Consider the following 56,863-nt stretch of genomic DNA (forward strand, 5'->3'; position numbering starts at 1 on the left):
GGAGTCCCTTTGGGGAGAAAAGGGGGGGGGGGGGGGGGTTTGTTGGGGGGGGGTGGTGGGGGGGGGTTTTTGGGTTCCCACCCAAAACCCCCCCCCACGACCACCCCGGCCGACCTCATAAAGTGCGACGCATGAAGACCGAGGTAGTCGGCTACGGCGGGACCCGCATCGGTTTGTGGGTCGAGGGCGCCGAGAACACCCGTCCGATCGTGTTCGTGCACGGCTGGGCCCAGTCCGCCAAGGCCTGGGCGCCGCAGCTGGCGGATCCCACGCTCAGCGAGCGGTTTCGCCTGGTCGCGATGGATCTGCGCGGGCACGGCGATTCCGAGGTGCCCTCCGCCGGCTACGACGATCCGCGGGTCTGGGCCGAAGATCTCGCCTCGGTCCTCGACTTCGCCGGTGAAGACGCGATCGTCGTCGGCTGGTCCTACGGCGGGCTCGTGATCACCGACTACCTCCGCGTGCACGGCTCGTCGAGGCTCGGCGGCGTCGTCTTTGTGGGCGCCATCACAGAAATCGGCAAGAACCGGCCCGGCGGCAAGGTCGGGCCCGCCATGCGCGAGGCCATCCCGGCGGTGCTGGCGGACGATCCGGCGGTCGCGATTCCCGCGTTGGTGCAGTTCAGCGAGCGGATGACCGCCGCCCCGGTGTCCGGCACGCTCACCCAGTCCTTGCTCGGCGCGTGCCTTTCCACTCCGCCCGCGGTGCGTTCCGCGCTGTTCCGGCGCGACATCGGGAGCGAGGACGTCCTTCGCGATCTGGACAAACCGGCACTTATCGTCCATGGTCTCGCGGACGCTGTGATCGATCCGACGTCGGCGGAATACGCGGCGGGGAAGATTCAGGGGGCTGTCGTGCGTTGGCTACCTGAGGTGGGGCATCTGCCGTTCGCCGAAGCGGCGGACGAGTTCGGTGATCTACTGCGCCGGTTCGCCGATCAGTAGGACTTCGGGAGTGTTGACCAGGTGACGATCCCTCTGCACGGGTTCGACGCCGCGCCCAGGCGCGTCGCGGTGCTGTCGTTGCACACCTCTCCGCTGGAGCAGCCGGGTACCGGCGACGCCGGCGGCATGAACGTCTACGTGAGCCAGACGGCCACCGAGATGGCCCGCCGCGGCGTCGAGGTCGAGGTGTTCACGCGGGCGACGTCCTCGGATCAGCCCCCGATCGCCGAGCTGGCGCCCGGCGTGGTGGTCCGGCACATCCCGGCCGGGCCGTTCGAGCCGCTGGGACGCGACGAGCTGCCCGCGCAGCTGTGCGCGTTCACCGCCGGGGTGCTGCGGGCCGAGGCGTTCCACGAGCCGGGCTACTACGACCTCATCCATTCGCACTACTGGCTTTCCGGTCAGGCGGGCTGGCTCGCCCGCGACCGCTGGGGCGTGCCGCTGGTGCACACCGCGCACACCCTGGCCAAGGTCAAGAACGCCGCGCTCGCCGAGGGCGACACCCCGGAGCCGCGCACCCGCGTGATCGGCGAGGAGCAGGTCGTCGAGGAGGCGGACTGCCTGGTCGCGAACACCCGCGTCGAGGCCCGCGAGCTGATCGAGCTGTACGACGCCGACCCGCACGCCGTGCACGCCATCCCGCCGGGCGTCGACCTCGACCGATTCACCCCCGGTTCCCGGCCCGCCGCGCGCAGGGCCCTGGGCCTGCCGGAGGACGCGATCGTGCTGGCCTTCGCCGGCCGCATCCAGCCGTTGAAGGCGCCGGACGTCCTCCTGCTCGCCGCGGCCGAAATGCTGCGCGAGCGGCCGGAGCTGGCGTCGCGGCTGGTGGTGCTGATCGTCGGTGGGCCGTCCGGGACCGGGCTGGAGCAGCCGCAGGCCCTGCGCGAACTGGCCGTCTCCCTCGGGATCGAGGAGCAGACCCGGTTCATGCCGCCGCAGCCCGGCCAGTCGCTGGTCAACGTCTACCGCGCGGCCGACATCGTCGCGGTGCCGAGCTACAACGAGTCGTTCGGGCTGGTCGCACTCGAGGCGCAGGCCTGCGGGACGCCGGTGATCGCGGCCGAGGTCGGCGGGCTGCCGGTCGCGGTCCCGCACGGGGTCTCCGGGCTGCTCGTGCCTTCGCACGACGCGAAGGACTGGGCCGGTGCGCTCGCGAATGTCGCGCTGCGGCCCGGCTGGCGTGCCGAACTTTCGGCCAACGCCGTCGTCCACGCGCGGCGCTTCTCCTGGCGCCGTACGACGGACCGGCTGCTGGACACGTACGCTCAGGCGACCGGCGCGTTCCGGCGTGCCCTCGAACAGCGCGCGGAGGTGGCGGTTTGACGCTCGACGAGACCTTGCGGTCCTCTTTGGACAATGCGGGCCTGGAATACGAAAGGCGTGGCGAGGGAAAGTACTTCGTCACCTTGCCCGGTACCAAGAAGTTGCAGACCAACTGCTGGCTGGTCGCCGGGGACCACGCCTTCGCCGTCGAAGCCTTCGTCTGCCGCCGTCCCGATGAGTCCCATGAGGACGTTTACCGGTTTCTGTTGCGCCGCAACGCGAAGCTGTACGGCGTGCACTACACCGTGGACGCGATGGGCGACATCTACCTGGTCGGCCGGTTCGGCCTGGACACGGTCACCGAGTCCGAGTTGGACAAGATCCTCGGGCAGGTGCTGGAAGCCGCCGACGGCGATTTCAACACGTTGCTGGAACTCGGATTCGCGGAATCGATCAAACGCGAGTGGGATTGGCGCGTTTCCCGCGGCGAATCGCTGGCGAACCTGCAGGCGTTCAAACATCTCGTCGAGCCTTCGAACGGACACGAACCCGGAGCCTTGACCGACTCGTGACCCGAACGGTGCAACGGCACCGGATCCGGCTCCGTCTCTTTCCGCGACACTGGAGGGAGACGGTCTTGATGCGCAAGCGAGTGAGATGGGTCGCCGCCGCCGGCATCGTGCTGGCACTGGCGGGCTGCTCGGCGAACGATTCCGGCGGTGAATCCGCCGCGATGCCGATGTCGGCCGACACCAAGCAGGCGGCGCCGAACCAGGGGACGCCGAACAAGGAGGCCACCGACAGCAAGGCGGGTTCGGGCAAGGCCCCGGCGCCGGCGGGGCAGCCGGGGATCGCCGACCGCAAGCTGGTGCGCACGGCGAGCCTGGAGCTCACCGCGCCGAACGTCGCCGACGTGATCTCGCAGGTGCGCGTCATCACCCAGGGCGCCGCCGGCTACACGGGGCAGGAGAGCACCCAGGAGAAGCGGGCGTCGGTCAACGTCATCGTGCCGGCCGAGCGTCTCGACGGCGTGCTGGATCAGCTGGGGAAGCTCGGGAAGCAGGTCAAACGCGAGGTCACCGCGACGGACGTGACCGAGCAGATGGTCGACGTCGATTCGCGGCTGGCCACCCAGCGCGCGAGCGTCGAGCGCATCCGTGCGCTGCTCGCGAGGGCGACGTCGGTCTCGGAGATCGCGTCGGTCGAGAGTGAGCTCACCAGCCGCGAGGCCGAGCTCGAGTCGCTCCAGAAGCGGCGCGAGAGCCTGGCCGGAAGTGTCGCCATGTCGACGATCTCCCTGCAGGTGAAGGCCGAGACCGTCGCGGCGGCGGAGGAATCCCGCAGCGGGTTCCTCGGCGGGCTGGCCGACGGCTGGGACGCGTTCCTGACCTTCGGCGGCGGCCTGCTGACCGTGCTCGGCGCGATGGCGCCGTTCCTGCTGGTCTTCGGTGTCCCCGCGGCCGCGCTGGTGTGGTGGCTGCGCAAGCGGCGCCGTCCGGCGGAGCCCGCGATGGCGACCGCCTCGGATCTGCCGTCCGCGCCTCCGCTGGACTGAAGCGTGAGTTCCGGCCCCAAGCACGCGTGTTCGGTCTTCAAGCACGCGTGTGCGGGACTGGGCCCCGAAGAGAACAGGCGGGACGGCTCGAGGGAGGGGGGAGTCGCGATCTCGAGCCGCCCCGCTGAAGTTCCCGCCAAGGTGGACCCGGTGACGAGGGGGATGCCAACGGGGCCGGCGGGCGCCGCGACTCGGCAGGGGGGAGACGAGTCGCGGTCGTCACCCGCGTCGAACCGGGGAGTGCGTGGAATCCGGCCGCGCGGGACGTAGTCAACCTGTCAGATCTCCACCTGTAATCACAAGACTACCGGTTACTCCGTTCGAGTGAACTTGGAAAATGGGGATAACGGAGTGCAGTCCGATTTCCGGAGATCGGGACTTGTTGGCAACCCGTCTTCTGGACGGGTGAAGGTGTTACTCGCCGGTAACGCACTCTCCGTAGAAACAAGGCGAAGCGCGGCCCTCTGACCGGCGCTTCCGCTCGCTCTGGCAGGCTGAACCCCATGGCTGAGCTTGGGACTCTGGTGCTGCTGCGTCACGGGCAGAGCACGTGGAACGCCGAAAACCTGTTCACCGGCTGGGTGGACGTGCCGCTGTCCGAGCAGGGCGAGCAGGAGGCGCGCAAGGGCGGGCAGCTCCTCGCGGAGTCCGGTCTGCTGCCGGACGTCGTGCACACGTCGCTGATGCGCCGGGCGATCTCGACCGCCAACCTGGCGCTCGACGCCGCCGACCGGCACTGGATCCCGGTGAAACGCGACTGGCGCCTCAACGAGCGGCACTACGGCGCGCTGCAGGGCAAGAACAAGAAGCAGACCCTCGACGAGTTCGGCGAGGAGCAGTTCATGCTCTGGCGCCGCTCCTACGACACCCCGCCGCCCCCGATCGACCCGGCCGACGAGTTCAGCCAGGTGGGCGACGCGCGCTACGCCGACCTCGGTGACGCCGCCCCGCTGACCGAATGCCTCAAGGACGTCGTCGCGCGGCTGCTGCCGTACTGGGAGTCCGCGATCGTGCCGGATCTGCGCGCGGGCAAGACCGTGCTGGTCGCCGCGCACGGCAACTCGCTGCGGGCACTGGTGAAGCACCTCGACGGCATCTCCGACGACGCGATCGCCGGGCTCAACATCCCGACCGGCATCCCGCTGCGTTACGACCTCACCGAAGACCTCAAGCCGGTCACCGCCGGTGGGACCTACCTGGACCCGGAGGCCGCCAAGGAAGCCGCGGCCGCCGTGGCGAACCAGGGCCGCTAGACCCACGCATTTCGTCCTCTGAATGCGGTAGTTCGCTCTCGAACCACCGCATTCAGAGGACGAAATGCGTCAGGGGAGTGGCTGGACCGATTCGACCGCCGCGGCCTTCCACCCCTCGGGCAGCCGCTGGAGGCGCAGGACGATCGGCAGGTACCGCTTCGTCGCCTGCCCGGCCGCGTCCGTGACGTCCGTCGTCGCGAAGAGCAGCACGCTCGCCTTGTCGTCCACGACCTCCATGACCGCGGCGGCCGGGTTCGGCGACGGCGACGCCTTCGTGCCCCCGGACCGGATCTGGTTCAGCCGCGTCGCCTTGTCCTGCCGGAACTGGGTCAGCAACGGTCCGGTGGACACCGACTCGTAGCGGGCGTACGTGCCTTCGGGGTCGGCCGGGTCCACGTTCAGCAGGGCTTCCGCGGCGCGGAGGGCGCCGTCGCGGGCGGAATCCCGCACCCTCGCGAACACCCGGTCGCCGGCGCCCGGTTTCTCCGCCGCGGGCGAGGGCGCGGACGGGTTCACCTCGACCTTCCCGATCCGCCAGCGGTCGCCTTCGCGCACGGTCGCGAGCAGCACCGACGCGATGCCCTTGCTGGTGGCGCCCGCCCTGGTGCTGCTCTGGTCGAGCACCGTCAGCACCCGCGCCTTGTCCGGCGTCTCCTCGACCGCGGCCGAGACGATCACCCTCGTCACGAGTTTGATCGGTTCCGCCGACTTCCGGACCTCGGCGAACAGTTTCGCCAGCTCCTCGCGCGCGCCCGGCGTCAGGTTGCCGTCGATCGCCTTCTCGTAGGCGGGGACGGCCGTGCTGTCGTAGGAGAACACCGCCTCGGTGGCCGTCTTCACCGCCGTGAGCACAGCGGCCGTCCGCACCGGGTCGACCAGCGCGAGGTTCGAGGGCGGGGTTTCCGGCTCGGGCCGGGCGGTGCCGGAGACCGTGGTGGTGCAGCCCGCGAGCGCGAGCAGTACCGCGAGCCCCGCCCAGCGCTTCACAAGAGGCCGAGTTCCCGCGCCCGCGCGTCGACCTGGAGCCGCGACGTCACGCCGAGCGCGACCAGCAGTTCCGAGACGCGACGCTGATAGGTGCGCACACCCATGCCGAGGCTCTTCGCGGCCTTCTCGTCCTTGCAGCCGGTGGTCAGGAACTCGAGGATCTGCGGTGCCTCCATCCGGATGTCGGCGAACCGCGCGTCGAACGTCTCCAGGGTGGTGGACGCCAGCCAGGCGGTTTCGAACAGCGACAGGATGCCCTGCACCAGCTCGGGGCGCGAGATGACGCTGTACGAGCGCACCGCCTTGCCCTCGTCGCCCGCCATGATCGCGACCCGCTCGTCGAGCAGGATCGTCTCGTTGATCTCCTCGGTGCCGATCCGGATCTGCGCGCCGAGGCCGGACAGGTGATGCAGGTGCTCCGCGGTCTGCTCGTTCAGCAGGACACCGGGGCGGTACAGCTTGCGGATCCGCTTGTCGCGCACCAGCCGCTCACCCTGCCGCGTGAGCGACGGCCGGGAAAGCGCCCAGGTGTAGAGGTCGTCGGCCGCGCACGCGATGTCGGTCGCCGCGACGAACAGATGAGCCGTCCGGTCGAACAGCTCTTCTTCTCCGCGAATCAGGGAGATGTCACTGACGAGTTCCACGGCGACAGTCTTCCAACATTCCCCGGCAGCCGTGACGGGAACGTCGCTATTCGCCGGTGAGTGGGCGGAACACGGTCCGGAGAGTCACGACGAAAGTCGGAATCCGGGCAAGAGTCGTCACCGATGTCCCCGTTTCGGGTGACCCGTCTCACCCGGGAGGTCTCGGCCACGTGAACGAGGCCTGACCTGCAGGCGAACAGGGCGTCCCCAGGTGTCATAGGCATCACGAGTACGCGGCCGGGACTAGGCCAAAAGCCTACCCACGCGCTTACGATTCCCCTGTGACCACGCCTGTTGCACTCGCCATGGCCGTCGGCGGACTGATCGTCGGTGTGGTTTTCGGCTTCCTGATCGCGAGGGGTCGCACCCGCCGCGAGGAGCGGAGACCGACCGGCCCCACCGTGGCCGAACTGCTCGAACGCCTCGTGCGGTCCAGCAACAACGGCGTCGTCGTGCTCAACAAGTTCGGCGACATGGTCCTGCACAACCCGCGTGCCTACGAGCTCGGGCTGGTGAAGGTCAACCAGGCCGATCCGCGGGCCCGCAAGGCCGCCGAGCAGGTGGTCGAGACCGACGAACCGATGGAGATCGACCTCTCCCCGCTGGAGGCGAGGGGGCGTCAGCCCGAGGCCGTCCTCGGCGAGGTCCGCCCGCTCGGCGACGGGTTCACCGTGGTCGAGGCCGTCGACCACTCCGAGGCGATCCGCCTGGAAGCCGTCCGGCGGGACTTCGTCGCGAACGTCAGCCACGAGCTGAAGACGCCGGTCGGCGCGATCGCGCTGCTCACCGAGGCCGTCCTCGACGCCGCGGAAGACACCGAGGAGGTCCGCCGCTTCGGCGGCAAGATCCTCCGCGAATCGACGCGGCTCGGCCAGCTCGTCACCGAACTGATCGCGCTCTCGCGGCTCCAGGGCGCCGAGCGGCTGCCCGACCTGAACGTCGTCGAGGTCGACGCCGTCGTCCGCGAGGCGCTCGGCAGGACGACGCTTTCGGCGGAATCCGCCGAGATCACCATCACCACCGACGCGGCCAGCGGGCTCCTCATCGAGGGCGACCGGACGCTGATGGTCACCGCGCTGTCGAACCTGCTGGAGAACGCCGTCGCGTACTCGCAGCCGGGCAGCCCGGTGTCGATCAGCAGGCGGCTGGTCGACGGGAAGGTCGAGATCGCGGTGACCGACCGCGGCATCGGTATCGCGGAGGACGAGCAGCAGCGCGTCTTCGAGCGGTTCTACCGCGCGGACAAGGCCCGGTCGCGGGCGACCGGCGGCACCGGGCTGGGGCTGGCGATCGTCAAGCACGTGGCCGCCAACCACGGCGGTTCGGTCGGCCTGTGGAGCCGTCCCGGCACCGGGTCGACCTTCACGCTGCGGATCCCCGCGCACATCCCCGCCGAACCGGCCGCGCCCGCGAAACAGGCTCCGCCGGCGTCCCGGCCGGAGAAGACCCCCGAGCGGACACCCCGTCTCGTGGCAACAGGGCAAGAAAGCCCCGACCATGGAGGAAACCTGTGACGAGGGTTCTCATCGTCGAGGACGAAGAGTCGTTCGCCGACCCGCTCGCGTTCTTGCTCCGCAAAGAGGGCTTCACCGCCGCCGTCGCCGTGACGGGGCAGCAGGCACTCGAGGAGTTCGACCGCAACGGCGCCGACATCGTCCTGCTCGATCTCATGCTCCCCGGGATGAGCGGCACCGACGTCTGCAAGCAGCTCAGGCAGCGTTCCGCCGTACCGGTGATCATGGTGACCGCGCGCGACAGCGAGATCGACAAGGTCGTCGGCCTGGAACTCGGCGCCGACGACTACGTCACCAAGCCGTACTCGGCCCGTGAGCTCATCGCGCGGGTGCGAGCGGTGCTGCGCCGCGGTGGCGAGCCGGGCTCCGAAGGCGATCTGGCGCCTCTGGTGCTGGCGGCCGGGCCGGTGCGGATGGACGTCGAGCGGCACGTGGTGACCGTCGACGGCCAGGAGGTCTCCTTGCCGCTGAAGGAGTTCGACCTGCTCGAGTACCTGCTGCGCAACGTGGGCCGCGTGCTCACCCGCGGGCAGCTGATCGACCGGGTGTGGGGTGCGGACTACGTCGGCGACACCAAGACGCTCGACGTCCACGTGAAGCGCCTGCGCTCGAAGATCGAGCCGGACCCGGGATCGCCCCGGCACCTGGTCACGGTGCGTGGCCTGGGCTACAAGTTCGAGACGTGACAGGTCCGGTACCCGCCCCTGCGATACAGATCACGGTTACGGTTTCGTGACCTGATGTGGGGGCGGGTACCGTAGACGCTCGTGCGCCTAGGGGTACTCGACGTCGGTTCCAACACCGTCCACCTGCTCGTGGTCGACGCCCACCGTGGCGCCCACCCGACCCCGATGCATTCCGAAAAGGCGGTCCTCCGGCTCGCCGAGCAGATCACCCGCAACGGCGACCTGAGCCGCGCGGGCGCGGACAGCCTCGTGCGTGCGGTCGAATCGGCGAAAGCGGCCGCGGCGCGGCTCGGCTGCGAAGAGGTCATGGCGTTCGCCACCTCCGCGGTCCGCGAAGCCAAGAACGCCCCGAAGGTGCTGGCGAAGGTCCAGGAGCAGACCGGCGTCGAACTACAGGTGCTTTCCGGGATCGACGAATCCCGGCTCACCTTCCTCGCCGTCCGCCGCTGGTTCGGCTGGTCGGCGGGAAAGCTGCTGGTGCTCGACATCGGCGGCGGCTCCCTGGAGGTCGCGATGGGCCGCGACGAGGAGCCGGATCTGGCCGAATCGCTGCCGTTGGGCGCGGGCCGGACCACCCGGACGCGGTTCCAGCACGACCCGCCCACCCGGTCGGAGCTCATCGCGACTTCGGTGTGGCTGGAAGAACAACTCGCCCCGCTCGCGAAGAAGGTCGCCAAATTGGGTGAACCCGATCGGGTCGTGGCGACGTCGAAGACGTTCCGGTCGCTCGCCCGGCTGACCGGAGCGGCGCCGTCGGCCGGCGGGCCGCATGTGCGCCGTACCCTGACCGACACCGCGTTGCGCCAGCTCATCGCGTTCATCTCCCGGATGACCGCCCATGACCTGGCACAACTCGAGGGGGTCAGCGCGAGCAGGTCGCATCAGCTGGTGGCGGGCGCGCTCGTCGCACAAGCCACCATGCGGGCGCTTTCCCTGGAAGAACTGGAGATCTGTCCGTGGGCGCTGCGAGAAGGTGTCATCCTTCGACGGCTGGACCATTCGAACGGTGCGGACGAGACTGTGGGCGGCAGCGCCCGACTGGACTTAGTCGACGGAGAACGGGCACGGTGAAGTGGTGACGGAAATGCGGATGACGGTGGACAGCGCGCGCGACGCCGCCGATGCCCCGTCGCGTGCCGGTTCGCAACGGCTTGAGCGCGCATTGGACTGCACGGTATGACGGACGAGACAGAGAGCGGCCAGCCACAGAAAACCGTGGCGGAGCTGCTCGCGCAGCACGGAGCCCAGCCCGAGGGCGGGCGCCGCAGGCGACGCCGCGCGGCCGACGACGACGAGGCTCCCGAGCCCACTCGCGGGCGGCGCGCGCCGTCCCCGAGCGATACGGCGCCGCAGGCGATCATCGACAGGGTGTCCGGCGACACCCCGCCGCCTGCCAACCGTCCGCCACGCCGCTCGCGCCCGCAAGATTCCGGCGCGCGTCCGCTTCCGCCGCCGCAGCAGGACTCCGCGCCGCTGCCGGTGCCGCCGGACGTCGCGTCCACCCCGACCCGGCAGACGCCGCCGGTGCGCCCGCCGCAGGAGCAGAGCGGTTATCAGCAGCGTCCGCCGCAGCAGTCGGGTCAATTCCCGCGGCCGGCTCCGCCGCAGGAGCAGAGCGGTTATCAGCAGCGTCCCCCGCAGCAGTCCGGTCAGTTCGTCCGGCCGGCTCCGCCGCAGGAGCAGTCCGGTTACCAGCAGCGCCCGCCGGACTCCGAGGGCCTGCCCCCGCGTGGCCGTCCGCGTCCGGAGGAGACCCGTGGCGCGATGCCGCCGGTCCGCCGTCGCCCGGAGCCGCCCGCCGGACCCCCGTCCTCGGGGCTGTCGGCGAGGCTCGACGGCGGCCTCGACGCCCCGGCCGAAGATGTGCAGGACCAGCCGGGCCCGATGGCCGGCGGCGCGTTCGCGACGCCGCCCGCCCAGCCGGCGCGGCGCCGCCGTCCCGCGGCGCGCCCGCCCCAGCCGAAGGCCGAGCCGAGCACCGAACAGTTCGCCGCGGTCGGTGACGAACCAGCGGCCGAGCCCGAGGTCCCCGCGCCCGTCGAGCCTCCGGCGCCGCCCGCCGGCCTCGCCGGATGGCGCAAGCGCAGGCAGAAGGTGCAGTCCGAGGACACCGAAATCGGTGGGATCCCGCCGGTGCCGCCCCCGGTCGCGCCCGTCGAACCGGACGCCGACCCCGAGCCGGACCCGTTCGACGCCGGTCCGCCCACCATGGGGCATCCGGCGCCGATGCCCTTCGTGCCGCCGCATTCGCTCGACGACCGCGACCGGCAGGACAACCTCGACGAGTACGAGCGCGAGTTCGCCGACCCGGCGTACCCGGACGGTGGCCCGGACTTCGGCCGCGACGACTACGGCTACCGCGCCGACGACTACGAGGACGACTACGACGACAGCGTCGACGACGTCGTCGAGGAGGACGAGCCCGCGGCGCCCGCCGAGAAGGTCTCGCCGGGGAAGCAGTGGCTGGCGCTGGCCGGCCAGCTCGCCCTCGGCGTCGTCGGCGGCGCCGGTGTCTGGCTGGGCTTCAACTGGCTGTGGGTGAACATCCCCGCCGCCGCGCTGGTCGCCGCGCTGCTGGTGATCGTCGCGCTGGTGTGGATCGTTCGGAAGATCCGCAAGGCGGAGGATCTCCAGACCCTGGTGCTCGCGGTACTGGTCGGACTGGTGGTGACGGTCTCACCGGCCGCACTCCTGCTGGTCGCGCGTTAGCGGACTCGGGAAGGATGCCGGAATGGTTCAGCAGATTCCGGTAGGTCTCTCGACGGCGTCCGTCTGGCCGTTGCGGGCGGGCACGGCGTTCGAGCTGGCCGCCGACCTCGGTTACGACGGTGTCGAGGTGATGGTCTGGGCGGACCCGGTCAGCCAGGACATCTCCGCGCTGCGCCGCTGGTCGCGCCGTACGGGTGTGCCGGTGCTGTCGATCCACTCGCCTTCGCTGCTGATCACCCAGCGCGTGTGGTCGCCGGATCCCGAGGTGCGCCTGCGGATGTCCGTGGACGCGGCGCAGGAGCTCGGCGCGCGCACGGTCGTGGTGCATCCGCCGTTCCGGTGGCAGCGCCGCTACGGCGACGCGTTCGGTGACCTCGTCGACGAGCTCGAAGAAGCCAGCGGGATCGAGATCGCGGTCGAGAACATGTTCAAGGTCCGGCCGCCCGGCGGCTCGCGGACGTCGCGCGTGTCGGCCTTCCGGCCGTCGATCGACCCTACGGACGTAGGGTTTCGCCACTACACGCTCGACCTGTCCCATACAGCGGCAGCCGGGATGGACGCCCTCGCGCTCGCCGAACGGATGGGTTCCGGGCTCGCGCACGTCCATCTGGCGGACGGCACGGGCCTGCCGAAGGACGAGCACCTGGTGCCCGGACGCGGGATCGAGCCCTGCGCCGAACTGCTCGAAAAGCTCGTGAACAGCGATTTCTCCGGGCAGGTCGTGCTGGAGATCAACACCCGGCGGTCGCCGAGCGCGGCGCGGCGGTCGCGGGACCTCGCGGAGTCACTCCTGTTCGCGAGGCTTCACCTCGGCCAGTGACAAAGATCGTCTCCGGGTGCGGAGATTCATTCCTCCCTGCGCTCGAGGCGCTGGTACACGTAAAGTTCCGACCGTGAAGCAGCTGCGCTTGTTGATCTCCCGCACCCCGATGGATCGGCTCGTGGCCTGGGTCAGTGCTCGGTGAGCGCGGCTGACGAAACGAGCACCTCCTTCGACGCGGCGTGCGCGACGAGATCACTGGGTGACGGCACTTTCACGGCGGTCCTCCGGACCGAATGGTCGATCGGTGGACACCCCCACGGCGGCTTCCTGATGGCCTTGATGGCCAGGGCCGCCCTCACCTTCCTCCACGAACGCGGCGAGCCGCCGTCCGAGCCGCTCGCGATCAGCGCGGAGTTCCTGCACCCGCCGGCGGTGGGGCCGGTGTTGCTGCGCATGGACGTCCGGAAGGTCGGAAGGCGCGCCTCGGTCGTCGCGGTCACGCTGGAGCAGCGGGGCCGCAGTTGCGTCGAGGCCAGGGTGACCACCGGGCGGCTGCCGATGCGGCGTCCGGAGTGGACCGACGTCCCCGCCATGCCCGCGGAGCCGCCGCCCGGCGCGGTCCCCATGACCGGTGAGACCTCCGAAGGCCGGTTCAACCTCGCGAAGGGCTGCGAGGTCCGGCTCGACCCCGCGAGCGTCGGCTACCTGCACGGCCGGATCGGCGACCCGCCGAGGATCCGGCTGTGGGTCCGGCCGAGGCACGGGCTCGCGGATCCGTTCTTCGCCCTGCTCGCGAGCGACGTGAACCCGCCGGTGGTCTACAACCTCGGCCGGGTCGGCTGGGCGCCGGCCGTGCAGCTGACCGCGTTGCTGCGCACGCGGCCGGCGCCGGGCTGGCTGCGGGTGCTCGTCCAGAGCCAGTCGGTGCACGAGGCCTGGTTCGACTCGGACGCGCTCGTGGTCGACGCGCAGGGCAGGCTCGTCTGCCAGGCGCGGCAGCTGGCGCTTGCCCCGGCGCCCGGTGGCTGACGGCCGTTTGGCACGCTGAAAGACATGAGCGAGCTTGCGAGCGAATCATCGACGCAGTGCCCGCTCATGCGACGGAACGTGACCCAGTACGGGAAGAAGGCATGAGCGTGATCGCGGTTCTGGGTGCCGGGAAGATCGGGGAGGCCCTGCTCTCGGGCCTGCTGCACGGCGGGCACAGCCCGGACGACCTGCTGTTCACCGAGCGGTACCCGGCGCGCGCGGCCGAGCTGACCGAGCGCTACGGCGTGCACGGGGTCACCGTCGCCGACGCCGCCCGCCGGGCCGACGTGCTGGTCGTCGCGGTCAAACCGCAGGACATCGAACCGGTGCTGGACGAGCTCGCGCCGTTGCTCGGCGCGGAGTCACTGGTGGTCTCGCTGTGCGCGGGCCTCCCGACCGCCCTGTACGAGCGCAGGCTGGCCGACGGCGTCCCGGTGGTGCGGGTCATGCCGAACACCCCGATGCTCGTCGGAGAGGCGATGAGCGCGGTCTCCGCGGGGGCGCACGCGACCGCCGAGCACATCGCGGTGGTGAAGGACCTGCTGTCGCACGTCGGGCAGGTCGTCGAGGTGCCCGAGTCGCAGCAGGACGCCGTCACGGCGCTGTCCGGCTCCGGGCCCGCGTACTTCTTCTACCTGGTCGAGGCCATGATCGACGCCGGGATCCTGCTCGGCCTGCCCCGCGCGCTCGCCGGGCAGCTGATCATCCAGTCGGCGGTCGGGGCGGCGAAGATGCTCGCCGAATCCGACGAACACCCGGTGCTGCTGCGCGAAGCCGTCACCTCGCCCGCCGGGACGACCATCAACGCCATCCGCGAGCTGGAGAAGCATGGCGTCCGCGCGGCGCTGCTGGCCGCCATCGAGGCCGCGAAGGACCGCTCGACCGAGCTGGGCGCCGCCCACGATCCCCGCATTTAGTCCTCTGGATGCGGTAGTTCGTCGTCTGACTACCGCATTTAGAGGACTAAATGCGTAGTCGTACGGGCCCATCTCGGTGACTCGCGTCGCTTTAGCCACACGTGTCCCGCTACTCTCAGGAGAGCACGTGCGTGTCGATACCACAGGTGGGGAAGCCTCGTGGCGCGACACGTGTCGAAGGACACGGTGAAACATGCCGCCGAACAAGAAAGACGATCTGCCCTCAGTGGGCCAGGTCCAGTTCCTGACGGTCGCCGAGGTGGCCACGCTGATGCGGGTCTCCAAGATGACCGTCTACCGCCTCGTTCACTCGGGCGAGTTGCCCGCGGTGCGCGTCGGGAAGTCGTTCAGAGTGCCCGAAAAGGCCGTTCATGAGTATCTGCAGGGCGCGTACTTCGACGTGGGCTGAGGCCCGTTTCGCGGGGCACAACGTGCCCGCCCGAGGGCGTCTTCCGGGGCGCGAGTACCCTGGAAGACCGCTCGTGCCTGTGCGCTCCACCCGTTGGACGCTGCGCCGGGCAGCGTGACCGACGACGAAGGAAGGAGCGCTCACGATGGGCTCTGTGATCAAGAAGCGCCGTAAGCGCATGTCGAAGAAGAAGCACCGCAAGTTGCTGCGCCGGACGCGCGTTCAGCGTAGGAAGGCCGGCAAGTAAGACACAGCCGGTGAGTGGCCCGTCCAGTTTCTGGACGGGCCATTCCCATTTGGTGGGCGGTTTCCGCCCATCCGAGTGAGACGTGCATCCCCTCTGCGAGCGGCTGGTTAATAGCATGTAAGCGCTGCCTCGACTACCCCTAATGAGCGGTAACATCTCAAGGGCAGCCGCGCGATGCTTCCCATGAGTGCAGGTACGCGCACACTCGGTGGATCGACCAGTGCTCAAGGTCATCCGGACCCCGTGATCGAAGTCCGAGAACCGCCCAAGCCGCAGGGAGTCCTATGCCGTCGAACATCGTGCTCGTGACCGGGGTCGGGGGAGACCTTGGCGGGAAGCTGCTCGCCAGACTCGGCAACAATCCGGAGTTCGAGCGGGTGATCGGCGTCGACACCACGCCTCCGCGCAAGTCGGTCCTGCAGCGGATGGGGCACGCCGAATACGTCCGTGCCGACATCCGCAACCCGCTGATCGCCAAGGTGATCAGCACGGCCAAGGTCGACACCGTGGTGCACGCGTCGTGCACCGCGCATCCGGCCGGCCCGGCTCGCCGGACGGCGATCAAAGAGGTCAACGTCATCGGCACGATGCGGCTCTTGGCGGCCTGCCAGCGCTCGCCGCTCGTGCGCAAGCTCGTGGTGAAGTCGACGGCCGCCGTCTACGGCGCGGGCGCGCGCTCGCAGGCCGTCTTCACCGAGGATTCCGAACTCATCCCCACCTCGACCAGCGGTTACGCGAAGGACGCCGTCGAGATGGAGGGATACGTCCGCGGGCTACTCCGTCGCCGTCCCGACATCACGACGACGCTGTTGCGGTTCGCCAACATCATCAGCCCCGAGATCGACACCGTGCTCTCGCGCTACTTCGCGTTGCCGTTCGTCCCGACCGTCTTCGGCTACGACGCGCGGCTCCAGCTGCTCCACGCTTCGGACGCGCTGTCGGTGTTCGAGCAGGCGACCCTGAACGACAAGCCAGGCGTGTTCAACGTCGGTTCGGACGGGGTACTCACCCTCTCGCAGGCGATCCGGCGAGCCGGCCGGGTCGAGCTGCCGATGCCCAGCGGTGTCGTGCCGTCGGTCGGCAAAGTGCTGCGCGGAGCCCGCGTGGTCGACTTCTCCGCCGACCAGGTGCGGCTGCTGAACTTCGGCCGCGTCGTGGACAACACGAAGCTCAAGAAAGATTTCGGCTACACCCCGCGCTGGACGACGCGGGAAGCGTTCGACGACTACATCTCCGGCCGCGGGCTCCGTCCCGTGGTGGACGGCGGCAAGCTGGCCGGGTTCGCGAGCAAGGTGCTGGTGGCCGCGGCGACCGGACAGGCGGCGCACCGGTGAGCAGGCCACACGAGAACGATCCCGAAAACTCTCACGAAGGCGAGGCGGAAAACGTGAGCGGCGCTGAAGCGCAGGTCATCCCGTTGCACGGCCCCGGCAGAGAGAAGCCGGACCCGGCGGTCGAAGCGGAACGGGATCTTCGCGAGTCGGAAGAAGCGCGAGAACATCTGGAGCAGGAGCGCCGGGCGGACGCGCCCGTCGTCGAATTCCCCGGGGCGGCGCGCGTCGCGCCCGCCAGGACCCGTCCGGCCGACGCGGATCTCCTCCCGGCCTCGCTCAGGACGGCGCTGGGGTTCCTGCGTGACCGGTTGACCGGTGACTACACCGTCGACGAGTTCGGCTTCGACGCCGAGCTCACCGAGACCCTGCTGTTGCCGCCGCTGCGCGCGCTGTACGAGAAGTGGTTCCGCGTCGACACCTTCGGCGTCGAGAACCTGCCCGCCGACGGCGGCGCACTGCTGGTGTCGAACCACTCCGGCACGTTGCCGCTCGACGCGCTGATGACCGCCGTCGCCGTGCACGACCACGTCCCCGGCGGCAGGCATCTGCGCGGCCTCGGTGCGGATCTGGTGTTCCAGGTGCCGCTGGTCGGCTCCTTCGCCCGCAAGTCCGGGCAGACACTCGCCTGCGCCGCCGACGCGGAACGCTTGCTGCGCAAGGGAGAACTCGTCGGCGTCTGGCCGGAGGGGTTCAAGGGGATCGGGAAACCGTTCTCGTCGCGGTACAAGCTGCAGCGGTTCGGCCGCGGTGGTTTCGTTTCGGCCGCGCTGCGGACCGGCGTGCCGATCATCCCCGTGTCGGTCATCGGCGCGGAGGAGATCTATCCGAAGATCGGCGACATCAAGCTCCTCGCGCGCGTGCTCGGCCTGCCGTACTTCCCGGTGACGCCGTTCTTCCCGCTGCTCGGCCCGCTCGGCGCGATCCCGTTGCCGACGAAGTGGAGCATCGAGTTCGGCGAGCCCATCCGCACGGACACCTATGATGCGGACGCCGTCGACGACCCGATGCTGGTCTTCACGCTGACCGACCAGGTACGGGAGTCGATCCAGCAGTCGCTGTACAAACGCCTTTCGCAGCGGAAGAGCGTCTTCAAGGGCTAGAACGCGTCACTCGCGTGATCAGACCCGGAACTCGCGAGTGACGGGCTTCAGGCCGGCCGTGCCCTGAATGACCGATTGATGGCCAAAGTACGGTTCGTGGGTCGGGTTGGTCGTGAGTGGCGTTTCGGGTTCTAACCCGAAACGCCACTCACGACCCCCTCGTGCAATCGCCCTCCGGGCATCAGTCGGACATTGAGTCAGCGAAAAGTGTTCTTGGTGGACGCTCAGGGGCGCGGTCGGCTCCTGTCGGCCAGGGAAGCCGAGCGCGTGACCTGCGGCAGCCCTCACCGCTTACGATCCAGGCCCCCATCCAAGATCAACTTAAGCTACGTGGCATCGGGTTCCAACCCTCTTTACCGTCCACGACCTCTCGTTAATCTGCGCAAAATCCCCGAATCGGGCATCCTGATCAGGATTAGCGTCCCTTATGGACGGTCAGGGGAGCGCCAGGCCTTCGTGGCGGGCCCGCTCCGGCCGCCGACTCACCTACTCACGGCCGCGATCGCCGCAAGTAGGTGACTGATTGCGTGGAAGGTCAGCGCTTCCGATAGGCCATGCCCGCCGCGACGGCACCGGCCACGGCACCGACACCGAGCACCGAAGGCACGCCGATCTTCGCGGCCTTGCGTCCGGTCCGGAAGTCGCGGATCTCCCAGCCGCGCGCCCGCGCGACGTCGCGAAGACCGCCGTCCGGGTTCACCGCGACCGCGGTTCCGACTACCGACAGCATCGGGACGTCGTTCTGCGAGTCCGAATACGCGGTGCAGCGCTTGAGATTCAGTCCTTCGCGTGATGCCAGCGCCCGGACGGCGTGGGCTTTCGCCCGGCCGTGCAGCAGGTCGCCGACGAGACGGCCGGTGTAGACGCCGTCCTTGGTCTCCGCGACGGTGCCCAGCGCGCCGGTGAGGCCGAGGCGCCGGGAGATGATGGCCGCGAGCTCGATCGGGGTCGCGGTGACGAGCCAGACGCGCTGTCCGGCGTCGAGATGCATCTGCGCGAGCGCCCGGGTGCCGGACCAGATCTTGTCCGCCATCAGCTCGTCGTAGATCTCTTCGCTGATGTCGGTCAGTTCCTGCACGGTGCGGCCGGCCACAAAGGACAGTGCGCGCTCGCGGTGGGTCTTGATGTCCTCTTTGTTCTCCCGGCCGCCGAGCCGGAATTTCACCTGCTGCCAGACGAATCCGGCCAGATCGGCGGAGGTGAAGAACTTGCGCGCGGCCAGGCCGCGGGCGAAGTAGAAGATCGACGCGCCCATCATCATGGTGTTGTCGACGTCGAAGAACGCGGCCGCCGTCAGGTCCGGCGGAGCGGGCGGCGCGGGCGGTTCGAGTGCTTCGGCGGACGCGGTCGCCATGGCGGCCTCGGCCGACGCCTCGCCCGCCAGCTCGGCCAGTCGTTCGAGCTCTTGACTCTTATCCTTGCCCCGCCAAACTGACACGCACACCGCCTCCGGAATCCCAGGTGCCTGTGCACAGCGTAGCGAGCGGCCGACCACGCTGCCCCGGGTGTGGTGCCTCCCTCATCGACGGTGAGTCAGCCGATGGTTATCGGCGGTAATCCCGGAATGAGCGGCGGAATCGAAACCAGCGGCGGCTTCGGCGTGGTGGTGGTCGTCGGCAGCGGCGGCAGGTTCGTGGGTCCGGGGACGGGGACCACGGGTGGCGGTGTGCCTCCGGTCGGCGGTGCGATCGGCCCGGTCGGGGCCGCGGTGTCCACGGCGGACGACGACGGCGGCACCGAGGTCGGCGCCGGTGACCCGGTCGGTGCCGACGACGGCGGGGGAGACGTCACCGGCGGCAGGACCGCGTGGGGGGAATCGGGGTCGCGGACGCAGTCACCGACGGCCGGGACCGCGCCGAGTTCGTCGGAAGAGCCCGTGGTGATCGTGTAGCAGACCAGGCGCGAGCCGAGATCCGTCGTCCGCTCCTGGACCTTGTCGAGCAGGACACGGGCCGCGGCGAACTTGTCGCGCGCCTCGGCGGGGGCTTGGTCGACCTGGAGACCGAGCCGGTCGGACTGCTGCCGCGCCCAGGTGCGGAGTTCGGCGAGCCGGGTCTGGCCACCCTGATCGGTGACGAACGCGGTCAGCCGGGAGACACCGGCTCGCAGATCCGTCTCGAAATCGGTGAGGCCGGTGAAGTAGGCGTCGGTGGGCGCGCCCTGCCGCGTCAGTTCGTCGAGCTCGCCGACGCGGTTCGCGGCGAACTCCAGATGCTTCTTCGCCTTGTCCTGCTCGTCGAAGGTGAGCCCGAGCGCGGCCGATTCACCCGCTCGTTTGATGCCGTACAGCGGATCGCCCGGCAACGCGTCCTTGGACAGCAGCAGGGTGATGCCGCCCAGGGCCAGCACGAGCGCGACGGCGGCCGCGGCGAGGTTGGCGACGGTGTGACCGCGACGCTTGGGCGCGGCCTCGGCCTCGGCGAGTCGTCCGGCGATCTCGTCGCGGATCCGTTGCCGGGTCTCCGCGTCGGGGGCGCCGCCGGCGCCGAGTTCGCGCAAGCCGCCGACGAGCGCGAGTTCGTACTCGAACTCGTCGTCGTCCGGGGATTCGGTGCCGTCGACAAGGTCGGCGAAGCGGTCACCGTCCGCCCGCTCCCGCGCGAACCATCCCGGCACGCCCACGGCGAAGTCTCCATCTGCTCAGCCCGGTCCTGACACCGGTCTGGCTGAGAAAACGAGCGGGAACGCCCAAGGGTTACGGCAAGGCCCGGTGAGGGACAAATATGGAACCTTAACGCAGTCCTGTGGGCAGAAGTTGTGCCAAACGGCGTACCGCGCGGTGCTGAAGGGCCTTGATGGCGCCCTCGTTGCGCTTCATGATCGCCGCGGTCTCGGCGACCGAAAGCCCCTGCATGAACCGCAGCACGATGCACTCGCGCTGATCCTCGCCGAGTTCGGCGACGCAGCGCAGCAGTTCGGCTCGGGTGGCGCGGCTGATGGCCTGCTGCTCGGGCCCCGCGACCGCCTGCACGCCGACGTTCCCGATCGGCGCCCCGTTGGGCTCGGCCACCTCGTCGGTGACCACCTCGAGGCGGAACCGGCTCGACTTCACGTGGTCGAGGATGATGTTGCGCGCGATGGTGACGAACCAGGCGCCGACGTCACGCCCCTGGTAGCTCACCGACGTGATGCGGCGCAGCGCGCGGAGGAACGTCTCGCTGGTGACGTCCTCGGCGAGGTCCCGGTCGCCGAGGCGGAACAGTACGTAGCGGTAGACGACGTCGACGTAGCGGTCGTAGAGCCGCCCGAATGCGGAGGTGTCACCGCCTTGCGCGGCGCTGACCAGATCCCACGCTTCGGCCTTCGCGGCTTCGGCCGCGGCGTCGCCCTCGTCGACCTTCGCCCGGGGCGACGGCGCCGCGGGGAAACCACTCCGGCGGAGGATGTGGCCCGCCACCATGGAGACGGGATTCGGTGCGGGAAGAGTCATGGCGCACCTCCCGTTCCGGACAGAGAGCACCGGCCCGCATGTCCCACCGCCGCGTGGGCCTGCAAGATCTGCACGTCCGGACTCCCTTTCTCACCATCGAGTGATCAACACCACTCGACGACGCCCAGCAGCATACGTGTAGTTACCGCGAAGTAGGTAGCGGTGCCGGGGTTACGGAACTGCGACGAAAGCGAGTGACCCCCATGACGGTGGCCGAGATGACAAACTGACAACGCCGTTCACCGAGGGAAGAGGTTCGCAGTTGAGCGCGGAGCAGGTTGCCGAAGGAAGCGTGCCCACTTTGCTCGCCGAGGCCGCCCGTCAGTGGCCAGGCAAAGCGGCCGTCCAGGAGACCGGCGGCGGGGTCGCACTGACCTGGTCGGAGCTTGACAACGCCGCCCACGCGTTGGCCCGCGCCCTGCTCGACGCGGGAATCGAGCGCGGCGACCGGGTGGCGTTGCGGCTGCCGACTTCGGCCGCGTTCGCCGTCTCGCTGTTCGGGGCGCTCCGGGCGGGCGCGGTGGTCGTCCCGATCTCGCCGCAGGGGCCGGCGGCGGAGCTGAACGGGTTGCTGGAGCACAGCGGCGCACGGCTCGTGCTCGAACGCGAGGTCTCTGAGGATCTCCCCGAGGGAGTGACAAGCCTCTCACCGCCTGTTACCTCGGATGGAGCAGCCGAACCGGTCGACGAGGCCGGCGCCGGTGAGGACATAGCGGTCATCTCGTACACCTCCGGCACGACCGGCCCGCCGCGCGGCGTGATGCTGTCGCACCGGGCGCTGCTGGCGAACCTCGGCCAGCTGAGCCGCATCGTCCCGGCGCCGCTCGTGCACGGCGACCGCGTGCTCATCACCATCCCGTTGTTCCACGTCTACGGCCTCGGTCCCGGTCTGTTGCAGACCACGGCGGTCGGCGCGACGGCGATCCTGTCCGAACGCTTCCTCGCCGAGCGCACGCTGGCCGACTGCGCCGAATTCCGGGTGACGTCGATCGCCGGCGTGCCCGCGATGTACGCCGAGTTCGCCGCGATGGACCCCGAGGAACTCGGCCGTGGCCTGTCCACCGTCCGGCGGATGACGTCGGGCGCGGCGCCGCTGCACCCGAAGGTCCTCACCGCGCTCCGCGGCGCCACCGGCCTCGACGTCTACGAGGGCTACGGCCTCACCGAATGCGCGCCGGTGGTCACCACGACGCTGGTCACCGGCTACCCGAAGCCGGGTTCGGTCGGGCGGCCGCTGCCCGGCGTCGAGCTCCGGCTGGTCGACAGCGACGGCGACGCGGAGCCCGTCCCGCTGGACCCGGACGACCTCGGCGACGCCTTCGACGAGGACGGCGGCACCGGTCTGGTGTCGATCCGCGGTGCGAACCTGTTCTCCGGTTACTGGCCCGACGGCTCGCACGGCCCCGGTGAGGACGGCTGGTTCCGCACCGGTGACGTCGGCTACCTGGACACCGACGGCGACCTGCACCTGGTGGACCGGGCCAACGACCTGATCATCGTCAACGGCTTCAACGTCTTCCCGCACGAGGTCGAGAACGTGATCTCGATGCTGGACGAGGTCGTCGAGGCGGGCGTCGTCGGCGTCGTCGACGAGCGGACCGGCGAAGCGGTGAAGGCCGTCGTCGTCCCCGCGCCCGGCGCTTCGCTCTCGGAACAGCAGGTCGTCGAGCACTGCGCGGAGCACCTGGCCGGGTACAAGGTGCCGCACACGGTCGAGTTCGCGGAGTCGCTGCCGCATTCCGCCACTGGAAAATTGCGCCGTATGCGACTGCGCTGATGGGCCCTCGGCGGGAAAGAGTGCCTCGGACCGGGTAAGGATTGGACGCATGGCCCACCACGTGACCGTCATGACCCGCACGGGTTGCCACCTGTGCGAGGTCGCGGAACAGGACATCGAGCGGATCTGCGGCGAACTGGGCGTCGCCTGGTCGGCGCGGGATGTCGACAGCGACCCAGAATGGCGCGCCGAATACGGCGACCGCGTGCCGGTGATCCTGATCGACGACGCCGAGCACGGCTACTGGCGCGTCGAAGAGGACAGGCTCCGGAAGGCGCTGGCGTAACAGTCTCGTAAGGGCGATCGGCCGACTTCCGGGCGTATCCGTGGCGAAGATGGAGTCGTGGACGAACGCAGGCTCACCGCTTCCCAAGCCGCGCTGACCGGGCTCCTGTCACTGGCCGCCGCCCTCGGCGTGGGGCATCTCGTCGCGGGCTTCGTCGGGTACACGGCTTCGCCGTTCGTCGCCGTCGCGAACTTCGTCATCGACCACAGCCCGCACGCGGTGGTCGCCTGGGCCGAGCAGACCCTGGAGACCTGGGACAAGTTCGTCCTCAAGATCGGTCTCGCCGTGGTGCTGGTGCTGTTCGCGCTGCTCGCCGGGCAGCTCTCGCGCCGCACTCCGCTGCCGGGCCAGGCGATCGTCGGCGTTCTCGGCGCGGCGGGCGTCGCCGCCGTCTTCGTGCGCACCGACCTGGGGCAGATCGCGCTGCTGGCGCCGGTGATCGCCACCGTCGTCGCGCTCGTCGTGTTCACCCGGCTGCACTCGTTCTTCCGCCCGAAGGTGTTCTTCGACGACCGTGAAGGCGAGGGCCCGGACCGGCGGAAGGTGCTGATCACCGGGGCGTCCGTCGCGGCCGGGGCCGGGGTCGCCGCGCTGACCGGTCAGATCATCGGGACCAGGAAGAACGCCGAGGAGTCGCGTGCCGCCGTCGGCAGGCTCGTCGCGGCGAGGACCGCGCCGCCGATCCCGCCTGACGCGGACTTCGCGAAGCTCGGCACCCCGCCGTACATCACTCCTTCGAAGGATTTCTATCGGATCGACACGGCGCTGGTGGTCCCGCAGGTCCGCACCGAGGACTGGAGCCTGCAGATCCGCGGCATGGTCGAGCGGGAGGTCACCTATAGGTATGAAGATCTGCGCTCGCGGCCGCTGATCGAACGCGACGTAACCCTGTGCTGCGTCTCCAACGAGGTCGGCGGCCCGTACATCTCCAACGCCCGCTGGATCGGCATCGACCTGCGCGACCTGCTGAACGAAGCGGGCGTGAAACCGGGCGCCGAGCAGATGTTCGCGACCAGTGTCGACGGCTGGACCTGCGGCACCCCGGTCGAAGCCGCCCTGGACCCGCGGCGCGGCGCGATGCTCGCCCTCGGCATGGACGGCGAACCGCTTCCGATCGAACACGGCTTCCCCGCGCGGATCGTGATCCCCGGGCTGTACGGCTACGTGTCCGCCACTAAATGGGTGACCGAGCTGGAGATCACCACGTGGGAGGAGCGCCAGGCGTACTGGCTCGGCCGCGGTTGGGCCAGGGAGGCGCCGGTGAAGACGCAGTCGCGGATCGACGCGCCCGGCTCGGCGGTGAACGCGGGCAAGGTCGTGGTGTCCGGGACCGCGTGGGCGCAGCACACCGGCGTCGCGAAGGTGGAGGTCCGGGTCGATCAAGGGCCGTGGCAGGAGGCTGTCCTGTCGGCCGAGACGTCGAAGGACACCTGGCGGATGTGGTGGACCGAGGTCCAGGTCGGCCCTGGTCAACACGAGATCGCCGTCCGGGCGACGGACCAGTCGGGCTACACGCAGACGCCGGAGCGCGCCGGAACCGTGCCCGACGGCGCCACCGGCTGGCACACGGTGTCTTTTAACGCGCGCTGACGGAACCTTTCGCAGGGCGCGGGGCCGTTCTACGCGTCACCCAGGTGCGAAGGGCGCCCTGCAAAACGTTTCCGTGGGCCTTCGGCCCGAAAGAGGCGCGCGCCGGTGAAGTCCCCTCGTCGCGCTGACGCGCTACCGAGCGGACGGTCCGCCGGTAGCGGTAGAAGCCCCCGCGCGACCTTGGACACAGCACCTACCAGTGACTTTGTGCCTGCGTTCACAAGTGGCTACCGTAGACACGTCGCCTCCGAAAGCGCCCGGCATCGAACCGGACTCAGCGCCGCGGGTCAAGAGCCGATTTCCAGGTTCGGGCGAATCATGTCGTCAGCAGGACCAGAGGAGCGGACAAGCGTGGTGTCGCAACGAGGCCGGCGCACCCGGGTGACACCGGACGCCGACAACGCGCCCACCGCGGAGATGCCCGCCGTCGAGGCCACCGCCGAACCGGAAGCGGTCCGCGCGAAGTCGATCCCCGAGGCCGCCGTCGCCCGCCTCGCCGTCTACCTCCGTGTCCTCTCCGGGCTGGCCGAGCAGGGCGCGACGACGATCTCCAGCGAGGAACTCTCGCAGGCCGCGGGCGTCAACTCCGCGAAACTGCGCAAGGACCTGTCCTACCTCGGCTCGTACGGCACCCGCGGCGTCGGCTACGACGTCCAGGTCCTGGTCAGCCAGATCGAGCGGATCCTCGGCCTGACCCGCAAGCACAAGGTCGCCGTGGTCGGCATCGGTAACCTCGGGCACGCGCTGGCCAACTACGGCGGGTTCCCCGGCCGCGGGTTCCCGGTCGAGGCGCTGTTCGACCTCGACCCGGATCTGGTCGGCGTCCCGGTCGGCGGCCTCCCGGTCTCGCATCTCGACGAGATCCCCAAAGTCTGCGCCGAACGGCAGATCTCCATCGGCGTCATCGCCACTCCGCCCACCGCCGCGCAGTCGGTCTGCGACCGGCTTGTCGCAGGTGGCGTGCAGTGCATCCTGAATTTCGCCCCGGTGGTGCTGCAGGTTCCGGCACATATCGAGGTGCGCAAGGTCGATCTCGCGGTCGAACTGCAGATCCTGTCGTTCCACGTCGCTCGTCGCGCCGATCTGGCCGCTAACGGCAACGGCGGCGGAGACGGTGGCCCCGGGAGCCCCGAGAATGGCAGCGTGAACGGCCACGGCAACGGAATGGTGGTGCGCTGAAATGAGCGTGTTGGCGGTCGGGCTCTCACACCGCAGCGCCGAGCTGAGCACCCTGGAACGCGTCGCGGTCCCCGCGACCGACGTGACCAAGGTGCTCAACGAGCTGCAGCAGGCCGAGCACGTCAGCGAGGCGATCCTCGTCTCGACCTGCAACCGCATCGAGGTCTACGCCGTCGTCGAGACTTTCCACGGCGGTCTGAACGACGTCTCCGACGTGCTCGCCCGCCAGGCCGGGATGCAGCCCGCGGACCTGTACGACTCGCTGTACGTGCACTACGCGGGCGCCGCGATCGAGCACCTGTTCTCGGTCACCTCCGGGCTGGACTCGATGGTCGTCGGCGAGACGCAGATCCTCGGCCAGATCCGGTCCTCGTACGCCACCGCGCGTGAGGCCGGCACCGTCGGCCGCACGCTGCACGAGCTGATCCAGACCACGCTGCGCGTCGGCAAGCGCGTCCACACCGAGACCGGCCTCGACCAGCTGGGCGCTTCGGTGGTCTCCGAGGCGCTGGCCGCCGCGGGCGACATCGCGGGCAAGCACGCGCTGATCGTCGGCGCCGGTTCGATGGGCGCGCTGACCGCGTCCCACCTGCGCAAATCCGGGATCGGCGAGATCACCATCGCCAACCGCACCGAGGCGAGGGCCGCCCGCCTCGCCGCCGCCAGCGTCGAGCAGGGCGTGCCCGCCAAGGCCGTCCAGATGAGCGGCATCGCGGACGCGGTCGCCGAGGCGGACGTCGTCGTCTGCTCCACCGGCGCGCAGGCCGCCGTCTTCACCGCCGAGCACGTCCCGGCCCGCGCCGGACGCCCGCTGGTGGTCTGCGACCTCGGCCTCCCGCGTGACGTCGACCACGACGTCGCCGAACTGGCCGAGGTCACCGTGGTCGATCTCGAGACCATCCAGCGCCGCATGCGGGAAGCGGGCACCCCGACCACCGAACGGCAGACCGCGAAGGCCGCCGGAATCGTGCTCGACGAGGTGCGCGAGTACCTCGCCGGCCAGCGCAGCGCCGAGGTCACCCCGACGGTGACGGCGCTGCGGCGCCGGGCGGCCGAGGTGGTCGACGCCGAACTGCTGCGGCTGAACAACCGCCTGCCGGACCTCGAACCCGGGGTTCGCGAGGAGGTCGGCCGCACGGTCCGCCGCGTGGTCGACAAGCTGCTCCACGCGCCGACGGTGCGGGTCAAGCAGCTGGCCGCCGAGACGGCCGACACCGATTACGCCAACGCGCTGCGCGAGCTGTTCTGCCTCGACCCGCAGGCGCCCGCCGCGGTGGCCAGTCCTACTGCGACGCCGAAAGACGAGTGATCATCCAGTGAGCAGAGTCATCCGCATCGGGACGCGCGGCAGCAAACTCGCCCTCGCGCAGACCGGCACCATCGCCGACGCCCTGCGCGCCACCGGCGCAGAGGTCGAGCTCGTCACCGTGACGACGCCCGGCGACAAGTCGTCCGCGCCGATCCCGACGATCGGGGTCGGCGTCTTCACTTCCGCGCTGCGCGAAGCCTTGCTGCGCGAGGAAGTCGACGTCATCGTGCACTCGTACAAGGACCTGCCGACGAAGCCGGAGCCGGGCATCACGCTCGCCGCCGTGCCGCCCCGCGAGGACCCGCGCGACGCGCTGATCGCCCGTGACGGGCTGACGCTGGGCGAGCTCCCGCCCGGCTCGACCGTCGGCACCGGCTCGCCGCGGCGGACCGCGCAGCTGCGCGCGCTCGGTCTCGGTTTGGAAATCGTGCCGATCCGAGGCAATATCGACACCCGCATGCGCAAAGTGAGCGACGGAGAGCTGGACGCCGTCATCCTGGCGCGTGCCGGACTGGCCAGGATCGGCCGGGCGGAGGAGATCACCGAGACCCTCGACCCGATCCAGATGCTGCCCGCGCCCGCACAGGGTGCGCTGGCGGTGGAGTGCCGGACCGGTGACGTGGACATCGAGCACCTGCTCGGGTCCACAGTGGACGATGAAGGCACCCGTGCCGTGGCGACCGCCGAACGGGCGTTGCTCGCGGCGCTGGAAGCCGGGTGCAGCGCACCGGTCGGAGCGCTGGCGGAGATCGTCGAGGACCTGGACGCCGAAGGGCGGGTCGTCGAGCGGATCTCGTTGCGGGGCACCGCCGCCGTCGAAGGGGACGGGGACGCGGTCGACATGGTGCGCGCTTCCGCGCTCGCCGACTTCCGCGATGCTGATCAGCTCGGCCGGACACTGGCCGCCGAGCTGCTCGACCTGGGGGCCGGCGCGCTGTCCGGCCCCGCCCAGTGAGTCAGAACGTTGAAGGTAGGGCCGCGCTCGACTGCGGCCGCTCAAGAGGAGAACGCACAGATGACCCCCGCGCGTAAGACCACCGGGCGTGTCGCCTTCGTGGGCTCGGGCCCCGGTGACGCCGGTCTGCTGACCGTCCGCGCTCAGGAGCTGCTCGCCAAGGCCGAGGTCGTGGTGACCGACCCGGACGTCCCAGCAGGCGTCCTGGCCTTCGCCGCCGAAGGTGCCGAAGTGCGCCCCGCCGTCGGCGAGGCCACCGAGGTCGCCAAGGACCTGGTGAACGAGGCCAAGGCCGGACGGCTGGTGCTCCGGCTGATCGCCGGTGACCCGCTGACCCAGCCCGCCGTCGTCGCCGAGGTGCAGGCCGTTTCCCGGACCAGCGCCGTATTCGACATCATCCCGGGCGTCTCGCCCGGCGCGGCCGTCCCGGCGTACGCCGGTGTCGCGCTCGGTGGCACGCACACCGAGGTCGACGTCCGCGGCGACGTCGAATGGGCCGCGCTGGCCGCCACCCCCGGCCCGATCGTGCTGCACGCGACGTCGGCGCACCTGGCCGAGGCCGCGTCCGCGCTGACCGAGCACGGGCTGGCGCCGACCACCCCGGTCGCGGTGACGTCCAACGGCACCATCAACACCCAGCGCACCCTGGACACCACGCTGGCCACTGTCGCGAACGAGGCGGGCGAGCTCGTCGGCCCGCTCATCGTGACCATCGGCCAGGCCGTCGGCCAGCGCTCGAAGCTGTCGTGGTGGGAGTCGCGCGCGCTGTACGGTTGGAAGGTCCTGGTGCCGCGCACCAAGGAGCAGGCCGGTGAGATGGCGGAGCGGCTTCGCGGCCACGGCGCCACCTCGCACGAGGTCCCGACCATCTCGGTCGAGCCGCCGCGCAGCCCCGCCCAGATGGAGCGTTCGGTCAAGGGTCTCGTCGACGGCCGCTACCAGTGGATCGTCTTCACCTCGACCAACGCCGTCCGCGCGGTGTGGGAGAAGTTCGAGGAGTTCGGCCTCGACGCCCGCGCCTTCTCGGGCGTGAAGATCGCCTGTGTCGGCGAATCGACCGCCGCGAAGGTCCGCTCCTTCGGCATCATCCCCGAGCTGATCCCGGAAGGCGAGCAGTCCTCGGAGGGCCTCCTCGCCGAGTTCCCGCCGTACGACGACGTCCTCGACCCGGTCGACCGCGTGCTGCTGCCGCGGGCGGACATCGCCACCGAGACCCTTTCGGCCGGTCTGCGCGAACGCGGCTGGGAGATCGACGACGTGACCGCGTACCGCACGGTGCGCGCCGCGCCGCCGCCCGCCGAGACCCGCGAGATGATCAAGACCGGCGGTTTCGACGCGGTCTGCTTCACCTCGTCCTCGACCGTGCGGAACCTCGTCGGCATCGCCGGCAAGCCGCACACCCGCACGCTGGTCGCGTGCATCGGCCCGAAGACCGCGGAGACCGCCGTGGAGTTCGGGCTGCGGGTCGACGTCCAGCCCGAGAAGGCCGACGTCCCGCACCTGGTCGACGCGCTCGCCGAGCACGCCGCGCGGCTCCGTGCCGAAGGTGCGCTCCCGCCGCCTCGCAAGGCGAAGCGAGCCCGCCGCTCCTGATTCACGAAAAGCCCCCTTCTCACGTTCGCGTGAGGAGGGGGCTTTTTCGTTCCTCAGTGAAACTTCGCCGTGTGCGTAGCGGCCGGTCATAGCCTCGGTGATTCCGACAAGCACTGGGGAGCGATCATGAAGTCTCTGGCCTTCACCGTCGCCGCCCTGGGCGTGCTGGCCCTCGGTTTCCCGGGCACCGCGGCCGCCGCCACGCCCTTCGAGGTCTGCACCCCGGCCGGGTGCGCGGTCCAAGTGGTCACGGTGACCGACCGTTCTCCCGTCTCGGCGCACGCCCGCCGAGTTCAGCGTGTCCCCGGCGGGCGTGCGGATACGGGCCTCGTGTGGCGGCATTGGTCGTGAGTCCGTGAAGGCCTCCTTCCCTACCCTGAAGGTAGGGAAGGAGGCCTTCACACCTTCCCGAGTACATGCAGGCGGGTGCAGGGGCGAGCAAGGGTGGCGGTGGCGTGGTGGGGCATGTCTCGTGAGTGGTAAGGACGGTTAGAACCGTCCTTACCACTCACGAGAAGAACTTCACGACCTCCGTGTAGGCCAGGTACGCGAACATCGCCAGGCACACGCCCAGCAGCCCGTTCGACAGCCACCGCGAACGCCCTTCCCGAGGCACCCGCGAAGTGTTCAGCAGCACCAGCAAGGTCGCCGCCAGGAACGGCATGAACAACGCGCCCAGCACGCCGTAGATCACGGTGAGCTGGAAGGGCTGGTCCAGGAACAGCAACGCCATCGGCGGGAAGGTCAGCCACAGCACGTATCCTCGGTACGCGACACTGCGCTCACCGGCCTTTTTCTCATACGCCTCAACGCTTTCCGTCGCGTTCCTGGGCAGCCGCAGAATGCGCCACCAGTCCGCGAAGAGCAGGCTCACGCCGTGCCAGACACCGATCACCGACGTGAACGAAACGGCGAAGAAGCCGATGAGGAACGGGATCCGCGCCCATTGCCCGTAGTCCGCGGCGAGGGTGTCGCCGAGGAACAGCAGGCCCTTGTCGCCCGAGATGATCTTCTGGCCCATCAGCAGTTCCGCGCCGACGATCAGCATGGCGATCACGAAGATCCCGGTCATGACGTACCCGACGGCGTTGTCGGTGCGCATCATCGGGAGCCACTTCGACGAACGCCAGCCCTTCGCGAGCGTCCAGTAGCCGTACGCCGCCATGGTGATCGTGCCGCCGACGCCGCCGACCAGGCCGAGGACGTAGACGAGCGAGCCGTCGGGCAGGGTCGGGACAGCGCCCTTGAACAGTTCCGCGAAATTCGGCACGACGAGGATCGCGGTCCCGACCACGGTCACGAACATGATGCCGACCAGGACGGTCATCAGTTTCTCGATGATCGCGTAACGCCCGAACCACACCAGCGCGAAGCCGAGCAGGCCGCAGATCATCGCCCAGTACCGCACCGAAAGCGCGGGGAAGAGCGCGTTCAGTGGCAGGCCCGACGCGGACATCGCGGTCGCACCGTAGACGAAGCCCCAGATCACCGCGTAGATCCCGAAGTAGATCAGCGCCCAGATCCCCAGTGTCCGCCAGCCGGACAGGATCGTCCGGCCCGAGGTCAGATGCCAGCGGCCGACGGCTTCGGCCAGCGCGAGTTTGAAGATCGTGCCGACGAGTACCGCCCACAGCAGCGTGTACCCGAAGCGCGATCCGGCCACCATCGTCGCGACGAGGTCACCCGCGCCGACCCCGGTCGCCGCGGCCATGATCCCTGGCCCGACCTGGCGCAGCCGTGCGCGCCAGCCGACGGGCGGTTCTTCCAGTTGGTCGGTCACCGTTGAGCTCGACATGGAGGGAAAGGTAACCCACGTCACACCGCTAGGAATCGGGCAAAGGCGACTCTTTACCGTTCCTTAGGAAAGGTTCGGCCGCCTGGCCCCTGAGCCGTTCACCGCCCCTCTAGCGAGCGGGAGTACCGTCGTAGGGGTGTTCCCCGAACATCGTCCCCGCAGGCTCCGTACCACTCCGGCGATGCGCAGGCTGGTCGGTGAGACGACGCTGCGCCCCCGCCAGCTGATCCTTCCGATGTTCGTGGCCGAGGGCGCCGACGCGCCCCGCCCGATCTCCAGCATGCCCGGCGTCGTCCAGCACACCCGCGACACGCTGCGCAAAGCCGCCGTCGACGCGGTCAACGCCGGGGTCGGCGGCCTGATGCTGTTCGGTATCCCGAAGGCGCGGGACGCCGAGGGCTCCGGCGCGATCGACCCGGACGGCATCCTCAACGTCGCCCTGCGCGACCTGAGGTCCGATCTCGGCGACGCGACGGTCCTGATGGCGGACACGTGCCTCGACGAGTTCACCGACCACGGCCACTGCGGCGTCCTCGACGCCGAAGGCGGTGTCGACAACGACGCGACCCTGCGCGTGTACGCGGAAATGGGGCTGGCGCAGGCGGAGGCGGGGGCCCATCTGCTCGGTCCCAGCGGCATGATGGACGGCCAGGTCGGCGTCATCCGCGCCGCGCTCGACCGCGCCGGGCGCACGGACACCGGCATCCTCGCGTACTCGGCGAAGTTCGCCAGCGCGTTCTACGGCCCCTTCCGTGAGGCCGTCGATTCGCAGCTGAAGGGCGACCGGAAGACGTACCAGCAGGATCCGGGCAACGTGCGCGAGGCGTTGCGCGAGATCGAGCTGGACATCGCCGAGGGCGCCGACATGATCATGGTCAAGCCCGCGCTGACCTATCTGGACGTCATCAGGGCCGCCGCCGAGACGTCGACGGTTCCCGTGGCGGCGTACAACATCTCGGGGGAGTACGCGATGGTCGAGGCCGCCGCGGCGAACGGCTGGCTCGATCGCGAACGCACGATCCTCGAGGTACTGACGTCGATCCGCCGCGCGGGGGCGGACATGATCCTCACCTACTGGGCCGCCGAAGCCGCTGCTTGGCTGGACTGAGCCTCGTGACGAAAGGGCCCCTTCGCCACGGAAACCGCGGCGAAGGGGCCTTCTCGTTCTCGCTACTCAGCCTGCAGCAGGAAGACGTCCACGCTGAGATTCGACCACTTGCCCGCCACCGCGTAGACGCGGTCGTCGGCCCAGAGATACCGGTAGAACCCCGGGATCGGGCCGGTCTCGTCCTGTTCGGAGTTCCTGATCTGGGCTTCCAGGAACGGCGTCACCTTCCCGTCCGCGACCGCGATCTTGACCGTCCGCTGGGGTCCGGTATTGTACACCGGGCCGACCTGGGCCAGGATCTGGCCGTCCACGATCTTGATCGGCGCCTGGATCGTGCCCTCCGGAACCGAGGCCGTCCACTTGCGCTGTCCGGTGTTCAGATCCACCGCGACCAGCGTGTTCATCTGTCCGCCGATCGTCCTGGTAGGCGTGTAGAACGTGTCGCCGTCCACGATGATGGCGCTCGGATGATGTTCGGTACCCGAGGCGCTGACCCCGAAACCCTGTGACGTGGTGCCGTCGAGCTCCTCCTCGGAGTTGGGTTTGCCACCATCGATCTTCGACTTGAGTTTCAGGTTGTCGTCGAAGAGGAAGTACGTGCCCTGCTCGGTGTTCGAGCCGTACGCCAGCACCGGCTTCACCGACAGGAGACCGATCCCCGAGATCGAGTAGCCGTCGTGAGGGACGCTGTCCTCCAGTTCGACGTTCCCGGTCGCCGGGTCGATCTGCAGCACGGTGACCGAGAAGTCACCGGTGAGGCAGGACGCCACGACGACGGCCTTCCCGTCCCTCGGCATCATGTCGTGCCCCGCGCAGGTGTCTTCGCCGTCGGCCTTGCGGGAGAACGTTTTCGTCCACTTGATCGCGCCGGTGGCCAGGTCGAGGGCCGCGTAGCCCTGGTCCGCGGTGACGAACACGACGTCGCCCATGATCTGCGTGACGACGGCCTCCACCGAGACCACCCGGTCCTGCATCTTCTGCGGGATGGCCATCGGCACCTGCCATCCGAGCTTCCCGTCCTTCAGGTCGAGGATGGTGGCGTTGTCGCAGCTGCCGTCTTCGCTGCCGGCCTTCGCCTTGCCGAAGGCGAGGACGATCTTGCCCTCGACCGGTTCGACTCCGGTGCCGCAGAAGATCTTGCCGCCCGGCGCCTCGGTCAGCCAGCGCTGCTTGCCGTCCGCCCTGGTGAAGGCAGCCACGTACTTGTCGCGGACGACGACGAGGTCGTCTTCGTGCAGCCAGGTGGTGATCCCGTGCTTGTACTCCGGGACGTCCTTCTTCACCCCTGACAGTTCCCATTTGACCTTCGGCGAGCCGGCCGGCGATCCGGAGGCGGGCGGAGGGGCCGCCTGCCCCTGGCCTTCGTCTCCGCCGCCGCTCAGCGTGATCGGCACGATCACCGCGGCGGCGACCACCACGACGATCAGCGGCACGAGCCAGAAGAGGAACTTCTTGCCCTTGGGCGGTTCCTGCCGCGGGGGGCCGTACTGGTTCTGCGGGTAGGGCTGCTGGTGAGGGTGGGGCGGTGGCTGCTGCCAGCCCTGCTGCTGGTGCGGTTGCCAGGGTTGGTGCGGCTGCCATTGCCCGCCACCGGGCGGAGTGGGTGGTCTGGTCATTCGGTTCCCCGGTTGTTTCGGTGCGATCTAAGGTTCGACGGTGTAGATGTCCAGGCTGAACTTCGGAAAACGGCCGCATACGGCGTAGACGCGGCCGTCCGCCCAGAGATAGCGGTAGAGGCCGGAAATCGGCCCGTTCTTGTCGTTGTCGGCGTTCTCGATCGGTGCTTCGACCATCGGCGTCACCGCTCCGTCCGCGACGGCGACCTTGACCACTCGCTGCGGCCCGGTCCGCGTGACGGGCGCGACCTCGGTGATCACCTGGCCGTCCTCGATCGCGAGCGGAGCCATCACGGTGCCCTCGGGCACCTTCGCCGACCACTTGCGCTGCCCGGTCTTCAGATCCACCGCGACCAGCGCGTTCACCGTGCCCGCCTGGGGCATCGTGATGGTGTAGAGCACTTCTTCGGTGACCAGGGCCGGGCTGACGAGGTGTTCGGTGCCGGACGCGTCGCTGTCGAAGCCCTGGCCGTCGGCGCCGGTGAGACCGTCCGGCGTGAACGGGTCGCCACCGTCGATCTTCGACTCGAGCTTCAGGTCGTCCCCGAAGCGGAAGTACGTGCCCGTGTCGGTGGTCTTGCCGTAGACCAGGAGGGGCTTCGCCGAGATGATCCCGACGTTGCCGAGCGAACTGCTCTCCTTCGGCTGGTGCTCCGCCACCTCGATGTTCCCGGTCGACGCGTCGACCCGCAGCATGCTCAGGCCGTAGTCCCCGGTGAGGCAGGTCATCACGACGACGATCTTGCCGTCCCTGGGTACGGCGTCCTGCCCGGCGCAGGTCGGATCGTCGGCCCGGTCGGGTTCGCGCGTATGGGTCTTCGCCCACTTCGGGGCGCCGGTGGCGAGGTCGAGCGCGGCCATTCCCTCGCCCTGCGTGACGAAGACGGCGTCACCGGCGATCTGCAAGATCGCGGACTTGGGCGGGCGGTCGCCCTTGAGCTTCTGAGGCACCTCCATCGGCTGCTGCCAGTGGAGCTTCCCTTCCTTCAGGTTGATGAGGGCAGCGTTGTCACAGGTCTTTTCCTCGCCGTAGGCGAAGGCGATCTTCCCGTCGACCGGTTCCACGGAGGCACCGCACGCCCGCTTCCCGTCCGGCACCTCGGTGAGCCAGCGCCGCTCACCGTTCGCCCTGGTGAACGCGGCGACGTACTTGTCCCGGACGACGACAAGGGTGTCCTCGTGCAGCCAGGTCGTGACGCCCTGCTTGTACTCGGGGACGTCTCCCTCCAGTCCGGACAGCCGCCATTTCACCTTCTTGGCCGCCGGCGCCGAAGTGCTCGGCGGCTGGGCGGCTGGCTCCCGAGGCTCTTCCCCGCCCGCCAGTGCGATCGGGATCACGACGGCCGCGGCGACGACCACCACGATGAGCGGAATCAGCCAGAAGAGGAACTTCTTGGACTTCCCGGGTGGTGGTGGGGGCGCCTGGTGCCAACCGCCTGGGTACTGCTGCTGTGGTGGCTGCGGGTAGCCGTATCCCTGCTGTGGCCAGGGCTGTCGCTGCCCATGCCAGGCCCCATCGGACTGGCTCGGTGTGGTCATTGTGAGATCCCCAGTGTTCGTCGATTCGCGCACAAGCTACCCGGGCGGCAACGGCCTGGCCTGCGAAACCACGTAGGCTGCCTCGCGTGAGCGACAGCAGAGCCGACGAAACGGACGACGAGCGCCGCAAGCGGGGAATGTCACCGGATCCGATCCTCCCCGGCCAGAAGCCGCCGAAGATCACGGTGCCGAAGCCGGTGGCCATCTCGTTCTGGCTGTGGATCCTCGCCGGTGTCGTCCTGGTGGCCGGGCAGATCGCCCTGCTGGTGCTGAAGGACGAACTGACCGAGGGCATCCTCAAGCAGATCAGGGAGAACCCGGTTCCCGGTCAGCCCGCCGATCCGGTGCAGGTCGCTTCCGGCGTGAACACCCTGCTGTGGATGCTGTTCGGCGGCGCGCTCACCTTCGCGGTCCTGTTCGCGCTGTTCGCGTACAAGGCCCGTGAGGGAACGCGGTCGGCCAGGACGGTCCTCACCGTGGGCGCGGTCTTCCTGGTCCTGGTGGAACTGCTGATCCTGCGCGGTTCGCTCAACGTGTTCCTGCTGGTGTCCACCCTGCTGGTGGCGATCGCGCTGGTGCTCATGTACCTGCCCAGCGTCGCCGACCATTTCCCGAAGGTGGGGCGCACGCTGCCATGACCTCCGAGCCGTCCCTCTACGACGAACCCGGCGTCGGCTGGACGGCTTTGCTGTGGGCGCCGCTGTTCGCCCTCGCCGGGCTGCTCGCGGAGCTGGCGACGGGCGGCCCGGTCCACTGGCTCGCCTGGATCCTGGTCGCGGTGGGGCTGGTGGCGATCACCGTGCCCTGGGTGTACGCGCGTCGCCGGTACCTCTCGCTCGAGGTCACCGCGGACGGCTACCGGCAGGGCAGGGAAACGCTTGAGGCGGCCCGGATCGCCGAGGTACTCGAAGACGAGGCCCCGGTCGGCTCGCGGGTCCTCGGCGGAGGTTGGACGATCCCCAAGAAGCACGGCGAAGTCGGGTTGAAACTCGAAGACGGCGTTTTCGTGCGCGCCTGGGCCAAGGATCCGGACGCCCTCCGCGAGGCACTCGGGGATTTGGTGCGTGCCCGCACCACAGAGTCATGAGAAACTGCCCACCGTGATCGACCTTCCCCAGCCGACCGGTGCCGATCTGTGGCCACCGGAGGACTCCCGGCGAGACGCCCGGCTGCACAAACCCCTGCGCGCCGTGGTGGGGGCGGTCGAACTGATCCTCGCCGCGCTCGCGGTGTGGGGTTCCTTCGCGTGCTGGAAGGCCGGTGTCGTCCCGGTCGTGATCACCTACGGCGAGACGACGACGCTTGAATCGCAGCGCTACTTCGGTGGCCCGCTCGCCGGCGCCATCGGGCTGGGCGTGCTGGCCGCGATCCTGGTGGTGGACGCGATCCGCCAGTTCCTGCTCGCCATCCGGGCCAAGGGCCGCAAGCCCAAGGAACCGAAGCTCAGTTGAGCCACACGACCGCGGCGTTGACCGCGGTCGAGAACAGCAGCCACAGCAGATACGGCACGAGCAGCCAGGCCGCGAGTTTCGACCGGCGGCCGAACTCCGCCATCGTGATGGGCACGACGAAGTCCAGCACGACGACGTCGGCCAGGGCGAGGGCGTGTGCGCCGCCGGCGAAGAACAGCGGCGTCCACAGCAGGGTCAGCAGCAGGCAGACGCCGTAGAAGGCGAAGCCGCGCGTTTCGCCGTCGGTGCGCCAGTAGCACCAGCCCGCGAAGGCGACCAGGAGCAGCAGGACCGACCACATCGGCCCGTAGAGCCAGCCCGGCGGCGCCCACGACGGGCGAGCCAGCGCGTTGTGCGTTTCGGAGCGGGTGGCGACCGCCAGCCCGGCCACGATGCCCACGATTCCCGCCATGGCGATGAATCCGGCCAAGGCCTGCCAGCGAAGGCGACGGTGGTGGGTCGGTGGTGACGGCACCGTGGACACGTGGATTCCTCCGCGAGGGTTTCGACGGGAGTGCTCCCACCCTAGTGGGCCTGGTCACGCCGTGCCCGGAACCGCGAGGACCAGGACACGACCTAACGGCGGGTGTCATCCGTGATTTGCGAGACTGGGGACGTGACTACCGGAGTCGATCAGTCCAAGGCATGGTTCGAACGAGCGAAGGCCGTGGTCCCGGGCGGGGTGAACTCCCCGGTGCGGGCCTTCAACTCCGTCGGCGGCACCCCGCGGTTCATGGTGCGCGGCGAGGGCCCGTACCTCTGGGACGCCGACGGCAACCGCTACGTCGATCTGGTCTCCTCGTGGGGCCCGATGATCCTCGGGCACGCGCATCCGGACGTCGTCTCCGCCGCGCGTGAAGCCGCTGTCGACGGGCTGTCTTTCGGCACCCCGACGCGTGGCGAGGTCGAACTCGCCGAAGAGATCATCGGCCGTGTCGAGCCGGTGGAGCAGGTGCGCCTGGTCAACTCCGGCACCGAGGCGACGATGAGCGCGATCCGGCTGGCCAGGGGGTTCACCGGCCGGGCGAAGATCATCAAGTTCGCGGGCTGCTACCACGGTCACGTCGACGCGTTGCTCGCCGAAGCGGGCTCCGGCGTCGCGACCCTCGGCCTCCCGACCTCGCCCGGTGTCACCGGCGCGCAGGCGGCCGACACGATCGTCTTGCCCTACAACGACCTCGACGCGGTCCGGAAGTCCTTTGTGGACAATCCGGACTCGATCGCCGCGATCATCACCGAAGCCGCCGCGGGCAACATGGGCGCCGTCGCCCCGGCCGACGGTTTCAACGCCGGCCTCAAGGAGATCGCGCACGAGCACGGCGCGCTGCTGATCATGGACGAGGTGATGACCGGGTTCCGCGTCTCGAAGGCGGGCTGGTTCGGCCTCGAAGGCGTCGCCGGTGACCTGTACACCTTCGGCAAGGTGATGTCGGGTGGGTTGCCCGCCGCGGCCTTCGGCGGCCGCGCCGACGTGATGGCGAAGCTGGCCCCGGGCGGGCCGGTGTACCAGGCGGGGACGCTGTCGGGGAACCCCGTCGCCGTCGCCGCCGGGCTCGCGACGCTGCGCGCGGCCGACGACGCCGTGTACGCGGCCCTCGACGCGAACGCGAAGCGGCTCGGCGACCTGTTCGACCGGTCGCTGACCGAGGCGGGTGTCACGCACACCGTGCAGTACGCGGGCAACCTGGTCAGCGTGTTCTTCAGCGAGAACCCGGTGACGAACTACCCGGGCGCGCAGGCCTCGGAGACCTGGCGGTTCCCGGCGTTCTTCCACGCGCTGCTGGACAACGGCGTGTACGCGCCGCCGAGCGCGTACGAGGCGTGGTTCGTCAACGCGGCCATGGGCGACGCCGAGTTCGAGATCATCTCCTCCGCGTTGCGCGTCGCCGCCCGCGCCGCCGCCGAGGCGGTCCAGGCGTGAGCGAGACGACGATCGTGCACCTGCTCCGCCACGGTGAGGTGCACAACCCGGACAAGATCCTGTACGGCCGCCTGCCCGGCTTCAAGCTCTCCGACCGCGGACAACGTCAGGCGCTGACGGTCGCCGAAGCCGTCGCGAAGCACGACATCACCTACGTCGTCGCTTCGCCGCTTCAGCGCGCGCAGGAGACCGCGGCGCCGATCGCCGCCGCGCACCGCCTCGACGTCGACACCGACGATCGGCTCATCGAGGCGGACAACCAGTTCGAGGGCGAGCGCGTCGCAGTCGGCGATGGCGCCCTTCGCCAGCCGAAGCACTGGCCGAAGCTGGTCAACCCGTTCCGGCCGTCCTGGGGCGAGCCGTACGTCGAGATCGCGCACCGCATGCTCGGCGCCATCCACCGCGCGCGGCGGGCGGCCGAGGGCCACGAGGCGCTGTGCGTCTCGCACCAGCTCCCGATCTGGACCGTGCGGCGGTTCCTGGAGGCGAAGCGGCTCTGGCACGACCCGCGCAACCGACAGTGCTCGCTCGCGTCGCTGACCAGCCTGGTCTTCGAGGGCGAGGAACTCGTGCGGATCGTCTACAGCGAGCCCGCCGGCACGACCGACCCGAAGGTGACCGGCGCATGAAGCGACTCGTGGCGGCCGTCGTCGGGCTGGCGCTCGTCGTCACCGGCTGCACCACCGGCAAGGACGCCGTCGTCACCGGCGGCTCGTTCAACTTCGTGTCGCCGGGCGGGAAGGTCGACATCACCTACGACGTCGCGGACCGCCAGCCGTCGCCGACGCTGTCCGGCGACGACCTGATGAACGAGGGCAAGCAGCTCTCGATCGCGGACTTCCCCGGCAAGGTCATCGTGCTGAACCTGTGGGGCCAGTGGTGCGGGCCGTGCCGCGTCGAGGCGCCGGAGATGCAGAAGGTCTACGACCAGACCAAGGCGTCCGGCGTCGAGGTGATCGGCATCGATCTGCGCGACAACGACCGGAAGCCGCCGCAGGATTTCATGCGGGACCGGAAACTGACGTACCCGTCGATCTACGACCCGTCGGGGCGGACGCTGCTGCAGCTTTCGGGTTATCCGCGCAACATCATCCCGTCGACGATCGTGCTGGACAAACAGCACCGCGTCGCCGCGGTGTTCCTGCGGGACCTGCTGGCGTCGGACCTGCTGCCCGTCGTCCAGCGCCTGGCCGCCGAACCCGCCTGACCACTTCACGCGTTTCGTCCTCTGAATGCGGTCCTTGCGTGTGCAACTACCGCGTTCAGAGGACGAAACGCGGTAAAGGGGACGGGACCAAGGTCCTGACCGGGTGCGACGTAGGTCCCGTTGGGCCAGCCCCGGCGTTTTCACTTGAACCACACTCCCTACGCTCCTTTGCGTGAACGGTGTTACCGAGCTGGCGCTCTCAGGGCCGCTGCTGCTCGCGGCGGGTGTGGCGCTGCTGGCCGGGACGATCTCCTTCGCGTCGCCGTGCGTCGTGCCGCTGGTGCCCGGGTATCTCGCGTACCTGGCGGCGCTGGTCGGCGCGGACGCCCCCGCGGTCAGCCCCGACGAGGGGCGCAAGAAGGGCCGCTACGCCGTCGTCGGCGCGGCGGCGCTGTTCGTGCTCGGGTTCACCGTCGTCTTCGTGGTGACGCTGGGGACGCTGGTGTGGATCGCCGACGTCGTCCAGCTCAACATGGATCTCCTCCAGCGCCTCGGCGGCGTGCTGACCATCGCGATGGCGCTGGTCTTCCTCGGCTGGATCCCTGGCCTGCAGCGCGAGTTCCGGTCGCACCATGTGCCGCGCGGCGGACTGTGGGGCGCGCCGGTGCTCGGCGCGGTGTTCGGGCTCGGCTGGACGCCGTGCATCGGGCCGACGCTGTCCGCGGTCACCACCCTGGCCAGCGCCACCGGCGGCGCCGCTGTCCGCGGCTACGCGCTGATCCTGGTGTACTGCCTCGGCCTCGGCGTCCCGTTCCTCCTCATCGCGGTCGGCGCCCGCTGGGCCGTCCGCGCCACCGACTGGCTGCGCCGCCACGGCCGTCAGGTACAGGTCTTCGGCGGTGTCCTGCTGATGATCGTCGGCATCCTGCTGGTGACCGGGCTGTGGGGCGACATGATCGGCTGGATCCGGAACACCCTCGTGAACGACCTCAGGCTGCCCTTGTGACCACCCGATACCGCCCGACGCCGCTCAAGCGCGCCATCGCCTTCCTGCGCAACACCTGGCGCGGACTGACGTCGATGCGCACCGCGCTGGTGCTGCTGTTCCTGCTCGCGCTCGCCGCGATGCCCGGCGCGCTGCTGCCGCAGCGGAACCTCAACGTCGCCAAGACCGACGAGTACATCGCCGCGCACGGCTGGTGGGGCGAACTGCTCGACCGTTTGCAGTTCTTCGAGGTCTACGGCAGCGTCTGGTTCTCGGCGATCTACATCCTGCTGATGGTCTCGCTCATCGGCTGTCTCGCGCCGCGCAGCTTCGAGTACGCGAAGGCGATGCGCGCGAAGCCGGTGCTCACGCCGCGCAAGCTCTCGCGGATGCCGCATCACGTGTCCACCACGACCGACCGGACCCCCGAGACGGTCATGAAGGACACGCACACGCTGCTCAAGGGCTGGCGCCGTGTCGAGCGCGAAGAGGCAGACGGAAGCCGGAGCATCTCCGCCGAACGCGGGTACCTCCGCGAGACCGGCAACCTCGTCTTCCACTTCGGCATGCTCGGCCTGATCATCTTCTTCGCGCTGGGGAAGATGTTCGGCTACGAAGGCCAGGTCATCGTCCAGGCCGACGGCAGCCCGTGGTGCAACTCCGGGATCCTCGGCTACGACACCTTCAACGCCGGGCTGCGCGTCGACGGCACCGACCTCAACGCGTTCTGCATCCGCCTCAAGGACTTCGAGGCGCGCTACACCGAGAACGGGCAGGCGAACTACTACCACTCCAACATGGAGTACCAGTCCGGCGAAGACCTGAAGACCGGCGCGTGGAAGCCGTACGGACTCGAAGTCAACTCGCCGCTGCGCACCGCGGGAGACCGCGTCTACCTGCTGAACTTCGGCTACTCCCCGAAGTTCACCGTGACCTTCCCCGACGGCACCGTGCGCACCAACATCACTCCGTGGCGTCCCGCCGACGAGCCGACGAAGCTCTCCGAAGGCGCGACGAAGATCGACCAGCCGGGCATCGCGGACCCGATCGAACGCCGCACCCGTCAGCTCGCGATCACCGGCCTGCTCGCGCCGACCGCGTTCATGCACGGCAACGTGCTCACGTCTTCGCGGCCCGAGGCGAACAAGCCGGCCGTGGCCGTCGACATCTACCGTGGCGACCTCGGTCTCGACGCCGGCCGCGGGCAGTCGATCTTCCAGATCGACCAGTCGCTCGTCGAGGACGGCAGGCTCAAGAAGCTCACGCGGCAGAACCTGGACCAGGGCCAGGAGACCGTGCTGGACGACGGCACGAAGGTTCGCTTCGACGGCGTCCAGGAATGGGTCGCCATCCAGGTCTCGCACGATCCGGTGCAGGGCTGGGTGCTGGTCTGCGCGGTCGCGATGCTGATCGGGCTGGCGGGATCGTTGCTGGTCAAACGGCGCCGGGTGTGGGTGCGGGTGACCCCGGCGCGCGAAGGTGAGACGGGTACCGTGATCGAGGTCGCCGGGCTGGCGCGCACCGATCAGGCGGGCTACGGCGAAGAGTTCCAGCGGATCAGCGACAAGCTGGTCCAGGGGCAGAGAGGCAACTAGAGGTCATGCCGATCAACGAGACGCTGTCCCAGTACAGCGACTACTCCTACACCACCGCGGCGGCGATCTACGTCCTCGCGCTGATGTTCGCCCTCATCGAGCAGGGCTTCGGCGCGAAGGGCCGTCTGGCGGCGCAGCGCAGCATGCAGCGCTCCCGCGAACTGGTCGGCGCGGGCGGCCCGCCGCCGGCTTACGGGACGCCCGTCGAGCCCCCGCGCGAGATCGGCCGCCCCGAGCGCATCGGCCGCATGGGCGCCGCGCTGCTGGTGCTGGCCGCGCTGCTGCACCTGGCCGCGATCGTGCTGCGCGGGTTCGCCGTGCACCGCGCGCCGTGGGGCAACCTCTACGAATACGGCATGGCCACGACCTTCATCGCCGTCGTGACCTGGCTCGTCATCATGCGGAAGTTCCCGGTCCGCCACCTCACCGGCTTCCTGCTGCTGCCGGTCGTGATCCTGATGTTCGTCAACGGCACCATGCTGTACACGACGGCCGCCCCGGTGCAGCCCGCGCTCCAGTCGTACTGGCTGATCATCCACGTTTCCGCGGCGATCATCGGCTCGGGTGTCTTCCTGGTGCCGGGTGTCGCGAGCGTCCTTTACCTTTTCCGCGCCGCACACGACGACAACCCGGCGAAGTTCGCCAAGTTCGGCCCGAAGCTGCCCGCCGCGGACGTGCTCGACCGCATCGCCTACCGCACCACCATCTTCGCCTTCCCGATCTTCACCTTCGGCGTGCTCTGCGGCGCGGTGTGGGCCGAGGCGGCGTGGGGCCGGTTCTGGGGCTGGGACCCCAAGGAGACCGTCGCCTTCGTGGCGTGGGTCGTCTACGCGGCGTACCTCCACTCCCGTGCCACCGCGGGCTGGCGCGGGAAGAGGGCCGCGATCATCAACATCGTCGGGTTCTCCGCGACGATCTTCAACATGTTCTTCGTGAACCTGGTGACGTCGGGCCTGCACTCCTACGCCGGGGGCTGACCGCCGCCCCTGCGCGCGTGCCGACTACCGTCAATACTGAGGTAATCGGGGAAGACGTGCGCGGAGGAGGAATTCAGCGGTGACCGGACCCAGCGAAGAATCGGCTCCTGGCCACCCCGAACCCACCGAGAGCGTCCAGCCCTCGGAGTTGTTCTCCGAGGACCGGACGGATTCGGCGCCGCACCCGACGGCGAGCGGCTTCGAGGCCGAGCCGACCCAGGTCGTCCAGCCGCAGTACCCGCCGCAGCAGGCCCAGTACCCGCAGCAGCAGCCGCCGCTGCCGCAGCCGTCGCAAGGGCAGTATCAGCAGCCCTACGACCAGAACCTGCCCCCGCTGCACCCTCAGCAGCCCCAGCAGGCCCCGCCGCAGCCTGCCGCCCAGTACCCGCCGCAGCAGCAGTACGCGCAGCCGCCGCAGCAACAGGCGGTGCCGGGGCTTCCGCAGCCGCAGGGCAGGCACGCGCTCCCGGACGAGCTCGCCACCGCGAGCCTGGTGAAGCCGCAGAAGCGCAAGCCGCAGTCGGGCTGGCGCAAGGCCCTCTACGTGGGCACCGGCAAGCTCGTCAACCCGGGCGAGAGCCCCAAGGACACGCGCAAGCGCGAGCTGATCGCGCAGATCAACCAGCCGCTGCGCGGGTGTTACAAGATCGCGATGCTGAGCCTCAAGGGCGGCGTCGGCAAGACCACCACGACGACCACGCTGGGCTCGACGTTCGCTTCGCTGCGCGGTGACCGGGTCGTCGCCGTCGACGCGAACCCGGACCGCGGGACGCTGTCGCAGAAGATCCCGATCGAGACCACCGCGACCGTGCGGCACCTGCTGCGGGACGCGGACAAGATCACCAGGTACAGCGACGTCCGTTCGTACACCTCGCAGGGTGGGAGCAGGCTGGAGATCCTCGCCAGCGAGCAGGACCCGGCGGTTTCGGAGGCTTTCTCCGAGGACGACTACCGGCGCACGGTCAACCTGCTGGAGCACTTCTACAACATCGTGCTCACCGACTGCGGGACCGGTTTGATGCACTCGGCGATGAAGGGCGTTTTGGACGTCGCGGACGCGCTGGTGGTGGTCTCTTCAGGCTCCGTCGACGGGGCGCGCAGTGCGTCGGCCACGCTCGACTGGCTGGAAGCGCACGGCTACGGTGACCTGGTCAAACGCTCTGTCGCGGTGATCAACTCGGTGCGGCCGAAGGGTGGCTCCGTCGATCTCGACAAGCTCGCCGCGCACTTCGGCGCGCGCGTCCGTTCGGTGTGCCGGATCCCGTTCGACCCGCATCTGGAAGAGGGCGCCGAGATCGAGCTGGACCGGCTCGACGCGGACACCCGGCTGGCGTTGCTGGAACTGGCCGCCACCGTCGCCGACGGTTTCGGCGGCCAGCAGTACCAGCCGATCCAGCCTTAGTCCATCCATGCCCCCGCCGCCACCCTCAACGGAGGAGCGGGGCTCCCAGGCCTAGTCTTTGTCCTCGTCTTTACCTTTGCGCTGCTGCTCACCTAGCTTGCGCAGGAAGTCGGGGTCGTCGTCCGGGGCCAGCGTCGGTCGCGACGAGGGTATCCCGACGCGCTCGATCCCGAACGCGCGCCACAACACCACGGCGACGGTGAGCGCTCCGATGGCCGCGAGCAGATAGATCATGCTCGGTCCCTTTCCGCGTGGAGGACGTTGCTCAGTCCCACGAGGCTAGCCCCTTTGCCGCGCGCGGGGGGACTCATGGATACCCCAATGTGACGAAGGGCGGTTACGAGCCCTTCGTCACTGGAGTCCTTCTTGCGGGAAATGCCTGCTCAGACCTTGCGAGCGGGCTCGCTGGCGTCGGTGGTGAGCTCGGCGAGGAGTTCGTTCACCTCGGCCTCGCGGAACCGGCGGTGCCCGCCGGGGGTGCGGATCGAGCCGATGCGGCCCGCGGTCGCCCAGCGGGTCACGGTCTTGGGGTCGACCCGGAACAGAGCCGCCACTTCGCCGGGGGTGAGCAACCTGCCGCCCATGGTCGCGGTCATTTTCCGCCTCCTTCACGGTTCCAGTGCTAAACCGGAGGCGGGCCCTGTGCCCGTCGTGCCGGGTAGCCAACACGGCAATCGTTGCATCTCACCCGTCAGGTACTCGAACGGTTGTCCAACAGTAAAGAGCCCTTAAAGGTCAAAACCGACAACCGCGACATGCGCCTTCCGGCCCCGCGGTCTTGTCACGGATGTACGAAAACGCGCCCTGATCACGCGAATCGGGCCGTGGCACCTAAGGTGTAGCGGTGGACCAGGTGGATCGGAAGATCATCGCGGCATTACGGGAGAACGGGCGGGCTACCTACGCCGACCTCGGCCGGTCTGTCGGGCTCTCGGCTTCATCAGTGCACGAACGGGTCGGCAAACTCGAGGCCGCCGGCGTGATCACCGGCTACCACGCCATGGTCGACCCGAACACGGTCGGACTCGGGGTGACGGCGCTGGTCGGCATCCACCCCACCGACACCGCGACCGAGGACGACGTCGCGGAGGCGCTCGGGGCACTGGACGAGGTCGAAAGCTGCTACGCCGTCGCGGGCGACGAAGCCTTCGTCGTCAAAGTGCGGGTGGCGACCGTCGACGATCTGGAGCGGACCCTCGGCAGGCTGCGGCGGATCCCCGGTGTCGGCCGCACGAACACCACCGTCGTGCTCTCCACCCGCTTCGAAGGACGGCCCAACAACGCGGGCCTGGACGAGGGCCGCAACGGCAGCGCGTAGCCTGCCATGGTGTGAGCGATAATCACCTGCCCCGTGACCTGACGCTGTACGTGCTGGCCAGGTTCCTCCTGGTCGGGGTCATCGCAGGCGGCTTGCTGCTGGTCAACGTCCCGCTGCTCGTCGCGTTGCTGATCGGCCTGGTCGTGGGGCTGCCGCTGGGCCTGCTGCTGTTCCGCCCGCTGAACGCGCGCGTGACCGCCGGGCTCGCCCGCCGCAACGAAAAGCGCGCTCGCGCCCGTGCCGAACTGCGCTCGCAGCTCCGCGGCGACCGGGTGGACGGCGCAGCGTGAGCCTCCTGCACAGCCGCAGCTGGGTCCGCGAAGCCGTCCGCATCATCGAGGCCGACGCGAACCGCAGTGCCGACACGCACCTCCACGTCTTCCCGCTGCCCCCGGAGTGGGGCGTGGACCTGTACCTGAAGGACGAGTCCGTCCACCCGACCGGCTCGCTCAAACACCGGCTCGCGCGTTCGCTGTTCCTGTACGGCCTGGTGAACGGTCAGATCGGGCCGGACACCGTGCTCGTCGAGGCGTCCAGCGGCTCGACGGCGGTTTCGGAGGCGTATTTCGCGCGGATGCTCGGGCTGCGGTTCATCACCGTGGTGCCGCGCAGCACCTCGCCGGAGAAGATCGCGCTCATCGAGTTCTACGGCGGCGAATGCCACTACGTCGACCGCGCGCCGGACATGTACCCGGAGGCCGAACGGCTCGCTTCGGAGTGCAACGGCCACTACCTCGACCAGTTCACCTACGCGGAGCGCGCGACGGACTGGCGCGGGAACAACAACATCGCCGAGTCGGTGTACGCGCAGATGCAGTCCGAGCGGCACCCTGTGCCGACGTGGATCGTCGTCGGCGCCGGGACCGGTGGCACGAGCGCGACCTTTGGCCGCTACGTGCGCTACGTGCGGCACACCACGAAGATCGCCGTCGTCGACCCGGAGAACTCGTCGTTCTTCGGCGCCTGGCAGACCGGGGCGCTCGACTACAGCACCGGCATGCCTTCGCGGATCGAGGGAATCGGGCGGCCGCGCGTCGAGCCGTCGTTCGTGCCCGGCGTGATCGACGAGATGTTCCAGGTGCCGGACGCCGCTTCGCTGGCGGCCATCCGCGTGCTGCGCGAGCGGACCGGGCACTGGGCGGGCGGCTCGACCGGGACGAACCTCTTCGGCGCCTTCACGCTGATCTCGCGGATGGTCTCGGAAGGCCAGGCGGGCAGTATCGTCACGCTGCTGTGCGACGGCGGGGAGCGGTACGCCAACACGTACTACGACGACGTGTGGCTAGCGCAGAAGAACATCGACATCGCGCCTTACCTGGAGAAGTACCGGGAGTTCCTGGGGAGCGGGAAGCTCGCCCCAGAGGACTGAGGCACTGGGGTCTTTCGCAACGTCGGCTGGGCGGCCTACCTCAGGGGCGCCGGATCACCAAAAGAGCAAGGGACCTTTGCTATCGCGTGGGCCGCATTTAGTGGTCGCCCAGGCGTCGGAGCGCTACAGGTAGTGGCCCTAAGGCAAAAGCTCAAGGGATGAACGGTGCGTTCATCCCGCAGGGGCCGACGTGAGCCCGACTGGTCGTGACCGGCCCTCTCACGCCGCACTGTGTGGATTCCGGGTCACCCAACGTCCCGAAATCCACACAGTCCCGCATCAAGGGGGACTCACAAGGCGAGAGCGACGGCCGTCAGCACCGCCCACCCCAGCATCGCGAACCCGGTGTCCCGCAGCGCCGGGATCAGCGCCCGTCCCCGCGCCCCGCCGCCGACGGCCTTGACCGACTTCAGCAGCAGCGGCGCGGTCAACAGGCCCAGCAGCGCCCACGGCGTCACGAAGGCGAGCAGCACACTCACGACGTACGGGATGGCGACCAGCGTCAGATAAAGGCGCCGGGTGCCGTCGTCGCCGAGCCGGGTGGCGAGCGTGCGCTTGCCGGACTCGATGTCGGTCGGGATGTCGCGGAGGTTGTTGGCGGTCAGCACGCCGGTCGAGAACGAGCCGACGGCGACCGCGCAGCCGAGGGCGGTCCAGCTGAGCTGTCCGGCTTGGACGTACACGGTGCCCAGAACCCCGGCCAGCCCGAAGAAGACGAAGACCGCGATCTCGCCGAAACCGTAGTAGCCGTAAGGCTTCTTACCGCCGGTGTAGAACCAGGCGCCGAGGATGCAGACCGCGCCCATCGCCAGCAGCCACCACAGCCCGCTGATCGCGACCAGCACGAGTCCGAGGACTCCGGCGAGCCCGAGGGCCACGAGAGCGGCCGCCAGGACGGCCTTCGGCTTCGCGACTCCGGAGCCGACCAGCCGCAGCGGGCCGACGCGGTTCTCGTCGGTGCCGCGGATGCCGTCGGAGTAGTCGTTGGCGTAGTTGACGCCGACGATCAGCGCCAGCGAGACGAGCAGCGCGAGAATCGAGCGGACCCAGGAGAAGCCGTCGAGCGCGATCGCCGCGCCGACTCCGGCGACCACCGGCGCCACCGCGTTGGGCAGCGTCCGCGGGCGCGCCCCTTCGATCCATTCACCAGCAGTCGCCATGCCGCCATTCTGGCCCTGGCCACTACCGGCCGGTATGCGGGGCTCGTCACCTGCTCGAGGCATCGCGAGCAGGTGACGAGTCCGCGCTACTTGAGGTCGTCGATCACGTCTTCCAGGGTCCAGGTGAGGGTGCCGCTGTTCGGAACGGCGGTCTCCGGTTCGTCCGCCAGCGCGGGCCCGGCCAAAGCGACCAGTCCCATCGTGACGGCGGTGCAGGCCAATACTGTGCGTGTCCAGCGCGTCATACGTAGACGTAAACCCGCGGGTAATGATCGTGTCAACAACGTCCCAGTAATCGGTGGGGAATTCACGACCTTCGTAGGAGATTCCTGACGGCCGTCCTGTCGACCTTGCCGGGGCCTCGCAACGGCAGCTCTTCGGCGAATTCGACCCGCTTCGGAGCAGCGGCCGCGCCGGCCTCTTCACGGCACGCGGCACGCAGCGAATCGACGTCGCGACCAGCGCCGACGACGAGCGCGACGACGGCTTCGCCCCACTCCGGGTCAGGTACCCCGACCACGCACGCGTCCCGGATCCCGGGCTGCGCGGTCAGGATCCGCTCGACGGTCGCGGCGGCCACCTTCACGCCGCCGGTGTTGATCATGTCGTCGATCCGGCCGAGGATCTCCAACCGCCCGTCGGCCGACCACCGGCCGCGGTCGGAAGTGTGGAACCGGCCGTCCTCGAACGCCTCCGCGGTCAGGTCGGGTCGCAGCCGGTAGCCGTGCGCGAGAACGTCACCCGTGATACAGACCCGCTCGTCCTCGAGTGCGACGCGTACTCCGTCCAGCGGTACGCCGTCGTAGACGCAGCCGCTCGCGGTCTCGCTCATGCCGTACGCGGGCACGATCTTCACGCCCGCTTCGGCGGCGCGCTCGCGCAGATCCGCTGTCGTCGCCGCGGCGCCGACGATGATCGCGTCGAAGGCGCGGGCCGCCGCCAGACCGGGGCCGCCCGCGTCGAGCAGCCGCCCGAGCTGGGTCGGCACGAGTGCGGTGTAGCGCGGGCCGTCCAGGGACAGCAACGGCGCGGCGGCTTCCGCGAAGTCGTCCGGCCGGAAACCGGACGCGTGCAGCACGGACGGCGTCGTCCCGGCCAGCAGCGAGCGCACCAGCACCTGGAGCCCGCCGATGTAGTGCGCCGGGGTCGCGAGCAACCAGTGGCCCGGTCCGCCGAGCCGCGCATGGGTGGCGTGCGCCGACGCGGTGAGCGCCGACGCCGACAGCAGCACACCCTTCGGCTCGCCGGTGGAGCCGGAGGTGGCGATGATCACCGCCGTTCCGGGTTCGGCCGGGCGCTTCGGCTCCATCGCGTCCCGCGGGACCTCGGACGTGTAGGGGAGGACGGCCTGGCCGCCGTCGAGCGCCTCGGCCAGTGCCGAGGTCAGCTCGTCGACCGACCCTGGACTCCCGTCCACCTCCACCGCACGCATCCCACCACCCTACGTCCCGCATTTCGTCCTCTGAATGCGATCGTTGCGCACGCAACTACCGCATTCAGAGGACGAAACGCGAGGGGTCAGTAGTAGTACGGGAAGGCCGACCAGTCGGGGGAACGCTTCTCCAGGAAGGAGTCGCGCCCTTCGACGGCCTCGTCCTGCATGTACGCCAGTCGAGTGGTTTCGCCGGCGAAGAGCTGCTGGCCGACCAGACCGTCGTCCGTGAGGTTGAACGCGTACTTCAGCATCCGCTGCGCCGTCGGCGACTTGCCGTTGATCGCCCACGCCCAGTCCAGCGCCTCGGCCTCGAGCTCCGCGTGCGGGACGGCGGAGTTGACCGCGCCCATCGCCTGCATCTGCTCGGCGGTGTACTCGCGGCCGAGGAAGAAGATCTCCCGCGCGAACTTCTGCCCGACCTGCTTGGCCAGGTACGCCGAGCCGTAGCCGCCGTCGAAGGAGCCGACGTCGGCGTCGGTCTGCTTGAACCGCGCGTGCTCGGCCGAGGCGAGCGTGAGGTCGCACACGACGTGCAGCGAGTGCCCGCCGCCGGCGGCCCAGCCCGGGACGACCGCGATGACCACCTTCGGCATGAACCTGATCAGCCGCTGGACCTCGAGAATGTGCAGCCTTCCGGCCCTGGCCGGATCGATCGTGTCGGAGGTCTCCCCATCCGCGTACTGATACCCGGAGCGTCCGCGAATACGCTGGTCACCACCGGAACAAAACGCCCAGCCGCCGTCCTTCGGCGAGGGGCCGTTGCCGGTGAGCAGGACGCAGCCGACGTCCGAGCTCATCCGCGCGTGGTCGAGCGCGCGGTACAGCTCGTCGACGGTGTGCGGGCGGAAGGCGTTGCGGACCTCGGGACGGTCGAACGCGACACGTACGACACGTTTGCCTGAGCGGCTCTCAGAGGAGCGGTGATAGGTGATGTCGGTGAAGTCGAAACCTTCGACCTCGGTCCACAAGGCGGGGTCGAACAGCTCGGAAACCTGGGCGTCATCCACGTTTGGGAGAATAGGACGTGTGGCCGTGAGTCGTAGTGTGAAACCCGAGGTCTGCCGGTGAATCCATCCACCGCGCAGGCCAGGGTCATCGTCGACGAACTCGTCCGCAACACCGTCTCGCACGTCGTCCTCTGCCCGGGCTCACGCAACGCCCCGCTGTCGATCGCGCTGTACGACGCGGCGGCCGCCGGACGGCTCCAGCTGCACGTCCGCATCGACGAACGTGGCGCCGCCTTCCTCGCCCTCGGCATCGCCGCGCGCACCGGCCGCCCCGTGGCCGTGCTGTGCACGTCGGGCACCGCGGCCGCGAACTTCCACCCCGCCGTGCTGGAGGCCGACCGCGCCGGTGTCCCGCTGATCGTGCTGACCGCCGACCGGCCGCCCGAGATGCGGGCCGCCGGCGCGAGCCAGGTCATCGACCAGCACCAGCTCTACGGCAACGCCGTCCGCTACTTCGACGAGCTCGCCGTCGCCGAACGCCGCGCCGGGCAGAACTCGTACTGGCGCGGCCAGATCTGCCGCGCCTGGAACGCCGCTTACGGCGAATGGCGCTGCGGGCCGGTGCACCTGAACATCCCGTTCCGGGAGCCGCTCGTGCCCGATATCGATGATGACGGCGAGTGGTACGAGTCACTCGAAGGGCGTCCCGACGGCGCTCGCTGGACGGAGCTTCCCGACTTCGGCGCGCTTCCCTCGTTCGTGGTGCCCTCGGCCCGCCACGGCCTGGTCATCGCGTGCGACACCGGCGTGCAGGCGGCCAGCGAATGGGCCGAACTGCACGGCTGGCCGGTCGTCTCCGAGACCGGCGGCATCGGGATGGCGGGCGCGACGGCGATCTCGTCGGGCGCTTGGTTGCTCGGCGTCGAGGAGTTCATCTCGCGGCACAAGCCCGAACAGGTCCTGTGCATCGGGCGCCCGACGGTGTTCCGGCAGGTCCAGCGGGTGCTGTCCGATCCGGACGTCGAGGTGCTGCTGGTCCGGCCCGATTCGGACTGGCCAGCGCCCGCGCACAACGTCCGCCAGGTCGGCCAGTGGTTCGACGAGCCGACCAAACCGGCCGATCCGGAGTGGCTCGCCGGCTGGCAGCGCGCGGACAAGGCGGCGTCGGCGGCGGTGACCGAAGCACTGGCCGACGAACCGTGGCCGAGCGGGCTGCGCCTGGCGACCGAGCTGGTCGACGCGGTCCCGGAGGGGTCGCTGCTGGTCGTGGGCTCGTCCAACCCGACCCGTGACGTCGCCCTCGCCGGACGGCTGCGGCCCGACGTCCTCGTGCACCGCAACCGCGGCGTCGCCGGGATCGACGGCATGGTGTCGACCGCGATCGGCGCCGCGACCGTCCACAGGGGACATTCGTACGCCCTGCTCGGCGACCTGACGTTCCTGCACGACGCGAGCGGCCTGCTGACCGGGCCCGCCGAACAGCGCCCCGACCTGACGATCGTGGTGCTCAACGACGACGGCGGCGGCATCTTCTCCCTGCTGGAGCAGGGCGCGCCCGAGCACAACGCCAGCTTCGAGCGGGTCTTCGGCACACCGCACGGCGCCGACCTCGGTGCCCTGTGCGCCGGTTACCGCGTGCCGCACGTCGTCGCCGAGACGCTCACCGAGTTCCGTGCGGCGCTCAAGCCCGCGCCGGGGCTGCGGGTGGTGGAGGTCCGCGTGGACCGAACGCGACACCGTGACCTGCACGCGCGCCTCCGTACGGCGGTTTCGTCGGCCGTACGCGCTGTCTAGCCGTTTTTGATCTCAGTCCAGGGGCTAGGAACCCCTCCTTCGGACGTGTCTCCGCGTTGATCGTCTGGCTACGTTCGAGCGCGCTGACAAATCCTGGGAGGATTCGCAATGCGCTTGAAGACTCGCGCCGGCTTCGCCGGATTGACCGCGGGCGTCGTCTCGGTGCTACTCGCCGGCAGCGCGGCCGCCGCACCCGCGCCCGGCTCGATCGGCATCGGCGACCCGTACTACCCGCACGCCGGGAACGGCGGCTACGACGTCGCTCACTACGACCTCCGGCTGACCTACCAGCCGTCCACCGACCTGCTGTCCGGCGCCACGACGATCCTGCTCACCGCGACGCAGGACCTCTCGGCGTTCAACCTCGACTTCGGGCTGAAGGTGTCGAGCGTCCGGGTCGGCAACCGGCCCGCGAAGTTCGCGACATCGACCGACGGCACCGGTGAGCTGACCGTCACGCCGGCCTCGCCGTTGAAGAAAGGCCAGACGGCGACGGTCGTCGTCGCCTACGCGGACACGCCGTCGAAGGTGAAGATCGACGGCTTCACCGCCTGGAAGAAGACCCCGGACGGCGCGCTGGCCGTCGACGAACCGCAGAGCGCGGCCTGGTGGTTCCCGTCCAACGACCACCCGACCGACCTGGCCACCTACGACGTCTCGGTCGAGGTCCCGAACGACGTCGCCGCGCTGTCGAACGGCACGCTCGTGCGCAAGACGGTGCAGCGGCCGGGCTGGACGCGCTGGAACTGGCGCAGCACCAAACCGCAGGCGACGTACCTCACGTCGCTGGAGGTCGGCAAGTTCGAGGTGAACGAGCAGACCACGCCGGACGGCAAGCCGTTCATCACCGCCTACGGCGCCGACCTCGGCGAATCGCTCGGCGCGGCCAAGGCCAGCATCGAGCGGACGCCGGAGATCACCGAATTCCTCGCTTCGAAGTTCGGGCCCTACCCGTTCGAGGCGCAGGGCGGCGTCGTCACCACCGGCATCACCTTCGCGCTGGAGAACCAGACGCGGCCGGTGTACGGCGCCAGGGCCTTCCGGTCCGGCTCCAACACGTCGATCGTCGCGCACGAGCAGGCGCACCAGTGGTTCGGCGACAGCGTCACGCTCGGCAAGTGGAGCGAAATCTGGCTGAACGAGGGCTTCGCCTCCTACGGCGAGTTCCTGTGGTCGGAGGAGAGCGGCGAGGGCACGGCAGACGAACTCGCCCAGTACATCTACGACTCGGTGCCAGCCGAGGACCCGTTCTGGCAGGTCCTGCCCGCCGACCCGGGCGCGGACAACCAGTTCGACGCGGCCGTCTACGACCGCGGCGCGCTCGCCGTGCACGCGTTGCGCAAGGCTGTGGGTGACGACACGTTCTTCCGGATCCTGCAGACCTGGCAGCAGGTGAAGAAGGCCAAGTCGGCGGTGATCGGAGAGTTCATCGCGCTGGCGGAGAAGATCTCGGGCAAGCCGCTGTACGACCTGTTCCAGACGTGGCTGTACACCAAGGGCAAGCCCGCGGCGAGCCCCAACGGCACGCAGACTCTCCGGGCCGCTGTGGCGCCTGTCGCACCGAAGTCCTACCCGCAGATCAAGGCGACTCATGAATTCCTCGCCGAGCGACACGCCCACTGACGGGTAGCGCTACGCTCGCGGCGTGACGGCCAAAGCGGAGCGGGTGAGGCGCATCGGGTGGTATGCCACCCTCGTTGTCGCCTCACTCGTCACCGTGCTCGGCGTCTCGCTGCTGTTCGCCGCCATCCGCAACGACAGCGCGATCGAAGCGCAGCTCGGGCAGGCGACGGCGCAGGTCGAGTCGGTGGCCTTCGACCGAACGATCATCAACTACGCGACCCCCGACGGCATCATGCACAGCCCGGCCAACGGTGTGCTCTACCCGGCCGGGCTCGCCGCCGGGCAGCTCGTGAACATCGAGTACGACGTCGGCGACCCGGAACTCGCGCGGGTGGCGGGCCGCTCGGCGGCGAACACGCTGCTGCCGCTGGGCAGCATGATCTTCTTCACCTGGCTGATCGCCGGCCCGCTGCTGTGGTGGATCCGGCGGCAACGGCTGGCTTACCGGCACTCGCTCGCCGAGTCGTCCGCCTGATCACGTGAGTTGCGCCCTCAATCACGTGAGTCCCGCTCCTGATCACGCGAGTTACGCCTTCAAGCACGTGAGTCCCGCCGCCAAGCACGCGAGTTCCGTGCCCAGCCCCGCGAGCCTGCTGTGCGGAATCGGCGAACTCGCGTGATCAGGAGGCGAACTCGCGTGCTTGGAGGCGTAACTCGCGTGATGGGGGACGGAACTCGCGTGATCGGAAGGCGAACTCAGCCGACCGACTCCTGCCACCAGCCCAAGACCTCGTCGGCCACCCCCGGCGCCGCGACCAGGAGCGCGTCGACGGGCAGGGCCGCGCCTTCCCCGTGCCGGTCCAGGACCACGGCACCCGCTTCGATGGCCAGCGCGACCGATCCGGCGACGTCCCATTCGCGGTAGCTGTGCAGCACCGCCGCGGCCGCGTGCCCCAGCGCGACCTGCGCGATCGCCAGCGCCGCCGAGCCGAGCACCCGGACCCCGGCGTGCGCGGCGGCGGCCCGTTCGATGAACTGGCCCATCCCCGGCCAGACACCCTTCCGCGTGAGCTCCGTGCAGACGATCGCCCCCGCGGTCCCGCACCGGTCGGTGAGCGTGATCGGCTTGCCGTTCGCCCGCGCGCCGCGGCCGCGCGCGGCGGCGTAGATCTGGGCGCGGTACGGGTCCGCGACCACGCCGACCACCGGACCCGAAGCGTCGATCAGGGCGAGGCTGTACGCGCACCACGGCACACCGGCGACGTAGTTCGCGGTGCCGTCGACCGGGTCGACCACCCAGCGGTACTCCGCGACGTCGGCCCCGTGGTCGGCACCGAATTCACCGCCGACGACGGGGATGCCGGGGAATTCCGCGGTCAGCACGCGCCGGGTGTGGCGTTCGAGAATCCGGTCGGTGTCGGTGACCCAGTCGAAGGGTGAGTCCTTCGGATCGGGTTGGGCGCCCCGGCCCGCGGTCGCGGTGATCACGTCGGTCGCGTCGTTGGCCAGCCGCCCGGCCACTTCGAGGGCCCTCGACACCAGCCCTGGCTCGACGGGCTGAGGCGGCCTTGACGACAGGAGGGTCATGCCTGATTAGTGTGGCCGAGCCTGGTTTACGGAACACGACCTTGAGATGACATGTCGTCTGTTCCGTTTTTGTTGGCGTGGGCGTCACAACCGGATGCGACAGTGATCCGCGTGCGAGTCGCGATAGTCACCGAAAGTTTCCTGCCCCAGGTGAACGGCGTGACCAACTCCGTGCTCCGCGTCGTGGAACACCTCCGCGACCGCGCGCACGACGTGCTGATCATCGCTCCGGGGCCGGGTCCCGTGGAGTACCTCGGCGCCCCGGTCGTGCGCATCCCCGCCCTCGACTTCCCCGGCGTGAACTCCCTCCCGGTCGGCGTGCCGACCAGGACGGTGCTCACCGCGCTGGCCGATTTCGGCCCGGACGTGGTGCATCTGGCGTCACCGTTCGTGGTCGGCGCCCGCGGGCTCGCCGCGGCCAGACGGCTGCGGGTGCCGTGTGTCGCGGTGTACCAGACCGACATCGCCGGGTTCGCCGCCGCGTACGGCTTCGGCATCGCCGCCCGCGCGGCCTGGCGCTGGGTGCGCCGCCTGCACTCGCGGGCCGACCGCACGCTCGCGCCGTCGACGGACTCGGTGGAGCAGCTGAAACTGCACGGGATCCCGCGGGTGCACCGCTGGGCGCGTGGCGTCGACATCGAGCGGTTCTCGCCGGTCCACGCAGACCTCGCGTTGCGG

The 56,863-nt window shown here is 69.5% G+C and carries 58 protein-coding genes (1 of these 58 cut by a window edge); 42 read left to right on the plus strand and 16 right to left on the minus strand.

The features are described 5' to 3' along the window. Positions 1-131: 131 nt before the first annotated feature. The 5 genes from AC0685_RS35450 to AC0685_RS35470 all read left to right on the plus strand — a co-directional run bounded on the left by AC0685_RS35450 (position 132) and on the right by AC0685_RS35470 (position 5,018). On the plus strand, positions 132-944 hold the full coding sequence (locus tag AC0685_RS35450; RefSeq protein ID WP_478229484.1) for an alpha/beta fold hydrolase: 813 nt from the start codon (positions 132-134) through the stop codon (positions 942-944). Between the two features lie 21 nt (positions 945-965). Then, a complete protein-coding gene (gene mshA, locus AC0685_RS35455) occupies positions 966-2,270 on the plus strand; it encodes a D-inositol-3-phosphate glycosyltransferase (protein WP_340686842.1) in 1,305 nt (434 codons plus the stop codon). Then, the gene (locus tag AC0685_RS35460; RefSeq protein ID WP_034310547.1) at positions 2,267-2,782 is read left to right on the plus strand and encodes a type III secretion system chaperone family protein; all 516 of its coding nucleotides are present in this window, start codon (positions 2,267-2,269) and stop codon (positions 2,780-2,782) included. The genes mshA and AC0685_RS35460 overlap by 4 nt, the downstream gene beginning before the upstream one ends. Positions 2,783-2,850: 68 nt before the next feature. After that, positions 2,851-3,765, plus strand: a complete 915-nt coding sequence (locus AC0685_RS35465) for a DUF4349 domain-containing protein (RefSeq protein ID WP_478229485.1) — start codon at positions 2,851-2,853, stop codon at positions 3,763-3,765. Positions 3,766-4,268: 503 nt separating this feature from the next. Further along, the gene (locus tag AC0685_RS35470) at positions 4,269-5,018 is read left to right on the plus strand and encodes a phosphoglyceromutase (RefSeq protein WP_034310552.1); all 750 of its coding nucleotides are present in this window, start codon (positions 4,269-4,271) and stop codon (positions 5,016-5,018) included. Between the two features lie 69 nt (positions 5,019-5,087). Here AC0685_RS35470 and AC0685_RS35475 read toward each other — a convergent pair whose 3' ends face one another. Together AC0685_RS35475 and AC0685_RS35480 are read right to left on the minus strand one after the other, a co-directional pair. Next, entirely contained in the window at positions 5,088-6,005 is a 918-nt protein-coding gene (locus tag AC0685_RS35475; RefSeq protein ID WP_478229486.1) for a hypothetical protein, read from the minus strand. After that, positions 6,002-6,649 carry a hypothetical protein gene (locus AC0685_RS35480; RefSeq protein WP_034310555.1) on the minus strand — a complete coding sequence of 216 codons (648 nt, stop codon included), beginning with the start codon at positions 6,647-6,649 and terminating at the stop codon, positions 6,002-6,004. Before AC0685_RS35480 ends, AC0685_RS35475 begins: the two co-directional genes overlap by 4 nt. A gap of 281 nt (positions 6,650-6,930) precedes the next feature. Between AC0685_RS35480 and AC0685_RS35485 the strand changes: the two genes are divergently transcribed. From AC0685_RS35485 to AC0685_RS35535, 11 genes are all read left to right on the plus strand, one after another. After that, on the plus strand, positions 6,931-8,163 hold the full coding sequence (locus AC0685_RS35485) for a sensor histidine kinase (RefSeq protein WP_478229487.1): 1,233 nt from the start codon (positions 6,931-6,933) through the stop codon (positions 8,161-8,163). Then, complete coding sequence (locus tag AC0685_RS35490; protein ID WP_034310560.1) at positions 8,160-8,849, plus strand: response regulator transcription factor; 690 nt, start codon at positions 8,160-8,162, stop codon at positions 8,847-8,849. Before AC0685_RS35485 ends, AC0685_RS35490 begins: the two co-directional genes overlap by 4 nt. An 81-nt stretch (positions 8,850-8,930) precedes the next feature. Continuing rightward, positions 8,931-9,920, plus strand: coding sequence for a Ppx/GppA family phosphatase (locus AC0685_RS35495; protein WP_478229488.1), 990 nt, complete (start codon positions 8,931-8,933; stop codon positions 9,918-9,920). 105 nt (positions 9,921-10,025) lie between these two features. Then, entirely contained in the window at positions 10,026-11,558 is a 1,533-nt protein-coding gene (locus AC0685_RS35500; RefSeq protein WP_478229489.1) for a hypothetical protein, read from the plus strand. Positions 11,559-11,580: 22 nt separating this feature from the next. Continuing rightward, the gene (locus tag AC0685_RS35505; protein WP_126733212.1) at positions 11,581-12,378 is read left to right on the plus strand and encodes a sugar phosphate isomerase/epimerase family protein; all 798 of its coding nucleotides are present in this window, start codon (positions 11,581-11,583) and stop codon (positions 12,376-12,378) included. 141 nt (positions 12,379-12,519) lie between these two features. Beyond that, complete coding sequence (locus AC0685_RS35510) at positions 12,520-13,350, plus strand: thioesterase family protein (protein WP_478229490.1); 831 nt, start codon at positions 12,520-12,522, stop codon at positions 13,348-13,350. A gap of 101 nt (positions 13,351-13,451) precedes the next feature. Further along, entirely contained in the window at positions 13,452-14,267 is an 816-nt protein-coding gene (gene proC / locus AC0685_RS35515) for a pyrroline-5-carboxylate reductase (protein WP_478229491.1), read from the plus strand. A gap of 193 nt (positions 14,268-14,460) precedes the next feature. Further along, a complete protein-coding gene (locus AC0685_RS35520; protein WP_016330918.1) occupies positions 14,461-14,676 on the plus strand; it encodes a helix-turn-helix domain-containing protein in 216 nt (71 codons plus the stop codon). A 145-nt stretch (positions 14,677-14,821) separates the two neighbouring features. Then, entirely contained in the window at positions 14,822-14,923 is a 102-nt protein-coding gene (locus tag AC0685_RS35525; protein WP_007030867.1) for a 30S ribosomal protein bS22, read from the plus strand. Between the two features lie 284 nt (positions 14,924-15,207). Beyond that, positions 15,208-16,257, plus strand: a complete 1,050-nt coding sequence (locus AC0685_RS35530; protein WP_340684902.1) for an NAD-dependent epimerase/dehydratase family protein — start codon at positions 15,208-15,210, stop codon at positions 16,255-16,257. Then, on the plus strand, positions 16,254-17,357 hold the full coding sequence (locus AC0685_RS35535; protein WP_478229492.1) for a lysophospholipid acyltransferase family protein: 1,104 nt from the start codon (positions 16,254-16,256) through the stop codon (positions 17,355-17,357). The genes AC0685_RS35530 and AC0685_RS35535 overlap by 4 nt, the downstream gene beginning before the upstream one ends. A 535-nt stretch (positions 17,358-17,892) precedes the next feature. Here the strand turns inward: AC0685_RS35535 and AC0685_RS35540 are convergent. The 3 genes from AC0685_RS35540 to AC0685_RS35550 all read right to left on the minus strand — a co-directional run bounded on the left by AC0685_RS35540 (position 17,893) and on the right by AC0685_RS35550 (position 20,787). Continuing rightward, positions 17,893-18,795, minus strand: a complete 903-nt coding sequence (locus AC0685_RS35540; RefSeq protein ID WP_192747707.1) for an HAD family hydrolase — start codon at positions 18,793-18,795, stop codon at positions 17,893-17,895. A 95-nt stretch (positions 18,796-18,890) separates the two neighbouring features. Further along, positions 18,891-19,979, minus strand: coding sequence for a DUF5667 domain-containing protein (locus AC0685_RS35545; RefSeq protein WP_478229493.1), 1,089 nt, complete (start codon positions 19,977-19,979; stop codon positions 18,891-18,893). A 109-nt stretch (positions 19,980-20,088) separates the two neighbouring features. Further along, positions 20,089-20,787, minus strand: a complete 699-nt coding sequence (locus AC0685_RS35550; RefSeq protein WP_478229494.1) for a sigma-70 family RNA polymerase sigma factor — start codon at positions 20,785-20,787, stop codon at positions 20,089-20,091. 292 nt (positions 20,788-21,079) lie between these two features. Between AC0685_RS35550 and AC0685_RS35555 the strand changes: the two genes are divergently transcribed. The 8 genes from AC0685_RS35555 (at position 21,080) to AC0685_RS35590 (ending at position 29,827) form a co-directional block, all read left to right on the plus strand. Then, the gene (locus AC0685_RS35555; protein ID WP_478229495.1) at positions 21,080-22,564 is read left to right on the plus strand and encodes an AMP-binding protein; all 1,485 of its coding nucleotides are present in this window, start codon (positions 21,080-21,082) and stop codon (positions 22,562-22,564) included. Positions 22,565-22,613: 49 nt separating this feature from the next. Then, positions 22,614-22,850 (plus strand): glutaredoxin family protein, encoded by a 237-nt coding sequence (locus AC0685_RS35560; RefSeq protein WP_007030874.1) that lies wholly within the window; start codon positions 22,614-22,616, stop codon positions 22,848-22,850. Positions 22,851-22,907: 57 nt separating this feature from the next. Further along, on the plus strand, positions 22,908-24,440 hold the full coding sequence (locus AC0685_RS35565; RefSeq protein ID WP_478229496.1) for a molybdopterin-dependent oxidoreductase: 1,533 nt from the start codon (positions 22,908-22,910) through the stop codon (positions 24,438-24,440). Between the two features lie 351 nt (positions 24,441-24,791). Continuing rightward, positions 24,792-25,619 (plus strand): redox-sensing transcriptional repressor Rex, encoded by an 828-nt coding sequence (locus AC0685_RS35570; protein WP_478229497.1) that lies wholly within the window; start codon positions 24,792-24,794, stop codon positions 25,617-25,619. Position 25,620: 1 nt separating this feature from the next. Further along, the gene (locus AC0685_RS35575; RefSeq protein ID WP_478229498.1) at positions 25,621-26,928 is read left to right on the plus strand and encodes a glutamyl-tRNA reductase; all 1,308 of its coding nucleotides are present in this window, start codon (positions 25,621-25,623) and stop codon (positions 26,926-26,928) included. Positions 26,929-26,935: 7 nt separating this feature from the next. Then, positions 26,936-27,883: a hydroxymethylbilane synthase gene (gene hemC, locus AC0685_RS35580; protein WP_478229499.1), complete on the plus strand. Its 948-nt coding sequence runs from the start codon at positions 26,936-26,938 to the stop codon at positions 27,881-27,883. A 60-nt stretch (positions 27,884-27,943) separates the two neighbouring features. Next, entirely contained in the window at positions 27,944-29,476 is a 1,533-nt protein-coding gene (locus tag AC0685_RS35585; RefSeq protein ID WP_034310603.1) for a bifunctional uroporphyrinogen-III C-methyltransferase/uroporphyrinogen-III synthase, read from the plus strand. A 126-nt stretch (positions 29,477-29,602) separates the two neighbouring features. Further along, positions 29,603-29,827 carry a hypothetical protein gene (locus AC0685_RS35590; RefSeq protein WP_478229500.1) on the plus strand — a complete coding sequence of 75 codons (225 nt, stop codon included), beginning with the start codon at positions 29,603-29,605 and terminating at the stop codon, positions 29,825-29,827. 157 nt (positions 29,828-29,984) lie between these two features. Here AC0685_RS35590 and AC0685_RS35595 read toward each other — a convergent pair whose 3' ends face one another. After that, positions 29,985-31,271 carry an Nramp family divalent metal transporter gene (locus tag AC0685_RS35595; RefSeq protein ID WP_478229501.1) on the minus strand — a complete coding sequence of 429 codons (1,287 nt, stop codon included), beginning with the start codon at positions 31,269-31,271 and terminating at the stop codon, positions 29,985-29,987. Between the two features lie 136 nt (positions 31,272-31,407). Here AC0685_RS35595 and hemB point away from each other — a divergent pair, with 136 nt between their 5' ends. After that, entirely contained in the window at positions 31,408-32,379 is a 972-nt protein-coding gene (hemB, locus tag AC0685_RS35600) for a porphobilinogen synthase (RefSeq protein WP_478229502.1), read from the plus strand. A 62-nt stretch (positions 32,380-32,441) separates the two neighbouring features. Here the strand turns inward: hemB and AC0685_RS35605 are convergent, their stop codons facing one another. Next, complete coding sequence (locus tag AC0685_RS35605) at positions 32,442-33,995, minus strand: outer membrane protein assembly factor BamB family protein (protein WP_478229503.1); 1,554 nt, start codon at positions 33,993-33,995, stop codon at positions 32,442-32,444. A gap of 27 nt (positions 33,996-34,022) precedes the next feature. After that, positions 34,023-35,534 (minus strand): outer membrane protein assembly factor BamB family protein, encoded by a 1,512-nt coding sequence (locus AC0685_RS35610; RefSeq protein ID WP_478229504.1) that lies wholly within the window; start codon positions 35,532-35,534, stop codon positions 34,023-34,025. Between the two features lie 86 nt (positions 35,535-35,620). Here AC0685_RS35610 and AC0685_RS35615 point away from each other — a divergent pair, with 86 nt between their 5' ends. The 3 genes from AC0685_RS35615 to AC0685_RS35625 are packed head-to-tail and all read left to right on the plus strand — an operon-like array spanning position 35,621 to position 36,985. After that, positions 35,621-36,172: a hypothetical protein gene (locus AC0685_RS35615; protein WP_378434401.1), complete on the plus strand. Its 552-nt coding sequence runs from the start codon at positions 35,621-35,623 to the stop codon at positions 36,170-36,172. Further along, positions 36,169-36,621 (plus strand): hypothetical protein, encoded by a 453-nt coding sequence (locus tag AC0685_RS35620; protein ID WP_478229505.1) that lies wholly within the window; start codon positions 36,169-36,171, stop codon positions 36,619-36,621. Before AC0685_RS35615 ends, AC0685_RS35620 begins: the two co-directional genes overlap by 4 nt. Then, positions 36,599-36,985, plus strand: coding sequence for a hypothetical protein (locus AC0685_RS35625; RefSeq protein ID WP_478229506.1), 387 nt, complete (start codon positions 36,599-36,601; stop codon positions 36,983-36,985). Before AC0685_RS35620 ends, AC0685_RS35625 begins: the two co-directional genes overlap by 23 nt. Here the strand turns inward: AC0685_RS35625 and AC0685_RS35630 are convergent. Continuing rightward, a complete protein-coding gene (locus AC0685_RS35630; protein WP_340684887.1) occupies positions 36,978-37,469 on the minus strand; it encodes a TspO/MBR family protein in 492 nt (163 codons plus the stop codon). The genes AC0685_RS35625 and AC0685_RS35630 overlap by 8 nt on opposite strands. Positions 37,470-37,601: 132 nt before the next feature. On the opposite strand from AC0685_RS35630, the gene hemL reads away from it, so the two are divergent. The 7 genes from hemL to AC0685_RS35665 all read left to right on the plus strand — a co-directional run bounded on the left by hemL (position 37,602) and on the right by AC0685_RS35665 (position 45,012). Next, positions 37,602-38,906, plus strand: a complete 1,305-nt coding sequence (gene hemL / locus AC0685_RS35635) for a glutamate-1-semialdehyde 2,1-aminomutase (RefSeq protein WP_340684886.1) — start codon at positions 37,602-37,604, stop codon at positions 38,904-38,906. After that, on the plus strand, positions 38,903-39,535 hold the full coding sequence (locus AC0685_RS35640; protein ID WP_340684885.1) for a histidine phosphatase family protein: 633 nt from the start codon (positions 38,903-38,905) through the stop codon (positions 39,533-39,535). Before hemL ends, AC0685_RS35640 begins: the two co-directional genes overlap by 4 nt. After that, positions 39,532-40,113 (plus strand): TlpA family protein disulfide reductase, encoded by a 582-nt coding sequence (locus AC0685_RS35645; RefSeq protein WP_478229507.1) that lies wholly within the window; start codon positions 39,532-39,534, stop codon positions 40,111-40,113. The genes AC0685_RS35640 and AC0685_RS35645 overlap by 4 nt, the downstream gene beginning before the upstream one ends. A 172-nt stretch (positions 40,114-40,285) precedes the next feature. Continuing rightward, on the plus strand, positions 40,286-41,059 hold the full coding sequence (locus AC0685_RS35650; protein ID WP_125678892.1) for a cytochrome c biogenesis CcdA family protein: 774 nt from the start codon (positions 40,286-40,288) through the stop codon (positions 41,057-41,059). 74 nt (positions 41,060-41,133) lie between these two features. Continuing rightward, positions 41,134-42,633 (plus strand): cytochrome c biogenesis protein ResB, encoded by a 1,500-nt coding sequence (gene resB / locus AC0685_RS35655; RefSeq protein ID WP_478229545.1) that lies wholly within the window; start codon positions 41,134-41,136, stop codon positions 42,631-42,633. 5 nt (positions 42,634-42,638) lie between these two features. Beyond that, the gene (gene ccsB, locus AC0685_RS35660; protein WP_478229508.1) at positions 42,639-43,610 is read left to right on the plus strand and encodes a c-type cytochrome biogenesis protein CcsB; all 972 of its coding nucleotides are present in this window, start codon (positions 42,639-42,641) and stop codon (positions 43,608-43,610) included. 79 nt (positions 43,611-43,689) lie between these two features. Continuing rightward, complete coding sequence (locus AC0685_RS35665; RefSeq protein ID WP_478229509.1) at positions 43,690-45,012, plus strand: MinD/ParA family ATP-binding protein; 1,323 nt, start codon at positions 43,690-43,692, stop codon at positions 45,010-45,012. Positions 45,013-45,063: 51 nt separating this feature from the next. Here the strand turns inward: AC0685_RS35665 and AC0685_RS35670 are convergent, their stop codons facing one another. Next, positions 45,064-45,246 (minus strand): hypothetical protein, encoded by a 183-nt coding sequence (locus tag AC0685_RS35670; protein ID WP_478229510.1) that lies wholly within the window; start codon positions 45,244-45,246, stop codon positions 45,064-45,066. 149 nt (positions 45,247-45,395) lie between these two features. Beyond that, positions 45,396-45,608, minus strand: coding sequence for a BldC family transcriptional regulator (locus AC0685_RS35675; protein WP_005151795.1), 213 nt, complete (start codon positions 45,606-45,608; stop codon positions 45,396-45,398). A 248-nt stretch (positions 45,609-45,856) separates the two neighbouring features. Here AC0685_RS35675 and AC0685_RS35680 point away from each other — a divergent pair, with 248 nt between their 5' ends. Genes AC0685_RS35680 through cds1 form a run of 3 tightly spaced genes read left to right on the plus strand, consistent with a single transcriptional unit; the run spans position 45,857 to position 47,699 of the window. Further along, a complete protein-coding gene (locus tag AC0685_RS35680) occupies positions 45,857-46,330 on the plus strand; it encodes an Lrp/AsnC family transcriptional regulator (protein WP_034310644.1) in 474 nt (157 codons plus the stop codon). Positions 46,331-46,341: 11 nt separating this feature from the next. Beyond that, on the plus strand, positions 46,342-46,620 hold the full coding sequence (locus AC0685_RS35685) for a DUF4229 domain-containing protein (protein ID WP_007030895.1): 279 nt from the start codon (positions 46,342-46,344) through the stop codon (positions 46,618-46,620). After that, positions 46,617-47,699 carry an L-cysteine desulfhydrase Cds1 gene (gene cds1, locus AC0685_RS35690; RefSeq protein WP_478229511.1) on the plus strand — a complete coding sequence of 361 codons (1,083 nt, stop codon included), beginning with the start codon at positions 46,617-46,619 and terminating at the stop codon, positions 47,697-47,699. Before AC0685_RS35685 ends, cds1 begins: the two co-directional genes overlap by 4 nt. Positions 47,700-47,989: 290 nt before the next feature. Here cds1 and AC0685_RS35695 read toward each other — a convergent pair whose 3' ends face one another. The 4 genes from AC0685_RS35695 to AC0685_RS35710 all read right to left on the minus strand — a co-directional run bounded on the left by AC0685_RS35695 (position 47,990) and on the right by AC0685_RS35710 (position 51,301). Beyond that, a complete protein-coding gene (locus AC0685_RS35695; RefSeq protein ID WP_478229512.1) occupies positions 47,990-48,859 on the minus strand; it encodes a 1,4-dihydroxy-2-naphthoate polyprenyltransferase in 870 nt (289 codons plus the stop codon). 86 nt (positions 48,860-48,945) lie between these two features. Then, positions 48,946-49,104: a hypothetical protein gene (locus tag AC0685_RS35700; protein WP_340684878.1), complete on the minus strand. Its 159-nt coding sequence runs from the start codon at positions 49,102-49,104 to the stop codon at positions 48,946-48,948. 62 nt (positions 49,105-49,166) lie between these two features. Next, positions 49,167-50,291: an o-succinylbenzoate--CoA ligase gene (gene menE, locus AC0685_RS35705; RefSeq protein ID WP_478229513.1), complete on the minus strand. Its 1,125-nt coding sequence runs from the start codon at positions 50,289-50,291 to the stop codon at positions 49,167-49,169. 86 nt (positions 50,292-50,377) lie between these two features. Continuing rightward, positions 50,378-51,301, minus strand: a complete 924-nt coding sequence (locus AC0685_RS35710; RefSeq protein WP_038520089.1) for a 1,4-dihydroxy-2-naphthoyl-CoA synthase — start codon at positions 51,299-51,301, stop codon at positions 50,378-50,380. Positions 51,302-51,358: 57 nt separating this feature from the next. On the opposite strand from AC0685_RS35710, the gene menD reads away from it, so the two are divergent. From menD to AC0685_RS35725, 3 genes are all read left to right on the plus strand, one after another. Further along, entirely contained in the window at positions 51,359-53,035 is a 1,677-nt protein-coding gene (menD, locus tag AC0685_RS35715) for a 2-succinyl-5-enolpyruvyl-6-hydroxy-3-cyclohexene-1-carboxylic-acid synthase (RefSeq protein ID WP_340684876.1), read from the plus strand. A 108-nt stretch (positions 53,036-53,143) separates the two neighbouring features. Continuing rightward, the gene (locus tag AC0685_RS35720) at positions 53,144-54,658 is read left to right on the plus strand and encodes a M1 family metallopeptidase (RefSeq protein WP_478229514.1); all 1,515 of its coding nucleotides are present in this window, start codon (positions 53,144-53,146) and stop codon (positions 54,656-54,658) included. Between the two features lie 22 nt (positions 54,659-54,680). Further along, a complete protein-coding gene (locus AC0685_RS35725; RefSeq protein WP_478229515.1) occupies positions 54,681-55,133 on the plus strand; it encodes a DUF3592 domain-containing protein in 453 nt (150 codons plus the stop codon). 221 nt (positions 55,134-55,354) lie between these two features. Here AC0685_RS35725 and AC0685_RS35730 read toward each other — a convergent pair whose 3' ends face one another. After that, the gene (locus tag AC0685_RS35730) at positions 55,355-56,185 is read right to left on the minus strand and encodes an inositol monophosphatase family protein (RefSeq protein WP_457958541.1); all 831 of its coding nucleotides are present in this window, start codon (positions 56,183-56,185) and stop codon (positions 55,355-55,357) included. A gap of 111 nt (positions 56,186-56,296) precedes the next feature. Here AC0685_RS35730 and AC0685_RS35735 point away from each other — a divergent pair, with 111 nt between their 5' ends. Beyond that, positions 56,297-56,863, plus strand: the 5' portion of a protein-coding gene (locus AC0685_RS35735; RefSeq protein ID WP_478229516.1) for a glycosyltransferase family 4 protein. 552 nt of this gene lie beyond the right edge of the window; the window shows 567 of its 1,119 coding nt (coding positions 1-567); the start codon lies at positions 56,297-56,299; the stop codon falls past the right edge of the window.

The sequence above is a fragment of the Amycolatopsis sp. NPDC043889 genome, from assembly GCF_056435645.1.

Excerpts from the sequence above, each read along its gene's own strand:
- AC0685_RS35500 (WP_478229489.1), top strand. The coding sequence starts at position 10,026 with ATGACGGACGAGACAGAGAGCGGCCAGCCACAGAAAACCGTGGCGGAG.
- AC0685_RS35670 (WP_478229510.1), bottom strand. The coding sequence starts at position 45,246 with ATGATCTATCTGCTCGCGGCCATCGGAGCGCTCACCGTCGCCGTGGTG.
- AC0685_RS35585 (WP_034310603.1), top strand. The coding sequence starts at position 27,944 with ATGACCCCCGCGCGTAAGACCACCGGGCGTGTCGCCTTCGTGGGCTCG.
- AC0685_RS35525 (WP_007030867.1), top strand. The coding sequence starts at position 14,822 with ATGGGCTCTGTGATCAAGAAGCGCCGTAAGCGCATGTCGAAGAAGAAG.
- AC0685_RS35530 (WP_340684902.1), top strand. The coding sequence starts at position 15,208 with ATGCCGTCGAACATCGTGCTCGTGACCGGGGTCGGGGGAGACCTTGGC.
- AC0685_RS35590 (WP_478229500.1), top strand. The coding sequence starts at position 29,603 with ATGAAGTCTCTGGCCTTCACCGTCGCCGCCCTGGGCGTGCTGGCCCTC.
- AC0685_RS35730 (WP_457958541.1), bottom strand. The coding sequence starts at position 56,185 with ATGACCCTCCTGTCGTCAAGGCCGCCTCAGCCCGTCGAGCCAGGGCTG.
- AC0685_RS35620 (WP_478229505.1), top strand. The coding sequence starts at position 36,169 with ATGACCTCCGAGCCGTCCCTCTACGACGAACCCGGCGTCGGCTGGACG.
- AC0685_RS35470 (WP_034310552.1), top strand. The coding sequence starts at position 4,269 with ATGGCTGAGCTTGGGACTCTGGTGCTGCTGCGTCACGGGCAGAGCACG.
- menE (WP_478229513.1), bottom strand. The coding sequence starts at position 50,291 with ATGCGTGCGGTGGAGGTGGACGGGAGTCCAGGGTCGGTCGACGAGCTG.
- AC0685_RS35700 (WP_340684878.1), bottom strand. The coding sequence starts at position 49,104 with ATGACGCGCTGGACACGCACAGTATTGGCCTGCACCGCCGTCACGATG.
- AC0685_RS35550 (WP_478229494.1), bottom strand. The coding sequence starts at position 20,787 with ATGACTCTTCCCGCACCGAATCCCGTCTCCATGGTGGCGGGCCACATC.
- AC0685_RS35465 (WP_478229485.1), top strand. The coding sequence starts at position 2,851 with ATGCGCAAGCGAGTGAGATGGGTCGCCGCCGCCGGCATCGTGCTGGCA.
- AC0685_RS35605 (WP_478229503.1), bottom strand. The coding sequence starts at position 33,995 with ATGACCAGACCACCCACTCCGCCCGGTGGCGGGCAATGGCAGCCGCAC.
- ccsB (WP_478229508.1), top strand. The coding sequence starts at position 42,639 with ATGCCGATCAACGAGACGCTGTCCCAGTACAGCGACTACTCCTACACC.
- AC0685_RS35450 (WP_478229484.1), top strand. The coding sequence starts at position 132 with ATGAAGACCGAGGTAGTCGGCTACGGCGGGACCCGCATCGGTTTGTGG.
- proC (WP_478229491.1), top strand. The coding sequence starts at position 13,452 with ATGAGCGTGATCGCGGTTCTGGGTGCCGGGAAGATCGGGGAGGCCCTG.
- AC0685_RS35610 (WP_478229504.1), bottom strand. The coding sequence starts at position 35,534 with ATGACCACACCGAGCCAGTCCGATGGGGCCTGGCATGGGCAGCGACAG.
- AC0685_RS35675 (WP_005151795.1), bottom strand. The coding sequence starts at position 45,608 with ATGACCGCGACCATGGGCGGCAGGTTGCTCACCCCCGGCGAAGTGGCG.
- AC0685_RS35505 (WP_126733212.1), top strand. The coding sequence starts at position 11,581 with ATGGTTCAGCAGATTCCGGTAGGTCTCTCGACGGCGTCCGTCTGGCCG.
- AC0685_RS35595 (WP_478229501.1), bottom strand. The coding sequence starts at position 31,271 with ATGTCGAGCTCAACGGTGACCGACCAACTGGAAGAACCGCCCGTCGGC.
- AC0685_RS35520 (WP_016330918.1), top strand. The coding sequence starts at position 14,461 with ATGCCGCCGAACAAGAAAGACGATCTGCCCTCAGTGGGCCAGGTCCAG.
- AC0685_RS35720 (WP_478229514.1), top strand. The coding sequence starts at position 53,144 with ATGCGCTTGAAGACTCGCGCCGGCTTCGCCGGATTGACCGCGGGCGTC.
- resB (WP_478229545.1), top strand. The coding sequence starts at position 41,134 with ATGCGCACCGCGCTGGTGCTGCTGTTCCTGCTCGCGCTCGCCGCGATG.
- AC0685_RS35560 (WP_007030874.1), top strand. The coding sequence starts at position 22,614 with ATGGCCCACCACGTGACCGTCATGACCCGCACGGGTTGCCACCTGTGC.
- AC0685_RS35645 (WP_478229507.1), top strand. The coding sequence starts at position 39,532 with ATGAAGCGACTCGTGGCGGCCGTCGTCGGGCTGGCGCTCGTCGTCACC.
- AC0685_RS35695 (WP_478229512.1), bottom strand. The coding sequence starts at position 48,859 with ATGGCGACTGCTGGTGAATGGATCGAAGGGGCGCGCCCGCGGACGCTG.
- AC0685_RS35575 (WP_478229498.1), top strand. The coding sequence starts at position 25,621 with ATGAGCGTGTTGGCGGTCGGGCTCTCACACCGCAGCGCCGAGCTGAGC.